The 56297-nt window shown below is 70.7% G+C and carries 51 protein-coding genes and 5 pseudogenes (2 of these 56 only partly in view); 35 read left to right on the forward strand and 21 right to left on the reverse strand.

What is annotated here, in order from left to right; all coding sequences use genetic code 11:
• Positions 1 to 408 carry the 5' end (the start) of a M48 family metalloprotease gene (locus ACFZB3_RS27530; RefSeq protein WP_391379609.1) on the reverse strand. The gene continues 552 nt to the left of window position 1, outside the view, so only the first 408 of its 960 coding nucleotides appear in the window; its start codon is at positions 406 to 408; the stop codon falls past the left edge of the window.
• A 14-nt stretch (positions 409 to 422) separates the two neighbouring features.
• Complete coding sequence (locus ACFZB3_RS27535; protein ID WP_391379611.1) at positions 423 to 812, reverse strand: BlaI/MecI/CopY family transcriptional regulator; 390 nt, start codon at positions 810 to 812, stop codon at positions 423 to 425.
• A gap of 108 nt (positions 813 to 920) precedes the next feature.
• On the opposite strand from ACFZB3_RS27535, the gene ACFZB3_RS27540 reads away from it, so the two are divergent.
• From ACFZB3_RS27540 to ACFZB3_RS27550, 3 genes are read left to right on the forward strand one after another with little or no spacing between them, the layout of a single operon-like run.
• The gene (locus tag ACFZB3_RS27540; RefSeq protein ID WP_391379612.1) at positions 921 to 1757 is read left to right on the forward strand and encodes an undecaprenyl-diphosphate phosphatase; all 837 of its coding nucleotides are present in this window, start codon (positions 921 to 923) and stop codon (positions 1755 to 1757) included.
• Positions 1750 to 2049, forward strand: a complete 300-nt coding sequence (locus ACFZB3_RS27545) for a Chromate resistance protein ChrB (protein WP_391379614.1) — start codon at positions 1750 to 1752, stop codon at positions 2047 to 2049. Before ACFZB3_RS27540 ends, ACFZB3_RS27545 begins: the two co-directional genes overlap by 8 nt.
• Positions 2050 to 2075: 26 nt before the next feature.
• Complete coding sequence (locus tag ACFZB3_RS27550) at positions 2076 to 3230, forward strand: MFS transporter (RefSeq protein ID WP_391379820.1); 1155 nt, start codon at positions 2076 to 2078, stop codon at positions 3228 to 3230.
• A 12-nt stretch (positions 3231 to 3242) separates the two neighbouring features.
• Here the strand turns inward: ACFZB3_RS27550 and ACFZB3_RS27555 are convergent, their stop codons facing one another.
• Positions 3243 to 3869, reverse strand: a complete 627-nt coding sequence (locus ACFZB3_RS27555) for a VTT domain-containing protein (RefSeq protein ID WP_391379615.1) — start codon at positions 3867 to 3869, stop codon at positions 3243 to 3245.
• Positions 3870 to 4062: 193 nt separating this feature from the next.
• Here ACFZB3_RS27555 and ACFZB3_RS27560 point away from each other — a divergent pair, with 193 nt between their 5' ends.
• Positions 4063 to 5409, forward strand: a complete 1347-nt coding sequence (locus tag ACFZB3_RS27560; protein ID WP_391379616.1) for a hypothetical protein — start codon at positions 4063 to 4065, stop codon at positions 5407 to 5409.
• A 182-nt stretch (positions 5410 to 5591) separates the two neighbouring features.
• A complete protein-coding gene (locus ACFZB3_RS27565) occupies positions 5592 to 6503 on the forward strand; it encodes an ADP-ribosylglycohydrolase family protein (protein WP_391379617.1) in 912 nt (303 codons plus the stop codon).
• Between the two features lie 253 nt (positions 6504 to 6756).
• On the opposite strand, the gene ACFZB3_RS27570 is transcribed toward ACFZB3_RS27565, so the two are convergent.
• Positions 6757 to 7002, reverse strand: coding sequence for a hypothetical protein (locus ACFZB3_RS27570; protein ID WP_391379821.1), 246 nt, complete (start codon positions 7000 to 7002; stop codon positions 6757 to 6759).
• Between the two features lie 289 nt (positions 7003 to 7291).
• On the opposite strand from ACFZB3_RS27570, the gene ACFZB3_RS27575 reads away from it, so the two are divergent.
• Positions 7292 to 8431, forward strand: a complete 1140-nt coding sequence (locus ACFZB3_RS27575; protein ID WP_391379618.1) for a hypothetical protein — start codon at positions 7292 to 7294, stop codon at positions 8429 to 8431.
• Between the two features lie 50 nt (positions 8432 to 8481).
• Here ACFZB3_RS27575 and ACFZB3_RS27580 read toward each other — a convergent pair whose 3' ends face one another.
• Entirely contained in the window at positions 8482 to 10746 is a 2265-nt protein-coding gene (locus ACFZB3_RS27580; RefSeq protein ID WP_391379619.1) for a hypothetical protein, read from the reverse strand.
• Between the two features lie 221 nt (positions 10747 to 10967).
• Here ACFZB3_RS27580 and ACFZB3_RS27585 point away from each other — a divergent pair, with 221 nt between their 5' ends.
• Positions 10968 to 11306: a cyclic-phosphate processing receiver domain-containing protein gene (locus ACFZB3_RS27585; protein ID WP_391379620.1), complete on the forward strand. Its 339-nt coding sequence runs from the start codon at positions 10968 to 10970 to the stop codon at positions 11304 to 11306.
• Positions 11307 to 11517: 211 nt separating this feature from the next.
• Here ACFZB3_RS27585 and ACFZB3_RS27590 read toward each other — a convergent pair whose 3' ends face one another.
• Positions 11518 to 12309, reverse strand: coding sequence for an MBL fold metallo-hydrolase (locus ACFZB3_RS27590; RefSeq protein WP_391379623.1), 792 nt, complete (start codon positions 12307 to 12309; stop codon positions 11518 to 11520).
• Between the two features lie 86 nt (positions 12310 to 12395).
• Here ACFZB3_RS27590 and ACFZB3_RS27595 point away from each other — a divergent pair, with 86 nt between their 5' ends.
• The 8 genes from ACFZB3_RS27595 to ACFZB3_RS27630 all read left to right on the forward strand — a co-directional run bounded on the left by ACFZB3_RS27595 (position 12396) and on the right by ACFZB3_RS27630 (position 18430).
• Positions 12396 to 12989, forward strand: coding sequence for an ABATE domain-containing protein (locus ACFZB3_RS27595; protein WP_391379625.1), 594 nt, complete (start codon positions 12396 to 12398; stop codon positions 12987 to 12989).
• Positions 12990 to 13311: 322 nt separating this feature from the next.
• Positions 13312 to 13830: a SigE family RNA polymerase sigma factor gene (locus ACFZB3_RS27600; RefSeq protein ID WP_391379627.1), complete on the forward strand. Its 519-nt coding sequence runs from the start codon at positions 13312 to 13314 to the stop codon at positions 13828 to 13830.
• Positions 13823 to 14503 (forward strand): hypothetical protein, encoded by a 681-nt coding sequence (locus ACFZB3_RS27605; RefSeq protein ID WP_391379630.1) that lies wholly within the window; start codon positions 13823 to 13825, stop codon positions 14501 to 14503. Before ACFZB3_RS27600 ends, ACFZB3_RS27605 begins: the two co-directional genes overlap by 8 nt.
• Positions 14504 to 14624: 121 nt before the next feature.
• The gene (locus ACFZB3_RS27610) at positions 14625 to 15296 is read left to right on the forward strand and encodes a TMEM175 family protein (protein WP_391379634.1); all 672 of its coding nucleotides are present in this window, start codon (positions 14625 to 14627) and stop codon (positions 15294 to 15296) included.
• A 44-nt stretch (positions 15297 to 15340) separates the two neighbouring features.
• Positions 15341 to 15883, forward strand: a complete 543-nt coding sequence (locus ACFZB3_RS27615; protein WP_391379636.1) for an SMI1/KNR4 family protein — start codon at positions 15341 to 15343, stop codon at positions 15881 to 15883.
• A 143-nt stretch (positions 15884 to 16026) separates the two neighbouring features.
• Positions 16027 to 16560 carry a hypothetical protein gene (locus ACFZB3_RS27620; protein WP_391379638.1) on the forward strand — a complete coding sequence of 178 codons (534 nt, stop codon included), beginning with the start codon at positions 16027 to 16029 and terminating at the stop codon, positions 16558 to 16560.
• Positions 16561 to 16661: 101 nt separating this feature from the next.
• Entirely contained in the window at positions 16662 to 17768 is a 1107-nt protein-coding gene (locus ACFZB3_RS27625) for a histidine kinase (RefSeq protein WP_391379823.1), read from the forward strand.
• Positions 17765 to 18430: a response regulator gene (locus tag ACFZB3_RS27630; protein WP_391379640.1), complete on the forward strand. Its 666-nt coding sequence runs from the start codon at positions 17765 to 17767 to the stop codon at positions 18428 to 18430. Before ACFZB3_RS27625 ends, ACFZB3_RS27630 begins: the two co-directional genes overlap by 4 nt.
• A gap of 352 nt (positions 18431 to 18782) precedes the next feature.
• Here ACFZB3_RS27630 and ACFZB3_RS27635 read toward each other — a convergent pair whose 3' ends face one another.
• The 4 genes from ACFZB3_RS27635 to ACFZB3_RS27650 form a co-directional block, all read right to left on the reverse strand.
• Positions 18783 to 19625: an ABC transporter permease subunit gene (locus tag ACFZB3_RS27635; RefSeq protein WP_391379642.1), complete on the reverse strand. Its 843-nt coding sequence runs from the start codon at positions 19623 to 19625 to the stop codon at positions 18783 to 18785.
• An 8-nt stretch (positions 19626 to 19633) separates the two neighbouring features.
• On the reverse strand, positions 19634 to 20632 hold the full coding sequence (locus ACFZB3_RS27640) for an ABC transporter permease subunit (RefSeq protein WP_391379644.1): 999 nt from the start codon (positions 20630 to 20632) through the stop codon (positions 19634 to 19636).
• A gap of 86 nt (positions 20633 to 20718) precedes the next feature.
• Entirely contained in the window at positions 20719 to 22077 is a 1359-nt protein-coding gene (locus tag ACFZB3_RS27645; protein ID WP_391379646.1) for an extracellular solute-binding protein, read from the reverse strand.
• Between the two features lie 105 nt (positions 22078 to 22182).
• The gene (locus ACFZB3_RS27650; RefSeq protein ID WP_391379648.1) at positions 22183 to 23202 is read right to left on the reverse strand and encodes a substrate-binding domain-containing protein; all 1020 of its coding nucleotides are present in this window, start codon (positions 23200 to 23202) and stop codon (positions 22183 to 22185) included.
• A 180-nt stretch (positions 23203 to 23382) separates the two neighbouring features.
• Between ACFZB3_RS27650 and ACFZB3_RS27655 the strand changes: the two genes are divergently transcribed.
• The 4 genes from ACFZB3_RS27655 to ACFZB3_RS27670 all read left to right on the forward strand — a co-directional run bounded on the left by ACFZB3_RS27655 (position 23383) and on the right by ACFZB3_RS27670 (position 26239).
• Entirely contained in the window at positions 23383 to 24756 is a 1374-nt protein-coding gene (locus ACFZB3_RS27655) for a mucin-1 (RefSeq protein ID WP_391379650.1), read from the forward strand.
• Positions 24757 to 24791: 35 nt separating this feature from the next.
• Positions 24792 to 24989: a hypothetical protein gene (locus tag ACFZB3_RS27660; protein WP_391379652.1), complete on the forward strand. Its 198-nt coding sequence runs from the start codon at positions 24792 to 24794 to the stop codon at positions 24987 to 24989.
• The gene (locus ACFZB3_RS27665; protein WP_391379654.1) at positions 24979 to 25410 is read left to right on the forward strand and encodes a hypothetical protein; all 432 of its coding nucleotides are present in this window, start codon (positions 24979 to 24981) and stop codon (positions 25408 to 25410) included. The genes ACFZB3_RS27660 and ACFZB3_RS27665 overlap by 11 nt, the downstream gene beginning before the upstream one ends.
• Before the next feature lie 232 nt (positions 25411 to 25642).
• Positions 25643 to 26239 (forward strand): hypothetical protein, encoded by a 597-nt coding sequence (locus ACFZB3_RS27670; RefSeq protein WP_391379656.1) that lies wholly within the window; start codon positions 25643 to 25645, stop codon positions 26237 to 26239.
• Positions 26240 to 26953: 714 nt separating this feature from the next.
• Here the strand turns inward: ACFZB3_RS27670 and ACFZB3_RS27675 are convergent.
• The gene (locus tag ACFZB3_RS27675) at positions 26954 to 28567 is read right to left on the reverse strand and encodes a hypothetical protein (protein WP_391379658.1); all 1614 of its coding nucleotides are present in this window, start codon (positions 28565 to 28567) and stop codon (positions 26954 to 26956) included.
• 830 nt (positions 28568 to 29397) lie between these two features.
• Here ACFZB3_RS27675 and ACFZB3_RS27680 point away from each other — a divergent pair.
• Entirely contained in the window at positions 29398 to 32463 is a 3066-nt protein-coding gene (locus ACFZB3_RS27680; RefSeq protein ID WP_391379660.1) for an FG-GAP-like repeat-containing protein, read from the forward strand.
• Between the two features lie 270 nt (positions 32464 to 32733).
• Here ACFZB3_RS27680 and ACFZB3_RS27685 read toward each other — a convergent pair whose 3' ends face one another.
• From ACFZB3_RS27685 to ACFZB3_RS27700, 4 genes are all read right to left on the reverse strand, one after another.
• Positions 32734 to 33519 (reverse strand): FkbM family methyltransferase, encoded by a 786-nt coding sequence (locus ACFZB3_RS27685; protein ID WP_391379662.1) that lies wholly within the window; start codon positions 33517 to 33519, stop codon positions 32734 to 32736.
• A gap of 623 nt (positions 33520 to 34142) precedes the next feature.
• A complete protein-coding gene (locus tag ACFZB3_RS27690; protein WP_391379664.1) occupies positions 34143 to 35273 on the reverse strand; it encodes a catalase family protein in 1131 nt (376 codons plus the stop codon).
• 59 nt (positions 35274 to 35332) lie between these two features.
• On the reverse strand, positions 35333 to 36691 hold the full coding sequence (locus ACFZB3_RS27695) for a Dyp-type peroxidase (protein WP_391379666.1): 1359 nt from the start codon (positions 36689 to 36691) through the stop codon (positions 35333 to 35335).
• A 119-nt stretch (positions 36692 to 36810) separates the two neighbouring features.
• Positions 36811 to 37398, reverse strand: coding sequence for a hypothetical protein (locus tag ACFZB3_RS27700; RefSeq protein WP_391379669.1), 588 nt, complete (start codon positions 37396 to 37398; stop codon positions 36811 to 36813).
• A gap of 369 nt (positions 37399 to 37767) precedes the next feature.
• Between ACFZB3_RS27700 and ACFZB3_RS27705 the strand changes: the two are divergent.
• Positions 37768 to 37857 (forward strand): annotated as a pseudogene (locus tag ACFZB3_RS27705) (VCBS repeat-containing protein); the annotation flags it as partial.
• Positions 37858 to 38144: 287 nt separating this feature from the next.
• On the opposite strand, the pseudogene ACFZB3_RS27710 reads toward ACFZB3_RS27705, so the two are convergent.
• Positions 38145 to 38611, reverse strand: a pseudogene (locus ACFZB3_RS27710) (MFS transporter); the annotation flags it as partial.
• Positions 38612 to 38849: 238 nt separating this feature from the next.
• Between ACFZB3_RS27710 and ACFZB3_RS27715 the strand changes: the two are divergent.
• Genes ACFZB3_RS27715 through ACFZB3_RS27730 form a run of 4 tightly spaced genes read left to right on the forward strand, consistent with a single transcriptional unit; the run spans position 38850 to position 42622 of the window.
• Positions 38850 to 39770, forward strand: coding sequence for an ATP-binding cassette domain-containing protein (locus ACFZB3_RS27715; RefSeq protein ID WP_391379671.1), 921 nt, complete (start codon positions 38850 to 38852; stop codon positions 39768 to 39770).
• Entirely contained in the window at positions 39770 to 40594 is an 825-nt protein-coding gene (locus ACFZB3_RS27720; protein ID WP_391379673.1) for an ABC transporter permease, read from the forward strand. Before ACFZB3_RS27715 ends, ACFZB3_RS27720 begins: the two co-directional genes overlap by 1 nt.
• Before the next feature lie 25 nt (positions 40595 to 40619).
• Entirely contained in the window at positions 40620 to 41960 is a 1341-nt protein-coding gene (locus ACFZB3_RS27725) for a histidine kinase (protein WP_391379676.1), read from the forward strand.
• Entirely contained in the window at positions 41957 to 42622 is a 666-nt protein-coding gene (locus tag ACFZB3_RS27730) for a response regulator (RefSeq protein ID WP_391379678.1), read from the forward strand. Before ACFZB3_RS27725 ends, ACFZB3_RS27730 begins: the two co-directional genes overlap by 4 nt.
• Positions 42623 to 42692: 70 nt before the next feature.
• Here ACFZB3_RS27730 and ACFZB3_RS27735 read toward each other — a convergent pair whose 3' ends face one another.
• Positions 42693 to 43964: a sialidase family protein gene (locus ACFZB3_RS27735; RefSeq protein WP_391379680.1), complete on the reverse strand. Its 1272-nt coding sequence runs from the start codon at positions 43962 to 43964 to the stop codon at positions 42693 to 42695.
• A gap of 888 nt (positions 43965 to 44852) precedes the next feature.
• The gene (locus ACFZB3_RS27740; protein ID WP_391379682.1) at positions 44853 to 45503 is read right to left on the reverse strand and encodes a TetR family transcriptional regulator; all 651 of its coding nucleotides are present in this window, start codon (positions 45501 to 45503) and stop codon (positions 44853 to 44855) included.
• Positions 45504 to 46227: 724 nt separating this feature from the next.
• On the opposite strand from ACFZB3_RS27740, the gene ACFZB3_RS27745 reads away from it, so the two are divergent.
• The 4 genes and pseudogenes from ACFZB3_RS27745 to ACFZB3_RS27760 all read left to right on the forward strand — a co-directional run bounded on the left by ACFZB3_RS27745 (position 46228) and on the right by ACFZB3_RS27760 (position 48249).
• Positions 46228 to 46554 carry a hypothetical protein gene (locus tag ACFZB3_RS27745; protein WP_391379684.1) on the forward strand — a complete coding sequence of 109 codons (327 nt, stop codon included), beginning with the start codon at positions 46228 to 46230 and terminating at the stop codon, positions 46552 to 46554.
• A 182-nt stretch (positions 46555 to 46736) separates the two neighbouring features.
• Positions 46737 to 47219 (forward strand): annotated as a pseudogene (locus tag ACFZB3_RS27750) (hypothetical protein); the annotation flags it as partial.
• Positions 47195 to 47395 carry an HAD hydrolase-like protein gene (locus ACFZB3_RS27755; protein ID WP_391379825.1) on the forward strand — a complete coding sequence of 67 codons (201 nt, stop codon included), beginning with the start codon at positions 47195 to 47197 and terminating at the stop codon, positions 47393 to 47395. The pseudogene ACFZB3_RS27750 and the gene ACFZB3_RS27755, both read left to right, overlap by 25 nt.
• A gap of 161 nt (positions 47396 to 47556) precedes the next feature.
• Complete coding sequence (locus ACFZB3_RS27760; protein ID WP_391379686.1) at positions 47557 to 48249, forward strand: hypothetical protein; 693 nt, start codon at positions 47557 to 47559, stop codon at positions 48247 to 48249.
• 212 nt (positions 48250 to 48461) lie between these two features.
• On the opposite strand, the gene ACFZB3_RS27765 is transcribed toward ACFZB3_RS27760, so the two are convergent.
• A complete protein-coding gene (locus ACFZB3_RS27765; protein WP_391379688.1) occupies positions 48462 to 49856 on the reverse strand; it encodes an aminotransferase class V-fold PLP-dependent enzyme in 1395 nt (464 codons plus the stop codon).
• Between the two features lie 219 nt (positions 49857 to 50075).
• Between ACFZB3_RS27765 and ACFZB3_RS27770 the strand changes: the two genes are divergently transcribed.
• From ACFZB3_RS27770 to ACFZB3_RS27780, 3 genes and pseudogenes are all read left to right on the forward strand, one after another.
• The gene (locus ACFZB3_RS27770) at positions 50076 to 50564 is read left to right on the forward strand and encodes an Lrp/AsnC ligand binding domain-containing protein (RefSeq protein WP_391379690.1); all 489 of its coding nucleotides are present in this window, start codon (positions 50076 to 50078) and stop codon (positions 50562 to 50564) included.
• Between the two features lie 740 nt (positions 50565 to 51304).
• The gene (locus tag ACFZB3_RS27775) at positions 51305 to 52462 is read left to right on the forward strand and encodes a hypothetical protein (protein ID WP_391379692.1); all 1158 of its coding nucleotides are present in this window, start codon (positions 51305 to 51307) and stop codon (positions 52460 to 52462) included.
• Between the two features lie 177 nt (positions 52463 to 52639).
• Positions 52640 to 52798: pseudogene (locus ACFZB3_RS27780) on the forward strand (transcriptional regulator); the annotation flags it as partial.
• A gap of 17 nt (positions 52799 to 52815) precedes the next feature.
• Here the strand turns inward: ACFZB3_RS27780 and ACFZB3_RS27785 are convergent.
• Positions 52816 to 53517 carry a TetR family transcriptional regulator gene (locus ACFZB3_RS27785; RefSeq protein WP_391379694.1) on the reverse strand — a complete coding sequence of 234 codons (702 nt, stop codon included), beginning with the start codon at positions 53515 to 53517 and terminating at the stop codon, positions 52816 to 52818.
• Between the two features lie 166 nt (positions 53518 to 53683).
• On the opposite strand from ACFZB3_RS27785, the gene ACFZB3_RS27790 reads away from it, so the two are divergent.
• Together ACFZB3_RS27790 and ACFZB3_RS27795 are read left to right on the forward strand one after the other, a co-directional pair.
• A complete protein-coding gene (locus ACFZB3_RS27790; RefSeq protein ID WP_391379697.1) occupies positions 53684 to 54361 on the forward strand; it encodes an SDR family NAD(P)-dependent oxidoreductase in 678 nt (225 codons plus the stop codon).
• 281 nt (positions 54362 to 54642) lie between these two features.
• A complete protein-coding gene (locus tag ACFZB3_RS27795; protein WP_391379699.1) occupies positions 54643 to 55029 on the forward strand; it encodes a winged helix-turn-helix transcriptional regulator in 387 nt (128 codons plus the stop codon).
• Between the two features lie 258 nt (positions 55030 to 55287).
• On the opposite strand, the pseudogene ACFZB3_RS27800 reads toward ACFZB3_RS27795, so the two are convergent.
• A pseudogene (locus tag ACFZB3_RS27800) lies at positions 55288 to 55530 on the reverse strand (serine hydrolase); the annotation flags it as partial.
• A gap of 365 nt (positions 55531 to 55895) precedes the next feature.
• Between ACFZB3_RS27800 and ACFZB3_RS27805 the strand changes: the two are divergent.
• Positions 55896 to 56297, forward strand: partial view of a SpoIIE family protein phosphatase gene (locus ACFZB3_RS27805; protein WP_391379701.1) — the 5' portion only. The gene runs 2334 nt beyond the window's last position; 402 of the gene's 2736 nt are visible here — the first part of the coding sequence; the start codon lies at positions 55896 to 55898; its stop codon lies beyond the right edge, outside the window.

Raw genomic sequence — 56297 nt, forward strand, 5'->3', positions numbered from 1 at the left:
GTCGGGCGCCTCGTCGTCGACGATGACGGTGCCGTCGCGGGTCGGCATGCAGGCGGCGTCCAGTGCCGCGGCGGCCAGGGTGCGGGCGCGGCGCCAGAGCATGCGGGCCGCGGTCAGCACGGCGGCGCCGAGCAGCAGTCCGGCGACGAGCGCGACGGAGAGCTGGGCGGGGTCGTCGTGCTGCGCGGAGTGGGCGGACCAGTGGCCGAGTGCGGCGAGTTGCGGGATGCGGATCAGGCCGGTGACGGCCAGCAGGCCCAGGGAGACCGTGCTCGCCGTGCCCAGGACCAGGGCCGCGGCGGTGAGCAGCCAGGTGGCCAGGCGGGGTTCGCAGCGCTCGGCCAGCGGGCGGGCGGCGAGCGGGGCGACGAGCGAGAGCAGCAGCGGGATGTAGACGGCGATGCGCATCCGTGCGTCGCCTCCTATCGGCCGGGGTCCTGGTCGGGGCCGAGCAGCTGGCGCAGGAGGTCGGCGTCGGTGTCGGACAGCTCGTCGGCGAAGCGGGCGAGGACGGCCTCGCGGTCGGGGCGTTCCTCCAGGACGGTGCGCATCCGGCGGGCGGCGAAGCCGGCGTCGTCGGTGACGGGGGCGTAGGCGTAGGCCCGGCCGCGCGGGGTGCGGGTGAGCAGACCCTTGGTGTGCATGCGGGTGAGGATCGTCACCACGCTGTTGTACGTCAGCCCGTCACCGAGGCGTTCGGTCACCTCGCCCGGCGTCAGTGCGGTGCCGGCCTGCTGGAGGAGATCCAGGAACTCGGCCTCACGGGCGCCGTTCGCCCGCTTCTGGCCCCGGCCGTGCGCGTCGGCTGCCATGGGTTTGTCGTTCTCCCGTATCGCCCTCTATCTTTTACACCCGTGTAGGAGTTTTACTCACGTGTAAAAGCTTCCGTGCTGCGAGTGTGCCACACAGAGGGGTCCCGTATGAGCGCCATCAGCATCGGCCAGGCCGCCGTCCTCGGAGTCGTCGAGGGGGTGACCGAGTTCCTTCCGGTGTCCTCCACCGGGCATCTGAAGATCACCGAGGGGCTCATGAACATACCCGTCGACGACACCTCGGTGGTCGGGTTCACCGCCGTCATCCAGGTCGGCGCCATCGCCGCCGTACTCCTCTACTTCTTCAAGGACATCGTGCGGATCGTCTCCGCATGGGGCCGCGGCCTGGTCGACAAGAACGAGCGTCACCACCACGACTACAAGTTCGCCTGGTGGGTCGTCTACGCCACGATCCCGATCGTGGTCGTGGGCCTGGCCGCCAAGAAGCTGGTCGAGGGGCCGCTGGGCTCGCTGTGGGTGGTGGCCGCTTCGCTGATCGTCGGATCCGGCGTGATGTGGGCCGCCGACCAGATGGGCCGGCACAAGCGCGGTGAGGAAGACACCACGTTCAAGGACGCGATGCTGGTCGGCAGCGCGCAGATCCTCGCCCTGCTCTTCCCCGGCTTCTCGCGCTCCGGCGCCACCATGTCCACCGCGCTCGTCCTCGACCTGGACCGGGTCGCCGCCACCCGCCTCTCCTTCTTCCTCGGCATCCCGGCCCTGACCGGGGCGGGCCTGTACGAACTCAAGGACGCCGTGGGCGCCGGCGTCGGCGCGGTCCCGCTGGCCGTCGGCACGGCCGTCTCCTTCGTGGTCGCCTACGCCTCCATCGCCTGGCTCCTGAAGTTCGTCGCCAAGCACTCCTTCAACGCCTTCGTGATCTACCGCGTCGTCATCGGAGTGACGCTGCTGGGCCTGCTGGCGACCGGTGTCCTCAATGCCTGACGTCCCGCCGTACGGCACCCGGAGCGAGCCGCGCGGGACCGGCGCGCTCCCGCACGCGCAGCGCGTGCGGGCCGCTCCGGACGTACCGGTCCTCACCGAGGGTGCCGGCGGGGCGATGGCGCCCACCGACCGGCACCGGCACCGGCACCGTGACCTGACCGCGCGCTACGTGTTCGGTCCGCCACTGGCGGCCGAGACCGGCGAGCGGCTCAGGCGGTCCGCGGCCGCCTGCGTGGACTACGCCGAGCGTGCCCTCGCCGTGCTGCACGGGACCGCGGGGGCGGAACGGTGACCGCGCGGCCCGTTGCGGGCCGGCGGATGTGGCCGCTGTACGCGGCGGGGTTCACCACCGCCTTCGGTGCGCACGGCATCGCCGCCAGTCTCGGCGGCAACAGCGCGGACGCGGTCACCTCGCTGCTGGTGCTGGGCGGTCTGCTCGCCCTGTACGACGGCGCCGAGGTGGTGCTGAAGCCGGTGTTCGGCACCCTCGCCGACCGGATCGGCGCCCGTCCCGTCCTGCTCGGCGGCCTGGCCGCCTTCACCCTCGCCTCCGCGCTGTACGTCCTGGCCGACAGCCCCGGCTGGCTCTGGGCCGCCCGCCTCGGCCAGGGAGCCGCGGCCGCCGCCTTCTCCCCGTCCGCCTCGGCGCTGGTCGCCCGCCTCAACCCGGCCGCCAAGCGGGGCCGCGCCTTCGGCAGTTACGGCTTCTACAAGTCGATCGGCTACACCCTCGGCCCCCTGCTCGGCGGGGTCCTGGTCCGGGCCGGCGGCCTGCGCCTGCTGTTCGCCGTCCTCGCGGTGCTCGGCGTGACGGTCGCCTGCTGGGCCGCGCTCACCGTCCCCGTCGTGCCGCCGCTGCCCAGGGCCCGGCAGACGGTCCTCGACCTGGCCCGCCGCCTCACCGAACCGGCGTTCCTCGCCCCGACCGCCGCACTGGCCGCCGCCACCGCGGCGCTGTCGGTCGGGGTCGGCTTCCTGCCCGTCTCCGGCCGTACGGCGGGGCTGGACACGGTCGCGACCGGCGCCGCCGTGTCGGTGCTCGCCGCGACCGCCGCGCTGGTCCAGCCGCGCGCCGGGCGCGCCCTGGACGCGGGGCGCCTGACGACCCGCGCCGGACTCACCGCCGGGCTGCTGCTCACCGCCGCCGGCCTGGCCTGCGCCATGCTGCCCGGTCTGGCCGGCATCCTCTCCGCCGCCGTCCTGACCGGCGCCGGTACGGGGCTGATCACCCCGCTCGGCTTCGCCGCGCTGGCCGCGGGCACGCCCGCGGAGCGCCTGGGCCAGACCATGGGCGCCGCGGAACTCGGCCGCGAACTCGGCGACGCGGGCGGCCCGCTGCTCGTCGCCGCCGTCGCCTCGCTCGCCACCCTCACCTACGGCTACGGCGCGCTCGCGGCCCTGATCGGCCTGGGCGCGGCGGCCGCGCTCGTACGCCGCCGCCGGGCGCCGGCCGTACCCGGGCCGGAAAGCTGAACACTCCCCGGGTCAGTCCTGGTGCCGGCGCCGGCGGCGCAGTACGTGCCGGAGGACGAGCGCGGCGACCAGGACGCCGAGGGCGACGAGCGCGTACAGCTGGTAGCGGCTGATCTCGTCGTAGATCGCGGTGATGTGGGTGCCCGCCGCATAGGCCAGGCTCGCCCACAGGCCGACCCACAGCGCGGCACCGAGGGCGTTGAAGACCAGGAAGCGACGCCAGGGCATGCCGCTGGTGCCCGCGATGATGCCGTTGACCTGGCGCAGTCCCTCGACGAAACGGGCGACGGTGACGATCTTGCCGCCGTGCCGGGTGAAGAACTCCTCGGCCGCCTCGAAGCGCTGCGGCGTCAGGAACACATAGCGACCCCAGCGGTGCACGAAGGCCCGTCCGCCGGTGTGGCCGATCAGATAGCCGACGTTGTCCCCGACGACGGCGGCGGCGAACGCGATGACCGCCACGGCCACGATGTTCAGGTCTCCGGCCCCCGCGTAGATCCCCGCGGCGATCAGGATGGTCTCCCCCGGCGCGGGCACGCCGAAGTCCTCCACGAGGACGACACCGCCGACGGCCCAGTAGCCGTAGTGGGTGAGCAGCGGGGCCAGATGGGCCAGCGGGCCAGGAAGAGGCGGCGCCATGCCCACCACGGTACGCGGCCACCGCGGCCGTCGCCGGTCAGCGGGGCAGGGCGAGGGACGGCTGGTCAAGAAGACGGTAAGAACCACGCGCCGCACGCCCTCCGCTACAACCTTCCGTCTCGGCAGGTCGTCCAACTCGGGCCCGGCGGGGGCCACTTCGCCGGGGTCTCTTCTGTCCCATCTGGGGGATGTCATGAGTTCTGTCTCCGTCGGGCGTGTGCTGCGCAGCGGAGCCTGTGCCGGAGCCGTGGGGGCGCTGGTCGCCGCCGGTCTCGGCAGCGGCGTCGCCTTCGCCGACGACTCACAGACCGATCAGCTGTGGGTCCAGGCGCCGTACGACCAGACGGTCACCGTCGCCCCGAACGGCGGTGCGGCGCAGTACCGGTCGCTGGCGCTCGGCCTCTACCACGACAACGGCAATTTCACCGTGACCGACGGGCGGCTGACCGTCGACGTCTCCGGGCTCGCCGGCGTCGCCGAGGTGGCCTGGCCCGACAACTGCACGCCGGACGACGCCGGTACCGTCGCCGTGTGCGACACCGGGGACGTGCCGACCCGCTACAGCGCACAGGTGCAGCTGAAGGTGCGGGCCGCCGCCGGCGCCACCGTGGGAGCGCAGGGCACGATCGAGTACTCGGCCACCGCCACCGGCGGCCCCGACGGCACGCTCACCGCCCCGCAGGACTCCGCGGAGACCTCCGTCACCGTCGGCTCCGGCCCGGACCTCGGTGTCAGCGCCCCGCAGGACGTCAGCGGCGTCGCGCCCGGCACCGTCCTCACGGTGCCGTTCTCCGTCACCAACACCGGCAACGAGACCGCGCACGGCTTCACCGTGAAGATGTGGGCGACGTACGGCCTCGACGTCACCACCCGCTACCCGCAGTGCACGTACACCGGGCCGGACCCCGACGGCGAGTACACGCCCATGACGGACGTGACCTGCTCCTTCGACACCGACGTCGCTCCGGGCGCCACGGTGGAGCTCCCGGAGCCGCTGCGCCTCACCGTCACCGGCCACGCCCTGTACGAGCGGTTCGACTACGAGGTCCAGCCCGGCGGCGACGCGACCGACCTCAACGGCTCGGACAACGGCCGCTCCTGGCACGTCGACGCCGACAACACCGCCGACTTCGCCGTGTCCGGCACCGAGGTGAGCGGCGCGGCGGGCGACACCGTCACCGCCGGCTTCCGCTTCGACAACCACGGCCCGGCCTGGGTCGGCAACGTCAGCTCGGGCGACCCCGTCGCCGTCATCGACTACTACCTCCCGGAGGGCACCACCGCCACGTCCGTGCCCGCCACCTGCCACAGCGCCTGGACCTCCGGCGACGACCCCGCCATCGGCCACTACGCCTGCACCCTCCCGCTGTGGGCCAAGCCGGACCTGGCGGTCGGCTTCCCGTTCCAGCTGCGCATCGACCGGGTCGTCCCCGACGCGACGGGCCGCGTCATCGCCCACCCGCACTCCGACACGTCCCTCACCTTCGACCCGGACAGCGAGAACAACTCGGCCGAGGTGATCGTCAACCCGTCCGCCTGACAGCGCGGAGGGGGCGAGCCCATGGCTCGCCCTTCTCCGTCTCCACGCCCCAGGGCCCTGGGGCGTGGGGCGTGGAGCGTGGGGCGTGGGGCGCGGGCCCTGGAGGCCCCCGTCCCGCACCGCGCGCACCCCGCGCCGAAACCGGGGTGCCGAGGACGCCGTCGCCTTGTGATACTGCTCCGATGATCAACCTGCCCACCGCCGCGCTGGACTCGTTGTCGGGGCTCGCCTTCGGTGATGCCTTCGGCGACCGCTGGTTCGGCATCCTGCGCCACGAGGGCGAGGCGGCCCTGGATGCCCGGACCCTGCCCCCGGAGCCGCTGTGGCGGTGGAGCGACGACACCGCCCAGGCGCTCGTGCTCGTCCGGGAACTCGCCGCGGGCGATGGCACCGTCGACCAGGACCGCTTCGCCCTGCGCCTCGCCGAGGCCTACGCCGACGACACCCACCGCGGCTACGGAGCCTCGATGCACGACGTGCTCCGCCGCATCGGCGCGGGTGAGCCCTGGCAGCAGGTGGTCGCCGGACAGTTCGGCGGCCAGGGCTCCTGGGGCAACGGCGCGGCCATGCGCGTCGCCCCGCTGGGAGCCTGGCACGCCGCCGACCTCGATGCCGTCGCGGAGCAGGCCGCCCGTCAGAGCACGGTCTCGCACCACCATCCGGAGGCGGTCGCCGGGGCGGTGGCGGTGGCCCTCGCCGCGGCGCTGGCAACCCGCAGCCGGGGCGGGCCCGCACCGGCCCGCCCGGACTTCCTCCAGGCGGTCGCCGCGCGGCTTCCCGACAGCGACGTCCGGTCGGGGGTGCGGATCGCGGCCCGGATGCCGGCACGTACCTCGGTCCGGCACGCGGCGGAAGTCCTGGGCTCCGGCTACCGGATGTCCGGCCCCGACACCGTCCCCTACGCCCTCTGGTGCGCGGCAGGACACCTTGACGACCTGCACGAGGGCCTGTGGCTCACGGTCGCCGGGCGCGGCGACATCGACACCACGTGCGCCATCGCGGGCGGGGTGATCGCCGCTCGTACGGGCGTCGCCGCCCTCCCGCCCGCCTGGCACGCCGCCCGTGAGCCGCTGCCCCCGGTCCCGGTCCGGTAGCCGAACCGGGACCTGGTCCGCCCTGCGCCGTGGAACCCCGGCTCGCCGCGAGCCGAGGCCGGAGCCAGCCCCTGCCGCGAGAGCGGTCAGCTTCCCGACACCCCGGGTCCACGGCCTGGGGTGTCGGGAAGCTGACCTGCGGATATGCGGCCTCTGGTCTCGTTCGGCGGACCGGCTGCGCACCGATCGCCGGCACCGGGAGGCCACTCCGCACCCCCCGTGGGCATGGCACGCGAAGGGCACTCATGCCCCCTCAGTTGGCGAGGCTGAAGTCACCGCCCACCGGTGCGGCGATCTTGTCGACTCCGGTCAGGGCCGTGAGCGTGGTCACCGGGGTGCTGCTGTCGGTGGTGGTGCCGTTGCCGAGCTGGCCGGAGCGGTTGCTGCCCCACGACTTCAGCCGCTTCTCCTGCTTCGCCCGGGCATCCGCCGCTCCGGGAACGGCTGCGTGAGCGGTGAGCGGGACGAGGAGTACGGCGAAACGAGCAGAGCGCGGCAGCGAGCCTGCGGCCGGTACGACGAGCGTGCAAGGACGACTTCATCCGGAGATCACGAAGTGGACATGATCTTCGTAGCGGTCCCCGTGGACGCCGCAGGTCCGACCCGGCTTCCGGGTCACCCGGCCGACGGACTCATCACACTGGTCCTCCGGGCTCCCGGTACTCCCGGTACTCCCGCACAAGGTCTGTTGATCTTCATGAAAAGATGCGCGAACCGTGCAGGGGACACGGCTCGGCTACAGGCCTGACCACAGGCCTGACCACAGGCCTGACTACATGGGGGGTTCCATGACGCCCGAGGCAACGAGATCCCGGAACGCCGTACGAAGAACGGCTCTGCTCCTGGCAGCAGCAGTGACCGGCGGATGGCTGCTCGCGACGCCGGCCGAGGCGGCGTACGGAGACACCGAATTCCGCGGTGTCTCCATCAACAACGGCAAGCCGATCGTCCTCGGTACCGCCGGGACGGTGACGGTGCCGGTCAGCGCCCAGATCTACGACGACTCCGGCGGCATCGAGACCATCGATGCCGACCTGGCGGGCACCTTCCTCGAAGGGCCCGTGGGCCACAACATGACGTGTGTGCAGACGACCTCCACCGTGTCCACCTGCACCGGAACAGCGATCCTGGACCCGGCCTACTACTCCAACGACTCTCCCGGACCCGTCGGGCTCAGGATTTTCGGCTACGCGTACGACGGCGGCCAGTACCTGGAGTCCACGCTGTACCCGCAGTACGAGAACCTGCCCGGCCGCGACGCGCTGCTGCTGAAGGAAACAAAGCTCGCGGCGATGAACGCCACCCCCGAGCCGGTTCGCAAGGGCGGCACGCTCACCTTCACCGGCCGGCTCACCCGCCCCGACTGGAACACGATCGAGGCCGACGGTACGAAGGCCGTCGTCGGATACCCGGGCCAGCCGGTGAAACTGCAGTTCAAGAAGGCTGGCGGCACGTCCTACACCACGGTCAGGACCGTGACCTCGGGCACCGACGGCAAGCTGAGGACGACCGCCACGACGAGCACTTCGGGCACCTGGCGCTGGTCCTTCGCGCAGAACGGCACCTCCGCCGCCGCGACCTCGGCGGGAGACGGCGTCACCCAGCTGAAGACAGCGAAGCTGACGGTGAACGCCGGCCCCGAACCGGTGGCCAAGGGCGCCAGACTGACGGTCTCCGGCCGTCTCACCCGCGCGACGACCGACGCGGCCACCACGTTCACCGGTTATGCGGGACAGTCGGTGAAGCTGCAGTTCAGAAAGTCGGGCAGCACCACCTACACGACGGTCAAGACGGTCAGCACCAACGCGACGGGCTACCTGAGCACGACGGCGACAGCGAACGCCGCGGGTTACTGGCGCTGGTCGTATGCGGGGAGCAGCACGGTGGCCTCGGTGAACGCCGTGGGCGACGGCGTCAGTTTGAGGTAGCGACGACGTGGCCCGGCCGGCTGGAGGGCCACGTTGCACGGCCGCGGTCTCTACGCGTTCGAGGCGTCGCCGGTCAGTGTCCGCAGGACCTTCCGGGCCTCGGTGCGGAAGTGCTCGTCGTCGAGGATGATCCGGTCCTGGAGGCCGGCGCCCACCATGCGCCGGTCGCCGTCCGCGAGGTCGCGGATCAGGTCGAGCTGAGCGTCGGTGAAGGCTGCCGGGCCGAGCGCGGCGCAGGCTTTCAGCACGGCCGAGGCGGAGCGCGCGTACCAGCCCGGCCGGACCGCCGCGAGGACACGGTCGGCCAGGGTGGTCCGAGGGAGCCCGCCGAGGGTGTCGGCCCCGGGACAGATGCTGGTCAGGGCGAGCACGAGGGCCGGGGAGAGTTCCGGGTCGTCCAGCAGCGGGACCAGGTCGGGAACGAGCGGCCCGGCCGTGGGACCGAGCAGGCCGGCGACTTCGGCGGCGCGTTTCACCGTCTCCTGACCCCATGCCCGGGAGGCCCAGGCGAGACCCTCCCGGATCACCGGGAGCACCGCCTGCTCGTCCCCGGTCAGTTCCCAGACCAGCGCCGCGGCCCCGAGCGCTGCCCTGATCGCCGGCATGGTCTCCCGCGACTGCGGCGGTTCCGCCAGCAGCGTGCGCAGCAGCGGCAGCAAGGGACGAGCCGCTTCCCCGAGCGAGGCGGTCACGGTGACGGTGTGGTCCAGGCTGTTGCCTCGCTCGGCCAGCAGCTCGGAGAGTACGGAGACCAGGGGGTCGGCGTCGCCGGTCAGGGAGTGAAGTGCGCCGGCCGCTGCCTGACGCGTGGCCGGCGGTCCCTGTCGGGCCTGGGCTCGCAGCGCCTCGACCACGTCCGCGTCGGCCCGGGGATCGGCCACGGCGGCCAGGGCGCGGCCGACCGGCAGCGGATGGCGCGACAGCGCGGCGAGCAGCTCCGGCAGGGCGGCCCTGGCCTGCCCGCCCCAGGCGGCCAGCAGCCCGCTCAGGTAGACCGGCTCGTTGACCGCGGCCAACGAGCCGCCGATGACCGATCGGCGCTCGCCGGGGGGTTCGACGGCAAGCCGGACGCGTATCGCGTCGAGCAGTTCAGGATCGTAGGGCAGGGGCGTCCGGTCCTCGCCGGGCGCGTGGGTCCGGCCCGGCGACCGGATCTCACCGGCCGCGAGACGGTACGCGGCCTCCAGTGCGCGGGGCCGCTCGGGCAGGTGGCGGGCGAGCAGCCCGGTCGCCTCCGGTGCTCCCAGACACACCAGCGCGGCGAGGGCCCCGTCGGCCGAATCGTCATCGCCCCGCGCGATGGCAAGCAGGGCCGGGACCGCCGCCGGGACGGGCTGACCCCAGGCACGCAGCAGCGAAAACACGCCGGGCGCGGTGGCCGGATCGTCGAGCAGCGGGAGCACTGCGGGCAGCAGCCGTGCCGGGGCGGTCCGTGAGCGGCGGGCGAGGGACTCGGCGGCCCACCGCGCCTCGGTGGTGGCGGTCTGCGCGTGCTCGCTCCCCTGGAGCCGCAGTGCCACGGCCCGCCCGAGCGCGGAGCCGACCAGGTCGATGACGGTGTCGACCTCGCCGCGTCCGTGCAGAGCTTCGGCGATCGCGTGCAGCGGCTCCCGCTCCCACAGGCCGCCGAATCCGTGCCGCTCCAACGGGACCAACGCCGTGACGCACGCGGTCGTCTCCGCGTCCCACGGCAGGCCGCAGTCGGCGGTGACCAGCAGCGCCGCAACCTGAACCGGCGCCGGCTCGTCTCCGGCGAGCGCCGCGGCGCACAACTCCCCGGCCGCAGCGGGATCCAGGAGCGCACAGGCCGTCAGCACGTCGGCGCGCACCGCCGGATCGCGCTCCGCCGCCCAGCGGGCCCGCAGCGCCACCCGCGCGTCGGCGCCGGCCGCCGCCCGACACTGGGCCACCGCCCACGCCGTGATCCGCCGCACCTCACGATCGTCGTCCGCGAGCAGCGGCAGGAGCAGCCCCAGCTGCGCCACGACGGCGTCGCGGGCCGCCCCGGGCACCGGCAGACCGTGCTCGTCCCCGCTCCCGGCGATCACACCGAGCATGCCCAGCAGGGCACTTCGGCGCACGCCTTCGGCAACGAGCCGCGCCAGGAACGGCACCGCGGGCGCGGTCGCCGCGTAGACCGTGCCCTGGTGGACGATGCTGCTCCACAACTCCTCCTCGGCCTCCGCGGCAGTCTTCTCCACCGGGGACGCGAGATCCCGAAGCAGCGCGGGGACGTCCTCCGCGGAGCCGTAGGCGTGCTGAAGCCGTGACCAGTCCACCCGGTCGAGGTCGGCGAAGACGAGACGGAGATCCATGCAGCGGATCATGCCACCCGGCACTGACAGCTGTTCTGACCCGCGAAGCGCCTACGTCGGTGGACGCGGGATCAGCCACCCGTCGGCCACTGCCGTTCCCGGTGGCTCCCCGCTGGATCCGGCACGCTCGTGGCATGAGCCGCGGTCGTAGTCACGCGAGTTGCCGAGGAGAAGCACAGCGGCGACCATGCCATGCCATGCCATGCCGTGATGATGGTCGGATGAAAGAAGAGTCGCCCGTCCCGTCGCCGGTCATCCTCGGCATAGACGATCTCCGGCCACTGCCCTGGACCACGCGAATCGCGCGCAGCAGCGACGAAGGCGTCAGGCTCCTGCAAGAGCACCGCGACAGCTTCATCGACGAACTCTGGCTCGACCACGACCTCGGCGGCGACGACAGCATCCTGCCTGTGGTGACCCTCCTGGAAGAGGCGGCTTTCAACGGACGGCCCTTCCGGATCGGCACGGTCTTCGTGCACAGCGCCAACCCCATCGGCGCCGAGACCGTCGTCCGGTCACTCACACGCTGGAACTACCAGGTCCGGCGGGCGACGGTCTAGGAATCCGCCGCGAGGTCCGGCCTCATGGCCTCATCCTTGTCAGGCTCGTCAGGCCGATCACAACGGGCCGTCGACACCGCTCGACCAGTCCGGCGCTCGGTGGAGGGTCCGCTGAGATCTGGTGCTGACAGCTGACGGGGCCCGGCGGCCGGGCCCCGACCGCGAGCGGCGTGGAGGGCTCGCGTCGTGTCGGTGTTTCGGGCACCGGAGGTCAGCCGCGCCGGCCCCAGTCCAGACGGTCCGCCAGACCGGCGGCGGTGAAGGCGGCTGACAGTTCGTCGTGGCCTTCGGTGAAGTGGGCCCAGCTGTCGTAGTGGACGGGGACCACGCGGCGGGCGCCGAGGATCCGGGCCGCCTCGGCGGCCTGGGCGCTGTCCAGGACGATCAGCTGGTTGTCGAAAAGTGCGCGGAAGCGGGGGGCACCGGCGAAGAGGAGGGCGGTGTCGACGGGGGCGAAGCGCTCGGCGATCTCCCTGACCGCGTCGAGGGAGGCGTTGTCCCCGCTGACGTAGACGGTCGGCAGACCCGCTCCGGTCAGGACGAAACCGACCACCTGGCCGGTGATCGGCTCGACCTCCTCACGCCGGCCGGGGCCGTGCACGGCGGGGACGCCGGTCACGGTGACCGTGCCGCCGTCGGGGCGGTCCAGCTCGACGGACTCCCAGTCGGCCAGCCCCCTGGCCTTCGCGCCGAGGCGCTGTCCGCCGCCGCGGGTGGTGAGGGTGAGCGGGACGTCGGCGAGCAGGGCCCGGCCGGAGGTGTCGAGGTTGTCGGGGTGCTCGTCGTGCGAGAGCAGGACCACGTCGACGGGCCCGAGGCCGACGGGGGCGCCGCTGGAGGGGGCGGTCTTGGTCAGGAACCGGCCGTCGGGACGGACGTAGTCACCCGGGGCGTCGAAGGTCGGGTCGGTCAGGAAGCGCAGGCCGCCGTACTCGAAGAGGGCGGTCGGGCCGCCGAATACGCGGACGGGGAACGGGGTGGTCGCTGCGGGGAGGGAAGACACCAGGCACCTCACGGATATATCTCGCTGAACCGTGAGACGACCGTAGCCGCTTCTCACGGATACACGCAAGCCGTACCATGAGAGATATGGAGGAGTCCGTGATCGAACAGCCCGGCCTGCCGCCCGTACAGGGCGAGGAGGAGCACCTGTCCCTCGCCCTTGCCAACAGCGCGATCGCCCTGGCCGGCGGGCACACGGTCGATCTCCTGGGCACTCCCGCGCAGGCGAACCACTGGCTGACGGAACGCGGTCTCGCTCCGGTCGACGCCGGCATGCGGGAGGTGTGCGCGACGCAGTTGCGCTCGCTGCGCGAACAGATCAGGTCGCTGTTCGCCTCCCGCGCCGAAGGGCTGCCCGCCCTCCCCGCCGCGATCCGGGCCGTCAACGACGCGATGACCCGCGTCCCCACCGCCCCGTTGCTGCAGTGGGACGACAGGACCGGCCCCTACCGCGCCACCCCCCACCCCACCACCGCGATCGTGGACCACGCCCTGGCCGTCCTCGCCGCTGACGCCTCCGACCTGCTCACCGGCCCCGACGCCGACCGCCTCACCGCCTGCGGCTCCGCCCCCTGCAACCGCTACCTGCTCCGGCACGGCCGCCGTCACTGGTGCTCCACCCGCTGCGGCGACCGCGCCCGCGCCGCCCGCGCCTACGCCCGCCGCACCACCTCCTCATGACGCCCCATGACGCCCCATGACGCCGCATGACGCCGCATGACGCCGCATGACGCCGCAGCCACCGGGCCACCACCAGCGCCGGCGGCCGTACCACTTCGGGGCGGAGGCGGCGCGGGAGAAGTTGACGCTCATCAGGGTGCGCGAAGGGCACAGTGATGCTGCCGACGCCATGTCCGGGCAGGAGAACCGCCGGGACGGCGTGCCCCGTTCGTTCCCCGGACACGTGCGGATTCCGCGTAACATCCCACCCGCCCCGAGCGTGTCCAAGACATGAGCAGGTACGCGGCACGGGGACGTGCCCGGCAGACGGGGGACGACGGGGATGGCGACGCAGCCGGAGGAATTCGACGCGTTCTACTCCGCCACCGCCAAACGCATGGTCGCCGTGGTCTATGCGATGACCGGTGACCTGGGGGAGGCGGAGGACGCGGTGCAGGAGGCGTACGTACGGGCCTGGCAGCGCTGGGCGAAGCTCACGCGTGAGGGTGACCCGCTGCCGTGGGTGCGCACGGTGGCGATGCGGCTGGCGATCAGTACATGGCGGCGGGCCAGGGGGCGGCTGCGCGCGCACTTCCGGCACGGCCCGCAGCCGGATGTGCCCGAACTCTCCGGCGACCGTGTGGCGTTGGTGGCCGCGCTGCGCGAACTGCCCCCCGACCAGCGGCAGGCGGTTGTCCTGCACCATCTCCTGGACCTGCCGGTGGAGCAGGTCGCACGGGAGACCGGCGCCTCCAACGGCGCCGTACGCACCCGGCTCAGCCGGGCCCGCAAGATCCTCGGCGAGCGGCTCGCCGAGAGCGATTCCACTTCCGTTGCCGAGGGGACGGCCAGCCATGGCTGAAGTCGAGGAACTGCTGGACGAGGTCACGGTGCGCATGCCCTCCTCGGCTCAACTGCGCGCTCGGGGGGACCGGCGGCTCGCCCGCCGGCGGACCGGTGCCGCGGCCGCGGCCGTCGTCGCGGTGGCGGGGGTGGTGACCTGGGCCGTCCTGCCGGGCAGCGGTACGCATGAGACGCGTCCGGCGAAGGCGCCGACCGCCTCCCGGTCGGCCGCGGTGGGGATCACCCCGTACGAGAAGAACGGGGTGATAGACCTCAAGGCACCCGAGGCGCTGCCGTTGTACGAGCAGTGGCACTGGCGAGCGAGCCGGGACGGGAGCGACGACCCGGTCCTCGGGTCGGCGGGCGGGTGCCTGGCGGTGGACCAGCTTCTGCAGCGGCCGAGCAGCACGTGGAGCTACGACCGGGACTTCCGCGGAGACCGGGGGGCCAGGGCGCGGCACACCTACGTCGAGTACGACGGCCGGAGCGACCTCACCACAGACCTCTCCCGGCTGCGCGCTGCGCTCTCCGGCTGCGGCCTGACGTCGAAGGGTGCGTCCGCGGGTTCCCAGGGCCAGACCGTCGAGACGTACACGGGGACCGTCGATCGGCGCGTGGCGCGCACTGTCGTCGAGTACGGCACCCGATGGCTCTCGGTGGTGCAGGAATCCGGCGGGACGCCGGGCAGCTGACCCGGCGTCCCGGCCCTGACCGCTCCTGCACGGGCGGTGCCGCCGCCCGGCCGGCCCGCACCGCCGGGGAAATGCCACGCGGTTGCTCGCGAAGCGGCGTCCGGTGCCAGAGGCTGGGGCGATGACAGAGCCTGTTCAGGAACCAGGAGAGCCGTTCGGTCTGGAGCGCGACCCTGCCCGGGTGGTCGCGTTCAGCGATGCCGTCATCGCCATCGCCATCACACTGCTCGTCCTGGAGATCCACCCGCCACCCGACACCAGCCACCTGCTGCACGGCCTCGCCGCGCTCTGGCCCTCCTACCTGGCCTACGCGGTCACCTTCATGCTGATCGGCCAGGTGTGGGCCAACCACCACATCATGTTCGACCACATCCGCAGCGCCGACCGGGTGGTGCTCTTCCTGAACACCGTGCTGCTCATGGACGTCGCGTTCCTGCCCTTCGCGGCCTCCGTACTGGCCGAAGCACTCCGCGAGGGACACGGGCAGCGCACCGCCGTCGTCCTGCACGGCACCACGTTCGAACTCGCGGCCGTCCTCTTCAACGTCATCTGGTGGTACGCCTGTCACGACCGTCGGCTGCTCGCCACCAGCATCGATGCGGCCGGGGCGACAGCCGTCGGCCGACGTTTCCGGCTCGCCCTCGTCTGGCTAGGCACCGGAACCCTGCTCGGTGCCCTGCTGCCCGCGGCCGGCATGGCCGTGATCGCGGCCTTCATCCTCTACTACTGGCTGCCCATCGCCGGCGAGATCGCCAAGGTGAAGCGCCGGCACGGCGGCGCGGACCAGGGGTGAGGCGGCCGCGATGGGCTGTCAGCCCCTTCTGCCAGCATGCTGCCGTGACAGACACACGTGATCAGCGTCCCGCCGAGGCCACCCTCGACTTCCTGCGTTCTGCGTTCCCACCCGAGTGGCGCGAGCCGGCGCTCGGGCAGGAAGCCGTCGCGGACTGGGAGCGGGAGAACGGGGTGTCCCTGCCGGAGCCGTACCGGACCTTCGTCGCGGAGGTCAGCAACGGGTCGAGCCTGGGCCCCGCCGGCGACGGCGGTCTCCAGCCGCTCGGCTGGCTGCCCGACACGTGGCCCGGCCTCGGCCCGCGGCAGCCGGGGCACCCGTTCCCCCTGGAGGCGGCCTGGCTCTGGGAGGACGACGGGAGTGCCGGCCCCGAGGACCCGCGGATCGGCGCCGCGTTCAACAAGGGGTCCGTTGTCCTCGGAGCCGAGGACGGGCAGTCGTTCTGGCTTCTGCTGACCACCGGCCCCCGCCGCGGCGAGGTGTGGACGGTCACCGACGTCGGCGCCGCCCCGGCCCCCGGCGACCGGGCATGGGGCTTCGAGGAGTGGGTCCGGCGCTGGCACACCGGCGACGACTGGTGGGACTGACCGCTCCGACGTGCACGGCCGTAGGTCACAGACCGTTCGAGTCCCTGGTGCCTCCCAGACCGCGACCGCCCACGTGCTTCTCCACCCCGGGTTCCACCCGTGGGTCCAGGCGTCGCGGGCCCTGTGACAGCAGGCTTGGGGGCATGACAACGACCGAGTGGATCACCGACATCGCTCTCATCCTCGTCGTCTTCCGGCAGTTGCGGGAAGGCCGGCTCGACCTCAGGACCTTCCTGATCCCGCTGGGGATCGTCGCCTACGTGGCCCACACGTACCTGGACTCCGTTCCCACCGGGGGCAACGACCTGATACTGGTCGGAGCGCTCATGGCCGCGGGCGCCGTCCTCGGCGTCGCCGGCGGCGTCTACACCCGGGTCAGGACCGCGGGCGAGCACATCCTGATCAAGGCGGGCGCGGTCTCCGCGATCCTGTGGGTGCTCGGCATGGGTGCCCGGATGGGCTTCCAGCTGTGGACCGAGCACGGCGGCGGCGCCGACGACGTCGCCCGGTTCAGCGTCGCCCACCACATCACCAGCGACCAGGCATGGGTGGCGGCCTTCGTCCTGATGGCGCTCACCGAGGTCGTGACCCGGCTGGGCACGATCTTCGTCCGCAGCCGGATGCTGACCGCCGGGCAGCCCGCCCCCGCCTCGAACCGCGTCGCGGTCCGACCGTGAGCTATGGTCTGGCCGTGCCCACCGCCGAGACCGCCTCCTCCCTCGGACAGGTCCCGCCCCCGTCGGCCGCGCCCCGGCCGGTCCCGGGCCGGGACCCCCGGGTGCAGTGGGCCCTGACCTTGGCGGTCATCGTCAGCGGGGCCCTGACGATCCGGCCGATGGGCGTCAGCGGGCGGGGGCTGGTGGTCGCGGTCCTGTTCGTACTGAACTGTGCGGCGCTGCTGGCCAGAGGCCTGCCCCCGGGCAGGGTCACGACGCGTGCCGCCGTCGTCTGGCTGTCGCTGGGCGTCCTCGCCGCGGCCGCGCTGATCGGCGCCGGGCGCAGCGGCACGGGTTACCTCTTCGCCTTCTTCCTCGCCGGCCACATCGGATACCGGCTCCCGGCCAGACCGGCCGTCGTCCTGGCGCTGGCCTGCAGCCTGCTCTGCGGCGGCGTCCTGTACTTCGGTCTCGGGCCCGGTGACGGCCTGCTGCCCTGGGCCGTCGGTCTCACCACCGGCGCACCGGTCCTGATCGGGATACTCAACCGCGTCCAGCACCAGGCCGTGGAGGCCGCGCTGTCGGCGGCCGAGAACGCGGAGCGCGCCGCCCGGGCCGAAGCGCAAGCCGCCGTGCTCACCGAACGCGGCCGGATCGCCCGGGACGTGCACGACGTCCTGGCGCACACGCTGGCAGGGATCAACATGCAGCTGGAACTGGCCGACGCGTTGCTCGACACCGGCGACCTGGAGAAGGTCAGGGCGGTCAACGACAAGGCTCACAGCCTCGTCAAGGAGAGCCTGAAGCAGGCACAGTGGACCGTCCACGCGCTCCGCGAGGACGCGCTGCCGCTGGTGGAGACCCTCACCGCGATGCTTGAATCGTCCGGCCACCGCGACGCCCTGACCGTCCGCGGCACCCCCGTGGAGGTACCGGCCCGGGTGACCCAGAACCTGCTGAGGATCGCCCAGGAATCCCTGACCAACGCCGCGCGGCACGCCCCGGGCGGCGAGGTGCAGGTGGAGCTGGCCTTCGCGGCTTCCGCGACGACGCTGACGATCCGCAACCGGCCCGCCACCCGTGCGGTGAACGCGGCGGGCGGCAGCGGAATGGGGCTGATCGGCATGCGCGAACGCGTCGCCCTGCTGGGCGGCACCCTCACCGCGGGACCGGTCACCGAGGGACCGGACCAGGGCGGCTGGCAAGTGGAGGCAGTGATCCCGCGATGAGTGAACCCACCGAGAGCTCCCGGCCGTTGCGCGTGGTCGTCGCCGACGACCAGGCCGCCGTCCGCGAACCGCTCGCCGCGGTGCTGGACCTGGCCGCGGACATCGACGTCGTCGCGGCGGCCGCGGACGGCAACGGCGTACTGGACGCGGTCGCCGCAGGTCCGGTGGACGTCGTGCTGATGGACCTGCGCATGCCCGTGCTCGACGGAATCGAGACCACCCGCAGGCTGAGCGACGAACACCCCGAGGTGGCCGTCGTCGTGCTCACCACGTTCGCCGACGACGACTCGATCCTGGCAGCCCTCGGCGCGGGCGCCCGCGGCTATCTGACGAAGAACGCCGGACGCCAGGACATCGTCCGCGCGATCCGCGCCGCCGCCGCGGGCCAGTCCGTGCTGGACCGCGAGGTCCAGGACCGGCTGCTGGCCACCGTCCGCGCCAGGCCGACGTCGTCCGGACCGCAGCTGCCCGCGGATCTCACGCCCCGCGAACGCGAAGTGCTCACCCTGATCGGCCGGGGTCTGCCCAACCGCGCGATCGCGGAGAAGCTCTTCGTGAGCGAGGCGACCGTCAAGACGCACATCAACAACCTGTTCGCCAAGGCCGGCATCCGGGACCGGGCCGACGCCGTGCGCCGCGCCATCGCGGCCGGCCTGGCCTGACCTCCCGGCCCCGCGGGGCGGCCTCACCGCAGGTAGCGGCGGCCACCGTCCGCATCGAGCGTCTGGCCGAAGCGACGGCGCTCGGCGGGCTGTACCGCTCCGGCCTGCGCCGACTCGGCGTCCTGCGCCGGCGGTGGGTGCCTGGTGCCACCGCTGTCGACCGTGGTTGTCCGCTCCGAAGGGCGGCCTCGGCACTCTCCGACACCGGAGCCGGCTGAGCGGCACCGTCGCGACTGCACAGGGAAACCGGGCCTCCACCTCGGCGTGCGAGATCACAAAATGCCTGGTCCCGGCGTGCGGACGTCGATCACGATGCCGGCTCCGAAGGCCCGGACCGCATGGCTGCCGGGGCTCACCCCTTGACTGCCGAGCTGGCGACGCCCTGGACGAACCAGCGCTGGAAGAAGGCGAAGACGATCAGGACGGGCAGCACGAGGAGGACACCGAAGGCGAGAATCTCGCCCCAGTCCGGGGGCTGTTGGCCCTGGAAGACGCTCATCTCCAGAGGCAGGGGCCGGACGGAGGGGTCGGAGACCATCAACACCGGCCAGAGGAAGGAACCCCACTGGGTGAGGAAGGTGAGGATCGCGACCGAGGCGAACGCGGGCTTCGACATCGGGACGACGATCGCGAAGAAGGTGCGCCAGGGGCCCGCGCCGTCCAGCCGGGCGGCCTCCTCGATGCTCGGCGGGATCGAGCGGAAGAACGTGTGGAACTGGTAGACCGAGAAAGCGTTGGCGATGAAGGGGATCGCCTGGATGTAGATCGTGTTGCGCTGGTCGTTGAACATGTAGAAGAGCGGGACCGCGACCGATTCGAACGGGACCAGCATCAGGAGCAGGACCAGCGTGAAGACGGCTTCCCGGCCGCGCCACCTCAGCCGTGACATGCCGTACGCGGCCATCGAGTTCACGAACAGGCCGCCGGTCACGACGACGAACGCGACGAGCAGCGAGACACCCATGAAGCGCCAGAAGTAGCCGGTGCTGTCGGAGTTCAGGGCGTCGAGGACGTGGGCGTAGTTGGCGAAGGTCAGATGGGTGGGGAGGAAGCCGGACAGGCCGTTCAGCACCTGGTCGGAGGGCTTGAGGCTGCCGAGGAGGAGGTAGAGGACGGGGAGGACGAAGACGAACGCCAGGACGCCGAGGACGGCATAGTCGGTGAAGCGGCGCAGGGGGGCGCGGGTCGTGGCCATGGTCGGGGTCAGTCCTCGTTGTCGGGCCGGACGACGCGGCGCTGGACGATGGTCAGGGCGACGACGATCAGGAAGAAGACGACGGTGATCGCCGACGCCTGGCCGATGTTGTTCTGGTCGAAGGCGGTGGTGACGGCCTCGTACATGACCGTGCGGGTGGCGTCCTCGTTGAGGCCGCCGCCGTGGACGAGGACGTAGACCTGGTCGAAGACCCGGAAGGACAGCACCGAGGTCAGCATGGCGACGAAGACGAGGGTGCCGCGGATGCCGGGCAGGGTGACGTGCCGGAACTGCTGCCAGCGGGTGGCGCGGTCGAGTTCGGCGGCCTCGTAGAGCTCGCCGGGGATCTGCTGGAGACCGGCCAGCAGGATGACCATCTGGAAGCCCACCCCCTGCCACACGGACAGCACGATGACCGAGGCCATCGCGGTAGCCGCGTCGCCGAGCCAGTCGAAGGCGCCCCAGTTGCCGAAACTCACCAGGTGCAGCGTGGAGTTGAGCAGACCCTGGTCGCTGCGGGCGAGGATCAGGCGCCAGATAACGGCGACCAGGGTCATCGGGAAGACCACCGGCAGGAAGAACAGGGACCGGAACACGCCGATCGCCTTCAGCTTGCGGTTGAGCAGGATCGCCAGGGCCAGCGCCAGACCCGTCTGGAGCGGTACGACGACCACGGCGAACGTCAGGTTGTTGAGCAGGGCCCGCAGGAACGGACCGGACAGGTCCGGGTCGGTGAACAGCCGCCGGTACTGCTCCAGGCCGAAGAACCTGGGCGCCAGCGGGGAGCCCAGGCGCACGTTGTAGAAGGAGAGGACGACGGCGTAGCCGAACGGGATGCCGACGAAGGCGACGAGGCCGGCGACGGCGGGCGTGGACATGAGCAGTCCGTGCAGCCAGTCGCGGTTCCTGGTCCTGGGCCGCCCGGTGCGCGCGGTCTTCACGGAGGTCACGGGCGGGCCTTCCTGCCTGCGCGAGGGCGCTGGGTGCGCGGGTTCCACGGTCTTCACGGGGGTGTCCTGTTCCGGTCCTGTTCCCGGCCGGGGCGGGTGCGCCGCCCTGAGCGTCGTGCGCGCACCCGCCCGGCCGACGTGTCCTACTGGATCTGGTAGCCGTCGTTGTCGGAGAAGTCCTGGTCGATGGCGCGGGCGGCCTTCTGCAGGGCGCTCTTCGGGTCGGCGCCGCCGTAGATCGAGTTCAGGGCCTCGCTGAACTCGGCCGTGACGGTCGGGTAGCCGGCGGTGACCGGGCGGGTCACGGCGACGCAGGACGTGGTGATGTCGCTGTCGCCACACGGCTTGTCGAGCTGGTCGGCGAAGCGCTCCAGCGGGCCGCCCTTCCTGTAGAGGGAGCTCGCGGCCAGCGCGGACTTGGTGGCGGGCGGGGCGCCGTTGGCCGTCGTCATCGCGGTGACGTTGGTGTCGTTCAGGAGGTAGTCGAGGAAGGCGCCGGCGGCCTTGCCGTTCTTGGAGTCGGCGCCGATGCCCCAGGCCCAGGAGCCCTGGCCGGTCTTGGTGCCGTTGCCGAAGTCGGGCAGCGGCAGCACGACCAGGTCGCTGCCGAGGGCCTTGCTGTACGTCGGGTACATCCAGTGGCCGACCCAGCTGAGCGCGACCCGGCCCTTGGCGAAGGCGTTGCCGTCGGTGTTGGGGTCGACGTCGCTCTTCCAGGACTGGAAGGTCTTCAGCGCCGAGACCACGGACGCGCTGTCCAGGGCGCCCTCGGCCTTGCCGTTCTTCAGCAGGGAGCCGCCGGCCGACCAGACGATCGGGGAGAAGCCGTAGGTGCCCCACTCGTTGGACAGGCCGTTGTTCTCCTGGATGTCGAGGACCTTGCCGTCGGTGTCCTTGGCCTTGAGTGCCGTCAGCGCCTTGTTGAACTCGGCGACGGTCCAGGACTCGGAGGCGGTCTTCGGGTACTTCACGCCGGCCGCGTCCAGCAGCTTCTTGTTGGCGTAGATGCCGAGCCCGGAGTCGTACATGCCGAGCCCGTAGTGCTTGCCGCCGATCTCGCCCTGCGCCTTGCTGGCGTCGGTCGCGTTGGACATCGTCTTCGCGGAGACGTAGTCGTCGATGGCCGCGAGCTTCTTGTTGTAGACGAAGTTCGCCATGGTCGGGCCGTCGAACTCCATCACGTCCGGCAGCTGGGAGGCGTCGGTGGCGGTGATGGTCTTGGTGTAGTCGTCGCCGGGGATGAGCTTCAGCTCGACCTTGATCTTGCTCTGGGAGGAGTTGAAGGACTTCACCGCGTTCTGCAGGGCGGTGTCCTCGCTCTTCTGCCCCTGGTGGGCCCAGACGCTGATGGTGCCCTTGCCGCTGCCGGCCGAGGCGGCGGAGTCCCCGCCGCTGCCGCCGCAGGCGGCCAGGGCGGCGAGGGGCAGGGCGAGGGCCAGGCCGGTGGCGGCCGTGCGGCGGTACCTTCTGCCGGCCGGGCTGTTGGGGCTGGTCGGGCTCATGGTGTGGTGCCTCCGTGCGGGTGCGAGGGTTCGTGGTGCGTGCGCTGGTGCTTTCCGGCGTGGGGGGCCGGGGCGCGACGGCCCCGGGGCTCAGGGACTCGGGGCTTACTGGGGGCCGCGCGGGCGCGGCGGTGCGGTGGTCTCGCGCAGGACGAGCCGGATGGGCATCTGCACGTGCCCGGCCCGCTCGCCGTCCGGCTCGTCGAGCTGCCGCAGCAGCAGCCGGGCGGCCTCGGCGCCCTGGCCGGCCACCGGCTGGGCAACGGTGGTCAGCCCGAGGACGTCGGAAAGTTCGTGGTCGTCGAAGCCGACCACGGACACGTCGTCCGGCACCCGCAGCCGGTGCCGCCGGAGCGCGCGCAGCGCGCCCATCGCCATCTCGTCGGACTGCGCGAACACGGCCGTCGGCGGCCGGGACGCGGCCAGCAGCTCGGTCATCGCCCGCTCGCCGCCCTCGACGGTGTAGTCGCCGTCCGCCTCCAGGGCCGGGTCGTGCGCGATCCCGGCCTCGGACAGGACGTCCAGGTACGCCTGGCGGCGGGCGACGGGCGTGGTCCAGTGCTGGGGCCCGCTCGATCCGCTGATCATGCCGATCCGGCGGTGGCCGAGGTTCACCAGATGCCGTACGGCGCTCTCGGCGCCGGCCCGGTCGTCGATACCGACCACGCTGAAGCCGGGCCGGGCGCCGCCGACCGTGCTGGCCAGCGGGACGCCGAGGGAGCGCAGCGCGGCCGACTCCTCCTCGTCGGGGATGAGCAGCGACAGCACGGCGTCGACCCGCTTGCGGACCGGCAGCTTGGTGAAGAAACGCTTGCGGGTCTCCGGCGAGCCGAGGTTGTAGAGCAGGACGTCGTAGCCGGCGGCGCTGAACACGTGCTCGGCGGCGTCCAGGACGGTGCCGAAGAACCAGCGGCCCACGTACGGGACGACGACCCCGATGGTGAAGGTGCGTCCGCTGGCCAGGCTGGACGCCGAGCGGGACGCCGTGTAGCCGAGCTGGGTGGCGACGGCCGTGATCTGCGCCCGCACCTCGTCGGAGACACCCGGCTGGCCGCGCAGGGCGCGGGACACGGTGGACGCCGAGACTCCGGCGGCGCGGGCGACATCGTTGATGCTGACGGTCACAGCGCTTTTCTCCCGTCTGTTTCACATCGGTGTGATCTGGGGGTGACGTGACCGTAAGCCGGAGCTCGCTGTTGCGCAAGCGTTTGCGTTCAGTTTTACTGGGGCCAATCCTTCCGCGAGATCTTTTGTGTCACTGCTCAGCGCATGCGTTTGAGCACTGCGAGCCGACAGGAAATGCGCATGCGATACGCCCCGCCCGGCCTCTGCGTGAACGACTTCGCCCTGCTCCGCGACGACGACGGCACCTACGCGGTGCTGCATCTGCAGGGCCCGTGGACGAGCGAGTTCGACCACCTGAGGATGGAGACCTCGTACGGCAGGGCCACCTCCACCGACCTGGTCGGATGGCAGCCCGCGGGCACCGCCTTCGGCAACGGCCTGCCGGGTCGCTTCGACCAGCAGGCGGTGTGGACCATGCACCCCGTGCGGCACGACACCGGCGTCGGCTCCGGCTCCGGCTCCGGGATGGCGATGTTCTACACGGGCGTGAGCGGTCTGACGGACGGCGGCTGGCCGCTCCAGTCCGTCGGCCTGGCCTACTCCGACCGCACCGACGGCACCGGCTGGCGCCGCCACGGCACCGGTCCCGTGGTCGAGGCGGACGCCCGCTGGTACCGCACCGGTGAACGCATGGGCTGGCGCGACCCGTTCGTGGTGCGCGACGACGAATCGGACGGCTGGGTCATGGTCGTCTGCGCCGCCGACGCCTCGCTCCCCGTCGAGGTCAGCGGCTGCGTCGCCTGGGCCACCTCGGACGACCTGGAGCACTGGACGGTCCACCCGCCGCTCATCTCCCCCGGTGACGTGGACGAGTTGGAGTGCCCGATCCTCGAACGCCTCGACGACGGCAGCTGGTTGCTGATCGGCTCGATCGGCGCGACCCGCGGCTTCGAGTCCTGGACGGCACCGCGGCTGCGCGGCCCCTGGACCCGTCGCGGCCCGCTGGGCCCGACCGGCTCGTACGCCCCGCGCGTCATCGCCGCCCCCGACGGCTCCCGCGTACTCCTGCACACCACCCCCCGCCGGGTCGGCCTGACGGACTCGGGCGACCGGTGCCGCGGCATGCTGGCCCAGCCCAAATCCCTTGTCGTGGACGAGGGTTCGGCACCGCGCCTGGAGTGGTGGCCGGGCCTGGACGCCTGGCTCCTGGAGGAAACCGGGGAACCGGCGCTGCACGCGGTCGGTGATGTCGATGTCTCCGGGCGGATCGAGATCACCCTCCGCACGGACGACGACGGCGGTCCCGCCCTGGTCGTCGGGTGCGACGGCAAGAACCTCCGGGTCACCGGCCCCGCCGGCGCGTCACTGGGCGAGACCGTCCTGGCCGGGCCCGCGGGCACCCTGCGGATTCTCACCGTCGGTGAATACGTCGAGGTCTACGCCGACGGCGTCTTCGTCCTGACCACCCTGTGCTACTCGGGCCGCCCGACCCGCTGGACGGCGGTGACGGAAGAAGGGCACACCCGCACCATCCCGGTCCGCCCGGTCCGCCTCCCCGCCCCCGGCCGCGACGACGCCTCCGCCGTCTGGGCCGGACCGACGCCGTCCCGGTGAGGGGAATCCAACCCGCCAACAAGGCAAGGACCACCATGCCGACGACTCCCGACGGACTCCCCTACCCCGCCGACTTCCTCCGGGGCGCCTCCACCGCCGCCCACCAGATCGAGGCCACCGACGCCGACGGCGACTCCGCGTGGAAGGACTCCGGATCGGCGTTCGCCTCGCTCCTCGTGGGCTACAGGGCAGCTCTTAGGATGGGGCATGAAACCGAACTCAATGCATTCTGAAACGAGTTGGTCGCGGCGGCGCACAGCGGCCCTGGCTTTCCTGCTGAGTGCGGCGGTCGTCGGATGGACCGCGGTCGCACTGAGCGTGCACGCGAGCGGCTCGGCCGAACCCGGCAGTGTGACCGATGCCGACGTGGCCCGGCTGGGCGCTGCCGTGATGGCCGGCATCGCGGCAGTGGCCGCAGGACTGTGGTGGCGCCACTGGGCGACCGTACGTCGGGCGATGACCGGCGGAGGCTGGGCTCGGGCGGCGTTCGCCGTCTCCGCCGTCCACTCGGTGTTCCTCGTGCCGGTGATCGGTGTCGCCTCCTGGGAGTGGAGTGCCGCTGCCATCCTGTTCACGTGCGCGGTGATCGCCGCCGGTGTGCGGGAAGCCGCCTGGACGAGTACACCGGCCACCGGGGTCGTCGCTTCTGGATGACGACGCCATGGCGGGGCCGGCACCGGCTCGTCTCGGCCTCGTCGGGCTCGGACGCCGGCTGCCCCTCACCGACCTGCTCAGCATCGGCGACGAGATCTCCGCGTACCTGCACCGGTCCCCGCCAGGTCATTCCCGTGCGGCACCCGCCCGCCGACCTGGAGATCGCTGACAGCCGGGGTCACGGAAGCCGCGAAATCACTGCCCGACCGTCAACGGCCGCACCCGGGTGTGGGTGGAGCGTGGTGCGCTGCACTGGAAGCGGGGGCGTACGACCATCACCGTGCCGGGCTCGCAGATCCGTCAGGTCGAGATCGCAGGGCAGTCGCCGGCCGTGGGCACGTTCGAGGACGCGCAGGTCCGCACGGCTTTGACGGTCCGGCACCGCAATACGCCGATGGTTGCCGCGCTGGGCACCGAGATCGAGGCGATTACGAGCGACGCGGAGGCCACGGGGAACCGGCCGTCGACCCGGCGGCAGTCGGTGCGCGTACGGCCCCTGCGGGTACTGGCGGGTCTGCGTGGCCGGGCGCGGAACGGCAGCCCGTGGTGGCGGCGTGCCCTGTGGTACGTCGTCCTGGGGCTCCCCCTCGCCGTGTGGCTGCCGGTGGAGCCCCGTTTTCTCGGACCCATCGCCTGGCTACTGCTGCCGCCAGGCATCGCCCTGCTGCGCCAGTGGGTGGGCGCGACCGAGTTGGACACGCGGTGGATGATGTGGCGGCGGGGTATCACGGTGCGGGCGAGCTTCGATACGACCCGAAGGACCCCTCGCGCGTGCTCGCGCCGACCCGTGTCGCTTGGCTGGGGATCGCAGTGGACGCATTCCTGGTGACCGGTGTGTGGGGTGTCCTCTTCGGCATCCCGGCGGTTCTCTGGCTGACCAGGCCGCCGGCTCTGCCCTTCCAGGAATCCTGGTTCAGCTGCGGCCGGAGGTTCGGCCCGGTCTTGGCGGCGAGGGGGTCGACGAGGCCGGAGCGGTACCGCACCCGCTTGAGCCGTGCCTTCACCATGGCGGTGAGCTGGTCGGTGGACAAACCCCGGGCAACTGACCTGGGGTTTCGATCTGGAGCGGGTGACGAGAACCGAACTCGCGCTCTCGGCTCGGGAAGCGACGGCGCCTGCGGAGCGGGAACGCTTCTGACCTGCTCATACGTGCTCCGGTACAGCGCCCGCGCGCGCAGGATCGCACCGTTGTCGACCGTGGTGTGCCGGTCGTATGGGCACGCTGTGGGCACGTCGTCGGCCCGGGGGTGCGGGCCCCCTGAGCGGCTGTCGGGCGGGCAGCGTCCGGAAGCGAGAACCGGCGGAATGAACTCGCACGCAGGGCACGCGGCTACGACCTGATCAAGGCCCGGCGGTCGGGCGAGCACGCCGGCAGGAGCTGCCCGGTCTCCGACGCGCACGCCGGCGCGGAGAACGGCGATCCGGGCGTACGCGCGATCCTCGGCCAAGCCGGCTCCCGCGGACCGCTCCCGCCTTGGAGCGGTCCGGGATGTGGTGGTGTCAAGACGTGACTTGTTCCTCGGGCTTCGGCCCGAGGAACAGGTCAGTGCACGTGGACGTACGTCTCCGGGCCGTTGGAGTCGATGTGGTGACTGTCGGAGGTGAACCACACGACGGTCCAGGTGCCACCGTGAGTTGCCTTGCCGCTCAGGTGGTAGGTGCCCTTGGTGTCGGTCTTCACGCGCGTGACGTAGTGCCACGTCTTGCTTCCCGTCGCCCGGAACTCCAGGTAGGCGTAGGTGTGGGAGATGCCGGACCAGGTGCCGGACGAACTGCGCTGCTGCACATGGCCGCCGAATGCCACGTACGTGTTCTTGCGCACCGTGGTGTGGCTGGGTTTGCCTCCGGTGACGCGGGTGGGAGTGCGGTAGATCTTGACCGCCGCGCTGTAGGAGGGCGAGTAGTCCGGGGTGCCCGGGAAGTACGCCCGCCAGTAGCCGTTCGCCTGCCCGCCGTAGGTCGCGTAGGTCATGAACTCGTCGCCGGCGAGACCCGACCGGCCGATCCGGGTGCTGCCGACGGTGTGCCACGTCCTGCCGTCGGACGAGTACTGGATCGTCATGGAGTGCGTGTTGCTCGCGAACTCCGCCCCGTGCAGGTCCAGACGGCCGTCGATCACCGCCTCGCCGTACTCGTCCTCGCTGACGTGGAACGGGGTGACGCGGCTGGGCGACGGAACGTGCACATATACCGGTGTCGCGTCACTGTCGGTGCTCAGGAGGAAGGGATCGTAGTCCCAGTAGTTGTTGAAGTAGTACGCACCCGCGGTGCCGGTGCTGACGGTGAAGGTGCCGGTGGCGGTCGTCCTGACCGTGGCGGAGAAGGAGGCCGGCCCCATGGTGTAGATCTTCTGGTCCGGCGTGCCCGTCCAGGTGGACCCGACCTTCCGTTCGAGCACACCGGTGATCGTGGTGCGGCCGCCCTTGGGAACGTCGACGTCGGTCTTGCTCAGGATGCGGATCCGGGTGGTCTCCGCCGTCGCCGGCACGGTGAGCAAGGTCTGATCGCCGGTGTCGAGGAAGTACGGGTATCCCGCGGTGGCGGTGCCGTCGGCGGCGGCCGTCCGGTAGGTGACGCGATCCTTCACCGTGACCGTCGCGGCCACCCGCCCGTCCGCCCGCGCGGTGGCGACCGCGACCGTTTCCGACGGGACGTCGGCCTCCGGGTCGGCAAGGGCAACCGACACACCGGCCGGGTCGAGTACCGCACCGGTGCCGGGGTCGGTGACGGTGACCGGGGCGGAGACGGTGTACGAGCGGTGCTCGTAGTCCACGGAACTCCGGTCGGACGCCAGCTTCCCGACGGTCACCTGCGCCGCGTAGGTGAACTCGCCGACGTCGGGGAAGTCTTCGACGTTGCCCGAGCTGTCCGTCACGTCCACGGAGACGTCGTAGACGCCCATGGCGGGAAGGACGGGCCGGTCCGCCGAGACTCGACCGCCGTAGTGGGGATCGGGCACGAAGTCCGACGTCGTGGCGACGTAGGGCGCGTCAGCGGGCGCCCCGTGCGGCCGGTAGCGGGCGGTGATGCCCGTGACCGTCGCGGTGTCGCTGTAGACGGACAGCGAGAGCTTCCAGTGGTCTGACCAGGAGTTGCCGACTCCGTACACCTCGAACTGGTGCGGATCCGGGCTGCTGTCGGCCGGGGCGGACGTCACGGTCCCGGACGGGACCGGGCCGGCGGTGTCGGTCGGTGTGGCGACCGCGGAGTTCGTCGGTGTGTCCGATGGGCCTGGGCTCGCAGCGACGGACGGGCTCGCAACGGCATCCGGCACCGACTCATGCGGCGCGGATGTGTCGGAGTCGGCGGCGGCTGCCGGAAGGGCCAGTACGGCTGTCAGCAGCGCACCGGCTGTCAGCGCAGGCAGAACAGCGCGAAGTCTCACTCGACGGATCCCCCCAAATATGCGAATGCCCGTACCACCCACGCCATTTCAGCACCGCTCGCAGAGCGCCACGGGTCGGCCAATCGTAGAGCCGGCCTCCGGCGCGACCGCGCTCAGGGCCCGGGGGAAGAGCCCAGGACTCCTCCGGCCGGGGCCCCTGTGCAGCAGCCGAGAGGCATCGCGGAGGCGGTGCGGGCGGGTGCGCGTGTCGGTCGCCATCGCCGTTCGGCATCGACCTCCCCCTCCCATCACGATGGACAGCAACGAGGCCAGCGACTCTGACCTGGGCTTTCTCCGTGCAGCAGGTGACGAAGGGGAGCGGTCGGCGCTGCTGACGGTGCCACCGCGCATGGGCCACCGTGTGCGGAGACCAACTGTCGAAGTGACGTTGCTGATGCGTACGAGTGGTCCCGGCCGGGGCATCACGGAGGTGTCGTCGGGGAACGAAGCGGCGCCGTCCGCCGCACGAAGGGCTACGTGGCGAACTCCAGGGCGCCGTGGCGCTGACGTCCTCCCGGCCTCCCCCGACCGCAACCTTGTCGCCCGTTGGCGAGTCTTGATCTTGCAATTGACCTCGCTTTCCACCCCCGTGGAGGAACCAAGTGGGCAGACGTGCCCTCATCCGTGGCGGTCTGGCCGTCGCCACCTCGCTGACCCTGGCCATGAGCCTCGGCCCGCTGACGGGCGAGGTCCACGCGGCCGACGCCTCCGAGGTGGTCATCCCGGCGCAGACATCCCTGCTGCCGCGGACCGCGCTGCTCAGCGCCGGACCCTCGGGGTTCCTGCGTTATGAACCCGGCCGCGGCCATGTGTGGACCACCTACACGGGCGAGGACACGGTGGTGGACGCCTCGGCCGGCGAGGTCTGGGGCATGCCGGAGTTCGGCGCCGGCTCGGACGTGGTCGCCCGCTACGACGACAGCGCGCGGACCGTGACGCTGCGGGACATGGCGGCCGGGGGGACGGCGACGACGATCCCGCTCCCGGACCGCCACACCTACCGGGGGACGCTCGGGCGGACCGTCCTCACGACCGCCTGGACGGCCGACCGGCTCACCTGGCACCTGCTCGACCTCCAGGACGACGGCACCGTGGGCGACCGCGCGGTGTCGGGCGTCCCGGCCGACGTCTCCTCGGTGAGCACCGGCAACTCGCCCGTGGCCGACGCCCACGGCACGGTGGTGCAGTACTGGACGGGCAGCACGACCCACAGCGGCTGGATAGACGCCGACCAGGGCACGTTCGTCGCGCTGCCGTACAACCCGACCATCACCACGACCGGGCGTGTGGTCCTCACCCCCACCCACCTGGTGTCGTGGGACGGCGTCGGCACCGTCTCCGTGTACTCCCGCGCCGACCCGACCACGGCCGTCCGTACCGTGCCGCTGGAGAACGACTACGCGACCCACCTGCTGGGCATGGTCGGCGACCGGCTCCTGGTCTCCCGCTACGACTCCTCGCTGGGCGCCAAGGACGGCGGCCTGCCCGTCTGGCGGGTCGACGCGCTCGCCCCCGACGGGTCGACGACCAAGTCCGTGCTGGCCCGCTCGGAGAGCCTCGCCCTCGCCGTCCCCACCCCCGACGGCGGGCTCCTCGTGCCCGGCGGCGGCGCCGACACCGCCGACTTCGGGGTGAACCTGGTCCGCGCGGGCACCGACGGCACCCCCGTCGCCGAGAAGGTCGCGGCCTCCGTGCTGGACCCCGTGGCCGACCCGGTACCCGCACTCACCCTGGACAACGGCCGGTTGACCGTGACGGAACGGGACCACGAGACCGGCCGTACCTCCATGTACAGCCGGACGATCGGCAGCACCGGTGACGCCCTCACGGTCGGCCCCCGCACCTCCCAGGGCCTCGTCACCGCCTCCGCGCCCTACCTCGTGGGCACCGGGGACGGCCGTACGGTCGTCTGGAACTCGTATCTCTCGGGCGACGACCGCGTCCCCCGGGTCGTCCAGCCGACGGGCACGCTGCCCGGCACGGCGATCGACCCCCAGCACAGCTATGTACGGGTGTGGGACGCCAAGGGCCGGCACGTCGCGATGGCCACCGAGTACACGGCGGCGGCCGGTTCGCAGACCCGGGTGGTCGACCTCGACACCGGCTCCACGGTGCTCACCTCGGCCACGCACGGCAAGGCGCTGTGGGGCACCACCCTGTGGGTGGCGGACGGCAACGACAGCGCCGCGCCGGTCGACGTCCGCACCGGCAAGCGCGGCGACTCGGTGTGGTTCGGCCGGAACTGCCTGCTGGAGGACCTCCAGGCGGTGGGACGCCGGCTGCTGTGGTCGTGCGTCGGCTCGGCCGAGAGCCAGGGCGTCTACGACACCGTCACCGGGACCAGGACCACCCTCACGCAGGGCGCCTGGGAGACCGCCAAGCTCGGCGACGGCTTCGTCGTCACCAACACCGGTGGTGAGCTGAAGGTGACCGACATCCGGGGTGCCACGCCGGTGACGCACTCGGTGGCGACCGTCCCGGGCGGGCAGCCGTGGGACGTCGACCCGTACACCAGCCTGATCGCTTACGTCGACGCCAGGCAGAACACCCACCTGGTATCGAGCGGCGTCCCCGTCTCGGCACTCACCCAGCTCGACGCCTCCGTCGCGGGCTCGGCCGACGTCAAGAGCGCGCCCTGGAGCCCGCGTTGGTGGCTGTCGAAGCAGGCCGCGTCCTGGACGCTCACCCTCAAGAACAAGGCGACCGGCACGACCGTCCGCACCCTCTCCGGCGGTACGACCCAGGGCGCGCTCCAGACCTCCTGGAACGGCAAGGACACGGCCGGCCGGCTCGTCGCCAACGGCGCCTACGCCTGGACGCTCACCGCCACCCCGGCCGACGGCCAGGGCGCGGCCCTCACCAGGACCGGCACGCTCAAGGTCACCGGCGCGACCCCGGTCCGACGGGACTTCGCTACCGCGGACGGCTTCGGCGAGGTGCTGACCCTCAACGGCTCGGGCGGACTGACGTACCAGTACGGCACCGGCACCGGCACCCTGACCGCCAGGAAGACGGGCGCCGGCTGGCCGACGAGCGCGAAGTTCGTGCCGTACGGCGACCTCGACGGCGACCGGTGCAACGACGTCCTCGTGCGCTACGCCGGCGGTGCGCTGCGTGCCTACCGGCCCGCGTGCGGGGCGGCGGTGACCCCGTCGACGGCCTACACCTCGCTGGGCACCAGCGGCTGGACGCAGTACGACGTGCTGACCTCGCCCGGGGACATGAGCGGTGACGGCCGAGCGGACCTGATCGCCCGACAAGCCTCCACCGGGGACGTCTACCTGTACAAGGCGACGAGCGCGGGCAAGCTGTCGGCTCGGACGAAGATCGCCTCTAAGTGGACGGGCTACAAGAAGATCGTGGGTGCCGGCGACCTCGACGGCGACGGCCACGGCGACCTGCTGGCGCAGGACAGGTCGAACGAGCTGTGGCGCTACGGCGGCACCGCGACGGGCACGTTCAAGAGCCGGGTGAAGGTCTTCGACGACTGGGGGGCCTCGTACAACGTCATCGTCGGCGTGGGCGACATCACCGGCGACGGCAGGGCCGACCTCGTCTCCCGCGACACCTCCGGTGCCCTCTACCGCAACAACGGCAACGGCAAGGGCTCCTTCGGCGGCCGCACCAGACTCGCCACCGGCTGGCAGAGCTACAAGGGCGTGTTCTGACCCACGCCCCACGCCCTCTTTCTCCATCGAGGCGTCTCGGGGCGCGGAGTCGACAAGGAGTCGACAAGGAGTCTGGACAGCGGTCGAGACCGTCCGATCGCGGAACGGGTCCGCCGGTCGTCGGGGCGGCTCGGCTCGGGGGTGCCGTGGGCTGAGCTCCTGCCGTGGGCCTCCCGGAGCAGCGTGGATCCTCCCCCGTGAGTGCCCGCCCGGCGGGGGAGACCGACAAACGCGTCGACCACCGTGCCGGGTGCCGGGTGCCGCACGCGGTCAGGGCCTGATCGCGAACACCATGCCTATGTCGCCGGCCTGCTGGACCGGGTTCTGCTCGGTGCTGACCGTGAAGCCGTGTGTGAGGAGGGTCGCGCAGACCGCGTCGCGGTTCTGCCGCCAGCGCTCCACCTCCACCACGGCCTGGCGGACCAGCGGCCAGTGCCGTTCCTCGATGCCCCTGAGTACATCGAGTTCGGCGCCTTCCACGTCGATCTTGAGCAGGTCGATGCGGTCGATGCCCTGCTCGTCGAGCGCCGAGGACAGGGTCCGGACCTTCACCCGGTGCGTCTCAAGGCGTCGCATCACCCGCAGCTTGCGGCCGACGAGAACAGTGAGAACGGGGAGGGGTACGCGGCGCAGGACCGGTCCCAGGCCGCCCTGGCTGATCATTTCGACGATGCTGGCGGTGACCCGGCGCCGCTCGGCCTCGATGTTCCCCTGATCTCGCGAGGAAGAAGAGAAGATCGTGGCGGCCGGGACGTAGCTGAAATCGAGCTCGTCCTCGCGAGACGCCAAGCCGTAAGGGAGCGGGGTCAGGCGCCCGTTGAAGAAATCGCGAGCGTTGCGCTCAAGTGTCGCGTGGAGTGGGGGCAGCGGCTCGAAGGCATAGATCCGCACGTCCCCGTCCAGCCGTTCGTACACGGTCGCCGAGAACACGCCGATGTTGGCGCCCACGTCGAGTACCGTCGCGCCCGGCCTGCACACGATGCCGTGGGTGAAGTAGCCGCCCACCTCCTCGCGCAGGAAGGACACCTCCCAAGGATTGATGCTGTGCAGCTCCATCACATTCATGGCCATGACAAAGTCATTACCAGCACGGGGACGGCAATCCAACCCGCGCGGTTCACTTCGGCCGATTCCCTCGCCTGGCAGTGCGGCTTCCGTGCCGGCCGCGGGCGCCGGCTACCGAGCACCCGCCACGAGGCTCGTCCGGTGCCCCCTCGACGGAGCGACTGCGGCCGGGGCGTCACCACAGACCCCCGGGCCGTCATCGGCCCGGGGGGGTCTCGGTGGAGCGGGTGACGAGAACCGAACTCGCGCTCTCAGCTTGGGAAGCGACGGCGCTTGACAGCGGGATGGTCGCTGACCTGCGCGTATGCGGCTCTGAACAACACCCGACAGCGCGAGATCGCACCGCTGCTGACCGTGATTGTCCGCTCTTGAGGGCACGCCATGGGCACGCTGCCGGCTCGGAAGCGACGAAAGGTATTCTCGGCGCTGATGGACCGTCGACCTCGCGAGGCGAGCCGAGGTCGAGGATGTGTCGTTCCATGAGCACACGGATCGACTGAAGTCCTGCCGCTCGTGCGGCGAATGGGACGGGCGGGGTTCTCACGGGTCGACGCCGCCTCCCGGGCTCGTGTGCCCCGGATGTGCCCTCGGGCCGTTTCACCAGAGGGCAGCTTCTATCGGGCCGGGCCAAGTACTTCGTCGGCGCTGCGCGGCTCGGTGCGTGGCTGTTGGTTGAGCTTGTGGCGCGCGATGGAGGACTGCCGGTAGACCTCCTTGCGGGCCCGCATGATGTTGCCCAGGGGTGCGTGCTCGGCGGTGACCCGCCAGGGGGTGAAGGACAGCGCGTCCATCTTCTCCAGGTTCTCCGGGCCGGAGATGTCCTGCTTCGGCAGCCGCAGCTTGGCCACGGTGACGGACGGCGAGAGCTGTTCGGGCCACTCCACGGTGGTGTCCTCCACCGGCATGCGTCGCAGGTCGGTGCAGAGCTGGACCTGGATGTCGAAGGCGTAGGGCCGTTCCCGCAACTCACCTTGCAGGGCCGGCCGGAAGACCTCCGCTGCCGAGGCCGGGTCGATGGTGCGCCGGACCACCGCGGCGGCGGAGGACGGGTCGGGAGTGAAGCGCACCTTGGCGATGTAGTCACCGTGGCGGACCGCGCCCATGGTCCAGTAGCTCGACAGCAGCACGTTTGCCGGCGGAGTCTTCGCCAGGCGCAGGAAGGCCAGGAACTCGTCCCACGCCCAGTTGTCCTGGTCCAGAGTTCCCTTTCCGGTCACGAAATCGGTGTAGAAGCGATGTGCGCCAGGGCGGCCCTGGGAGAAGTAGGCCGGTGCGTTCAGGAACAGTTCCTGGATGAACAGGTAGTGCTCGACCGTGTTGCAGAAGAAGATCGGTCCGTTGATGTTGGCGTAGTCGAAGGTGCCCGTGTCCGGTTCGTCGTCCAACAGGGTCGGGCCGGGGATGTCGAACATCTTCAGGGCCAGTCCGGTAGCGGCGCCCAGGCGCGCGTCGGCTCCGGCGTGGGGCGAGCCGTTGGAGAAGCGGATGAGCGCGTCGTGGGTTCCCGGGGTGGCGTAGATTCCCTGGGCGTACTCGGGGGGCAGACCGGCCAGGATCTCCACTTCGCCGCGGACCAGCCCGTAGCCCTTGGCGTGGGCGTCGCGGAGGGCCTGTCCGGTGCCGCCGGCCTCGACCGACTCGGCGATGTAGCTCCTGGTCTTCTCGATCACCGTCTGCACGTTGCGTTCGAAGTCCGGGTCGGCGTCCTCGACGTCGGGCGTGTAGCGGACGAACTCTGCTGCCATGGCTGCGACCTCTCCTCTCAGAGACCGTGATCGCGCTCCGAGGGCTTGCGGCTGTGCCCTCAGTCCTCCAGTTCGGCGAGCCAGCGCAATGCGCGCAGCCCCGGAACGAAGCAGTACTCGCCACCGCGGGTGACCACGAAGCCGGGCAGGTTCTGGAGCCGGCGCCGGACCGGTTTCTCCGGGATGGTGAGGCTGCCGGTGCCGCCGTGGTGCCCGGCGACCGGGTCCTGTTCGCCGGGGTAGCCGATGAAGTTGCCGTCGTTGACCCATTCGGCCTTGATGAACTCGAACTGCCGTTCCAGATGGGCGCCGAGGAAGACTCCGACCAGTCCGCGGTCGGCGCCGTCGTCCTCCAGCACGCCCTCGGGCAGCGGCGGGCCGTAGGTGGTGCCGCGGCGGATGAGGCGGTGCATCCGCGCGTCGCCGATGATGGTGGAATCACGGGGGTTGGTGCGCCGGATGTGCGCACCGGCGGGGCACCGGTAGCCGCGGTCGTCGTTCTCCCGGTAGAGGAAGTTGTTGACGCGGTGCGGATCGGCCGCCAGCTCCGGATCGTCGTGCTCCGGCGCCAGCGCCAGCGGCGCGCCGCTGGGCCAGCGCCCGACCATCTTCGCCGCCAGGAGCGCCTCCTCCTCGGCGCCGGCGGTGTTCGCGCGCAGATACCGGCGCCAGGCCGCCACGTTCGTGTGGATCTTGCGAACGGCGGCGTAGGTGCCGTTGCGCCCCAGCACGTCGGGTTGGGGCATGGGGGGAAGGTTGCCGGTTTCGTCGGGGTAGCCGAGGATGAACTCGCCTGCCTTGATCGGGGCTTCCTGCGGGTTGGAGCCGGGCAGCCCCACACCCTCGATGTTCGGATGGCTGATGCCGTCCCGGAACCCGAAGGTGGTGCGTCCGGTCGGCAGCTGGTGGACGTCCTGCTGCCAGATCACCCGGACACCGGGGGTGTCCTCGTAGGCGACGCGGGCCCGCTCCAGCTCCTTGTCGAGCTGTCCCGTGTCGGAGGAGAGGGCGCTCAAGGCGATGTGGACGTCACCGGTTCCGAACGGTGCCTCCCAGTGGACCGGCGAACTCTCGCCCACGTCGCCGATCCGCTCCGCCCGGGCGGCCATACCCTCACGAAACGCCTGCGGAAAGCTGTCCAGCGACTCCTGCGGCACCCCCAGGGCGCTCAGCCCCTGATAGGTGAAGGCCACGGCGACCCAGGCATCCTCGCTCCGGTCTGCTCCTGGCAGACCACCCGAGGTCACCGGTAGCAGCCGCCGCAGCAGGGCGCGCCCGGCGTGGCGGTCCTCGACGTGCAGGAAGACGAACTTTCCCTCGTACGGAACGGGCCTCGGCCGCAGGGCCCCGCTCTGGACGTCGTCGATCTCGACGCTCATGCCGGCCGCGCTGTCGCTGTCGCCGTCCGCTGTGTTCATGGTCGCTTGTGCCTCCGCGTCGGTCTCTGCCCGGACAGCCCGGCAGCGGCTGGTGCGCGCCTGTCGACGCGGTCCACCGATGGTGGGTGGGGGTCCGGGGGGGTGGCTGTGTCCGGGTTCTAGGCCGAGGCTTCCTCCAGCAGCTTCTGGAAGGCCGGTGTGGCCAGCAGCTCGGCATTCGCGGGGTTGTCCAGTGCCGCCCGGAACTGGGGGGTGTCCAGCACCTCCTGGAACGCGTCGTCCACGCGGTGGTCCTTGTAGATCTGTTGAACGGTCAGGTCGGGGTAGGCGCTGACGAAGACCCCCGCGGGCTCCTGGTGGGCGAGGAACCAGTCCTTGACCCCCGGATCCTTGATGCCGGGGAACCCTTCGCTGTGCGAGAAGACCTTGTCGAAGCGTTCCCCGACCACCGTCTTGGCGAAGTCGTCGATATAGGTGTCCCAGGAGCCGTCGAAGACGCTGGCGAACATGAACCTGGTGTCGTTGTCGAAAATGACGTGCCGTGCGTCATGCAGCGTGCCGATCTGGCGCAGCGCCGCATGGACGTTCTCGTCATTCGCCGCGTCGGCGAGCCAGGTGAGATCCGTGCGCAGTGCATCGGCCTCGCCCGGCTTGATCTTGGTGAAAACGGTGAACTCGTTGGAGACCCCATCCGTCCTGCCCGGGTGCTCGGGGTGAGCCGACGGGGTTGCGCCTGTCGCGGTCATCGCGAAGCTCTCCTGTCGCGGATCGGTGCGAGAGTCGCCAAGCGCTTGGACATGAGGCGCCATCGCCCTCACGTCTTCAATCCTCACTGCGGCTGAGCACCCCCGCATCTCGGCTCCTGGGCGTTGTGGTCACCTGGGGCGGCACCTCGAGAAGCTCCGGCAATTGCGGGATCGCCTGCCGGTGCGGCAGGCCGACGCCGGGGTCCCCGCGTCCCGGGAAGCTCCCGAGGACAGATCCGGCCAGGCGCAGGAGGATGGAGTCGCAGGAGGATGGAGTCGGGTGAGACGTGCCGAGTACGTCGTCCTCGCCGTCGTCCGGCAGCCACTTCCGCGCGGCCGTGAAGAACGTGTCGCTGCCCACTGCACACCACCGGCGACAGCCGCGTCGACATCATCGGCTTCGGCCGCACGGGGGTCTGCGTAGCCCGAAACCTCTACCGCCGCTTCAGGACCCGATAATCCACACAGGCTCGTTACCGCAGTGAACTCATCCTTGGGAAGCGACGGCGCTTGGCGAGCTGGATAGCTTCTGACCTGGGCGTATGTACTCTGGTGTGGCGTACAGAGGCATGGGATCGCACCGCTATTGACCGTGGTCTACCGGTCTTGAGGGCACGCTATGGGCACGCCGTCGAGTCGGAGGCGTGGAGAGCCTCTCCGGGGGATCGGCGAGCCGTCGAGCACGGGAAGCGAGCGCTGGCCGGAAGGGTGCCGTTGCGGTAGCTCGTCGAATGGGTCGGTCCTGGTCAGGAGGGGACGCCCGCCCGTTGCCGTGCCGCCTCCGCGAGGCGCGCTGAGCGTGTCCGGGTGCCGAAGGCGGCCAGGGCGATCGCGCCGAGCAGCCAGGTGTCGGCGATGAAGGAGAAGACGCTCTGGCAGCCGTGGCCGTTGTGGAGCGCGGCGACGATCAGTGGACCGGCGGCGTTCGACAGTCGGCCGAGGCCGTAGGAGACGCTCGTGCCCAGCGAGCGGCTGCGGGTGTCGAAGAGCTCGGGAGAGTAGACGCAGGCCGATAGCAGCCGAGTGGTGCGCCGACGGTGGTCAGGGCCACGTAGAAGACGGACTTCTCGACGCTGAAGCCCTCCTTGGCCGGCAGGGTGGGTGCCCAGCTGGAGTAGCCGAAGAAGCCGATGGTCTGCGTCATCCGCAGAACGGTGAGCAGCAGCGTCGGGAAGAGGTGCGGTGCCGTCCGCAGCCTCATCGGCACAGGCGCCATCCCTCTGCTCCCAGGGGCGATCGCGGCATGCCGTGCACTGCACGGCTGAGCCCTGGACGACGTTCCGGGCGTCCGGCCGGGTCGTCCATGACGACCACTTCGCCGGTGTACCGCGGTACCAGTGGCCGACGGTGATTATGACCTCCAGGTCCACGGGTCGCGCCGTAGCCGCTCCTAGCCTCGAAAGCAGTGACCCGGCCGGATGCCGGGCCGGACAGAAGCGGGGAGTGGCACTGTGATCGAAGTTCGTGAGCTGACCAAGCGCTACGGGGACAAGACGGCGGTGGACCGCTTGAGTTTCACCGCCCCGCCCGGACAGGTCACCGGGTTCCTGGGACCCAACGGGGCGGGCAAGTCCACCACCATGCGGATGATCGTGGGTCTGGACGCGCCCACCAGCGGTACGGCCCTGGTCAACGGCAAGCCCTACGCCCAGCATCGCGCCCCCCTGCAGGAGTTGGGGGTACTGCTGGAGGCGAAGGCCGTACATCCGGGCCGCTCCGCGTTCAACCACCTCATGGCACTGGCGTACACCCATGGCGTGCCACGTCGACGGGTGGAGGAGGTCATCGACCTCGCCGGTCTGCACGAGGTGGCGCACAAGCGGGTCGGGGCGTTCTCGCTGGGGATGGGCCAGCGGCTGGGCATCGCGGCCGCGCTCCTCGGTGATCCCGCAGTCGTCATGCTCGACGAGCCGGTCAACGGGCTCGACCCCGAAGGCGTGAGGTGGGTACGGGAGTTGCTGCGCGGGCTGGCCGCCGAGGGCCGCACGGTGATGCTGTCCTCGCATCTGATGAGCGAGATGGCGCAGACCGCCGACCGCCTGGTGGTCGTCGGTCGGGGGAAGCTGCTGGCCGAGACGACCGTCGACGCGCTGGTCGAGCAGGGCGAGGACAAGGGGGTGCGGGTGGCCACCGGCGAGCCTGCGCGGCTGCGGTCGCTGCTGGCCGCACCCGGCGTCACCGTCACCTCGACGGGCGCCGAGCGGCTGGTCGTCTCCGGCCTGGACACGCGGCGGATCGGGCAGGTCGCCGCCGAGCATCAGGTGCCGTTGTACGAACTGGTCACCGAGTCGGTGTCCCTGGAGGAGGCGTTCATGCATCTGACCCACGACGCCGTCGAGTACCACAGCAGCGACGCCGGGAAGGCCGCCTGATGAGCGCGGACACCATCACCGCCACCACGCCGGTGCGCCCGAAGTACCGTGTGAAGGGCCGCCGAGTGATCCGTTCCGAATGGTCCAAGTTCTGGTCGCTGCGCTCCAGTTGGATCACGCTGGGTGTGGCCGTGCTGTTCCTGGTGGCGATCGGTGCGATCGCCGCCGCCCTCTACAGCCCGAGCGGTCCTTTGGGCGGGAAGGACGCGGCATCCGGTGCGGCGCTGACCCTGGCCCTGGCCGGCACCAACCTCGCGGCCCTGGCCGTCGGTGCGTTGGGTGTCTTGCTGTCGGCCGGTGAATACAGCACGGGGATGGTCCGCTCGACGTTCGCCGCGGTGCCGGGCCGGCTGCCTGTGCTGTGGGCGAAGTGCGCGGTGTACGGCCCGATCGCCTTCGTCACATCCACCGCGGGCGCCCTGGTCTCGTTCCTGCTGGGGAGCGCCGCCCTGCACGGTGAGAAGATCGCCCTGTCCCTCGGGGATGCCGGGGTCTTCCGGTGCCTGATGGGCGCGGGCCTGTATCTGGGTCTGGTCGGTGTGTACGGCGTGACGGTCGGCCTGCTCGTGCGCAACAACGCCGGGGGCATCGCGATCCTGGCCGGTGTCGTGCTCGTCCTGCCCGGCCTGACCGGGCTGCTGCCCAGCTCTCTGGGAGACACCGTCAGCCGCTACCTGCCCAGTAACGCCGGCCAGTCGGTGATGACCCTGCACGAGTCCAGCGACTCCCTGGTCAGCCCGGGAGCGGGGGTGACGGCGCTGCTGGTGTGGGCCGTACTGCTGCTGGCCGGTGCCGCCTACCGGCTGCGCCGCAGTGACGTCTGAGGTCCCGTCCGCGAGGATGGAGCCGATGGACGACAGAACGAGGGTGCGGGAGGCCCGGGCAGGGTCGGCTGCAGCCTCGCCCGGGGCGGACGCCGTCTGGGCACACCCCGTCATGCGGACCCTGTTGCAGGTACTGGGCCGTCTGCGGGCGGCGGACCGACGGCGTCCCTGGTTCCTCGACACCACCGTGGTGGTCCTGGTCGCCGCCGCCGCGCCGCCGGATCTGCTGGTGCACAGCCCGGGGCATACGGTGTCGCGCCCGGTGGGGGCCGACCTGCCCGTCGGTGTGGTGCTGGGCATCGCGGCCGTGCTGGTGACGCCGCTGTGGTGGCGGCGCCGCAATCCCGCCGCGGTCTTCGGGGTCTGCCTCGTGGTGTGCCCGGTCATGTGGTCGCTGGGCCTGGGGCCCGCGGCCGCCGCCGTGCTGCTGATCGCCCTGTTCGACCTCGCCCTGCACGCTTCACCCAGGGCGATCTGCTGGGCACTGCCGGTGACCGTGGCCGGGTGGGTGCTGATCGTGGTCACCGTGATCCCGGCGGCCAATCCGGTGGCCTTTCTGATCCTGTCCGTCGGCACCGGCATCGGGGCCGTCGCCCTGGGCCTGACCTTCCGGATCAGCCGGTTGTACCTGTCCGCGCTGCGGGACCGCGCGGCACGGCTGGAGGTCGAGCGCGACCAGCGCGTCCGGCTGACGGCGGCGGCAGAACGTTCCCGGATCGCCCGCGAGATGCACGACATCGTCGGCCACAACCTGTCGGTCATGGTGAACCTCGCCGACGGCGCCGCCGTGCTCACCACCCGCGACCCCGCACGGACCGAGCAGGCACTCCATCTGATCGGCGACACCGGCCGGCAGGCGATGGACGAACTGCGTCGCGTGCTGGGGGTGCTGCGCGAGCCCCAGGAACCGGAGGACGACGGCACGTCCCGGTCCCCGCAGCCGGGTGTCCGGGACCTGGAAACCCTGCTCGACCGGGTGCGCGCGGCCGGCCTGCCGGTTGCCTACCGCACCGTCGGCCCGGTCGACGAACTGGGCCGCGGCGTGCAGCTCACGGTGTTCCGTGTGGTGCAGGAAGCCCTGACCAACACCCTCAAACACGTCGGCCTTGGTGCCACGGCCGAGGTCACGGTCACGGTCGAGCACGGTCGGCTGCGCGTCCGGGTCACCGACACCGGTTCGCCGGCGCGGAAACGGGCCACGGCTCCCCGCGGGGACACCGGACACGGCCTGGTCGGCATCCGCCAACGGGCCACGCTCTATGACGGCACCGCAACCATCGGACCACGCGCCGACGGCCAGGGCTGGATCGTGGAAGTCCTGCTGGATCCGTCCGCCTCGGCCACCTCAGGAGAGTCCGCGCCATGACCACCGTGTTGCTCGCCGACGACCAGCCGCTGCCCCGCATGGGCTTCAGGATGCTGCTCGACGGCACCCCCGGCATGAGCGTCGTCGGTGAGGCCGACAACGGCGCGCAGGCCGTCCGTATGGCGGCCGACCTGCGCCCCGACGTGGTCCTGATGGATGTGCGGATGCCCGGTATCGACGGCATCGAGGCGACCCGCCGGATCGTGGCGGCCGGCGCTCGCACCCGCGTGATCATCCTGACCACCTTCGATCTCGACGAGTATGCCTACGCCGGCCTGCGTGCCGGGGCCAGTGGCTTCCTGCTCAAGGACGTCCGGCCGGCGGAACTCCTCGCCGGGATCCAGGCGGTCGCGACCGGCGACGCCGTCGTGTCCCCCCGGTTGACCCGCCGCCTGCTCGACGCCCACGCCCACCACTTCCTGGCACCCGGCGCCCAGCGCCACACGGACGCGCGGCTGGCCGCGCTCACCGAACGCGAGCACGAGGTGCTCGTGGCGATCGGCATGGGGTGGACGAACGCGGAGATCGCCGACCGTCTCGTGCTGACCGAGTCCACCGTGAAGAAGCACGTCGGGCGGGTCATGGCCAAGGTGGGCGCCCGCGACCGGATCCAGGCGGTGATCGTCGCCTACGACGCGGGACTGGTCACTCCCCGCCCTTGACTTGTGTTGGTTGCATGACAGTGGTTCGCCGAGGCGCCTCGGCGAACCAGTGTCATGCGGAGGACTGCTGTCAGTCGGTCGCCTTCGAGGCCGGGCGCTTGTACAGCTTCAGCGGCACCCGGCTGATGATCGAGTCGAGGGAGGAGTTGTTCCGCCCGTTGGCCCAGGTCACGTAGGCGTACTTGTCGGTCAGGGTGATGCCCGACCAACGGTCACCGGGAGGGCCCATCTCCCCGACCGGCTCGGTCACGTGGTTGACCTGCACCGGGGCGCTGAACGAGCGTCCGTGGTCGAAGGAGACGGCCGAGAACGCGTCCCCCGTGGTGGTCCGCCACATGACACCCAGGTCGCCGTTGGCGCCGAAGTCGATCGCCGGACGCTGGGCGTTCGGGGTGGTGATCGTCGCCGGGCCGTTCCAGGTCCTGCCGGCGTCCGGGGTGACGTAGACGTCCAGGGTGTTGGAGTCCCGGGGGACCATGACCGCGAACCGGCCGCGGTGGGAGGTGTCGGCGGCGACCCACGGGACGGGGTCGGCGGCCGCGCCCAGGCCCGGAGTCGGCACCAGAGAACCGGCGCCCGCCGCGACAGGGGCTCCCTGGCCGTCCTTGACGGTGGTGTTCGTCCACGTCTTGCCGTCGTCACGGCTGATGTGGAAGTTCACCGACTGCCCCGCCTCTTGGGAGGCGGACACAAGGATCCCGCCGTACACGGCGATCTCACGCCCGGGATAGCCGCACACGAGCGGGATGCCCGGTGCCACCTCGATGCAGGGCATCGGGCCCGGGATCACCCGCGAGTCGGTGCTGAAGGTCTTCCCTCCGTCGGCGCTGACGGAGACCGCGCTCGGGTACTCCCACGCGGCCCCGGCGACCGCGTAGACCTTGCCGGTCGCGGCGTCCACGCGCATCTTCGGGGCACCGCCCAGGAGAAGCGGGGTGGATACCGGGTCCGTCCAGGTCCTGCCGCCGTCGGTCGACTTCGCGACCTGGTTGTGGTTCACCAGGTTCGCGGCCAGGCCGGAGCTGACCTGGTTGTTGTCCACGTACACGGTGCCCTTCGCGTCGAACTGCACGCTCGGCTCACCGCACTTGGGCGCCGCGGTACCGAGCGGCCAGGCGACCTGGGTCCAGGTGTCGCCCCTGTCGTTCGAGTAGGCAAGGAAGCACCCGCCGTCGACCGGTTCCAGGCCCGGCGACGGCGGGAAGATCGTCGAGACGAAGACCAGGTTCTTCGGGTTTCCCGGGTTGACGGCGACCGTCGGCTGGCCTTCCTTGGTGGCCGGCATGTTGGTGACGTCGACCTCGTGAATGCCTGTGTTGCCCGCGTCAATCGGCGAGGCCACGGCAGCAGGTGTTCCATACAGCAGGAACAGTGCGGAGAATGCTGCCGCACTTAACTTCGTGGAGGAACTTCTGAATGGCACCATGCGATCCTCGATTTCCACGTCCGGTAGAACAGAATTCTTGCGTTCCCTGCGGCACGGGACCGAAATCGGTCGGACGGATATCGACTCCGCGGCCACAGGCTCGGCCAACTCTCACCAACATCGCTCATGAACGCCTGTCTCCTGCCTGGCCCGCTGACGTCGGGTTCCCGCCCGCGGTCGCAGAGTCAACGACTCACTCCATCACCAAAAGGAAGAATCGACTGCGGCAGACGGTAAACGGGCTTCTTCGCGTCGTTGTGATCCGGCCCGCTTAGGCTAGAGAGCCCCGCTGTCGCATCCGTGGGACTACGGGAGGCAATTGACCCGACGGAGTGGTACCGCAGTACCGTTCCAACTGGCGAATCCCTCATTTACGGGTGATTTCCCCGAGACCGGCGGCAGAGTTCAAAGCCGCGCCAGGTGGTGGAAGTGAGCGGATGGCGAGCGGGGCCGCGGGTTCGCGACGCTGGACGGATGTGCACGCTTCGGTGCGACGGACGCGCTACCTGCGATCGCCTGAACCCGCTCTTGAACGAGGGCCGCGAACCCGCGAGTTCCGCCGAGTGGTGACTCGACGCAAGAACTGCTGGACCACCCCGCGCGGGCCGGGGAAGAGACAGTCCGTCGGCCGGCCGACCTCGGTGCGGACCGCGCCGCCCGGCACGAAGCAGACCTCGTCGCCGTCGAGGGCGAGTCGGCCGTAGTGCGGTGCGGGGAAGTGGGCGGGAAAGAGGAACGCGTCCTCGCCGAGCGCCCGTCTCCGTACGGCAACGCCCTCCGTCAGTCGACGGAGGGGCCGGAAGGTCAGCTGTTCGGGTCGGGCTTCCGTGCGACGGTGTCGCCCGCCGGCAGAGCGCGGAGCATGGCCCTGTAGAGGTCGTCGTGCGCGGGTGAAGCGGGAAGCGGGGCCCGGGCCGGGGCCTCGAAGGACTGGATCATCAGGGCTACGACGCGTCGCCAGGCGTCGGGAGCAGCGTCGCCGCAGGCGTTGACGACCCCGAGGTTGGCCATGTGCAGCAGGACCAGGTCCGAGGGGTCGAAGTCCGCGCGCAGCCGGCCCGCGGTGGCCTGGGCGGTGGGGAAGGCCATGGTCAGGACGTCGGCGAAGCCGTTGTCGGCGGCCTGCATCGCGCAGGCGGCCTCGATGCAGCCGGTGAGACCGTGCCAGGGGTCGGGGTGGTCGAGGGCGGTGGCGACCGCGTCGGCGTAGGCGTAGGCGTCCCTGCGGTCGGAGAAGACGGCTGCGACCAACGCCTCCTTCGTGGGGAAGTGCCGGAAGACGGTGGCGATGCCGACGCCTGCCTCGCGGGCCACCGAGGGGAGAGACGCTGCCCGGTGAGGCCGGAGAGGGAACCGGCCAACCCTCCCACCGCTCCGCGAAACCCCAAGGACCACCCGCTGGACCGTCGGGTCCCGAAGACGAGAGCGACCGCTGCGGGGTTCGCCCGCGCACACCGACGCACGCTTCTGGTGTCGCCGACGAGGCCGCAACGCCGTTGGGGATCAGCGCAGTTGACAGCCCGACGGAGATGAGTGGAGGCGCGGGGCAGACGGAGCACCCGATGGCATGGGACGAGGCGGGCCTGTCCGGTCCACGGCCACAGCCGGCACCCTGTCCAGGCGGCCGCCGACCTCGCGGGCCGGATCGACTCGCCCCGCGGCTCCGGCTCACTTCTTGCGGCGCACGCAACGCGATGTTCCCTTCATCGTCCTGTTGCGGACAGCCGCGTCGGCCTGTCGGCCAACCACACCTCCCCTGCTTCCACTCACTTACGGCCCCTCCCTCTCCGCCAGGAGCGCAGCGGCCGGCGGCATCAGCAGAACCGGCGGTCGCCGCCGGCTGGCACACCGCCGAACCGGCCGGGCGACCGGCAGCTTCCCCTGCGGACAACGAAGCAGTTCGGCGAGTGACTGCACCGCCCGGCAGGACGTAGTTGCACAAAAGATGGCGATAGCCATAGAAATGGACATAGTTTCGCCTGTTCGATAGCGTGGACGGGTGCCACAGCATCGGCTGTATCCAGCCGTCTGAAGGCGGGGGCTGAACGCCACATTGCTTCGGCTCTGATCCACCCGATGCCCCGAGCCCCCGACAACGCCGCACGGTCCGTAACCGACTCAGCGTGTCGGCAGTGGCGATGCATCAATGCAAGCACAGTCTCTGAGAAAGAGGACAGCCATGCGCGCCAGGCGAACCACCGCACTGCTTGCGGGCACCATCGCTGCGTTTGCAGGTCTGACGCTTGCGCCGACGGTCGTATCGCAGGCAGCAACCACCCCGGTGGTGCACGAAGCGTCGGCCCACCCCGCACCCACCCCCAAGCCGACGAAGACCCGCACCCCCTACCAGCAGGGCCAGGTGGATGGACGGTCGGCAGGGAAGACCGACGGCGCAGACTGCAACTACCGCCAGTCCTATGCCCCGAAGTCGAGCACCTCGAAATACGTGCAGGCCTACAAGGACTCTTACGAGAGGAACTACGACGCCAACTGCGACGAAGACTAGACAGCTCGTCCGCACCGGAGACGCCGGATCAAGAAGGACTCAAAGAAGGACTCCGGCCTGATCCAGCACAGCGACCGCGGTTCGCAACGCGTGTCCATACTCGGGGCAGCTCACGGGTGCGGCCGAAGAAGCGCCCCATAGGATCCCGGCCGTGGCCAATGGCGTTGTGCTGTGGGACTTCGATGGGACGTTACGTTGGCGTTCCGGGACGGCATGTGGCGTGGCTGTCTGGTGGACGCATTGACGACGGTCGCTCCGGGGCACGGAGTGACCGCCGCAGAGGTGGGGCCCCCGGGCTGCGGGACGGCTTCCCGTGGCATCGGCCGGACACCGGGCATCCTGACCTGAGCAGCCCTGACGCCTGGTGGCACGCGCTGCAACCGATCTTCGTCAACGCATACGTACGGTCGGGCGTGGCCGAGGACCTGGCATTCCTGGCCGCACCGCTGGTCCGCGAGCACTGCACGACCCCCGGCTACTGGACGGTCTTCGCGGACAGTACCGCTGCGCTGGAGGAGTTGGCCGAGGCCGGTTGGCGGCACATCATCGTCAGCAACCACGTCCCGGAACTCGGCGCGCTCCTTCGTGACCTCGGTCTGCACGAGCACTTCGCGGGCGTCGTCAACTCCGCGCTGGTCGGCTGGGAAAAGCCGCATCGCCGGATCTTCGCGACCGCGTCGGCTCTGGCCGGCCACCCCGAACATGGATGGTCGGCGACAACCCGGTGGCCGACATCGCCGGGGCCCGGGCCGCCGGCATCCCCGGCATCCTCGTCAACCCTGGCCAGGACGGACTGCAGCCCGCCGTACGACGCATCCTCGACAAGGCGCCCTGGACTTGAGGTCCGATGTGACGGTGGCCGTCGCGGCCCGCCGGAGCCTCGTGACTGCGCGATGGGAGAACCGGCCGGGCCGTTCCGTCCGGACGCCTCGTCGTCATGGTGTGGTGGTCTGCCGAGGCCATGAACAGGAGGGGCTCCTGACCGTCGAGCATCCATGGCTGTTGGACGAGACTCCCTGGCCCGAGCAGGCCACGCTGGTCTACGGCGAGATGGTGGAACTGGCGACGTTTCTGGTGGCGGTGTTCGTCGCTCTACTACCGGTGGTCGTTCCGGCACTTGGCGGGCTCAGCCCTGTGCTCTTCACCTTCTACGGTGCCGCGTTCCACGTCCGCGCGGAGGAGACGGACGTTGCGGAGGTGTGGCAGTTCCTGGCCTCGGTGTACGTGTCGGGGATCTCGGTAGCGCTGACGCTCTTCTTCCTCGCCTGCTGGGGCTACTTGCGGCTGTCCCTGTTCCGCCACCGTACGCTGCGCCTGTTCCTCCCGATCGCCACCCTGACCAGGGCCATGGCGCTCACGTTGGCGTGGGCGGTGACCGTATGGGACGGCGCCGACGCGGCCGGTGATGACGCGGTAGGGCAGTGGCGATCGGTCCGAGTACCGGATCACTACTACGGTGCCGATCCCCGACCCGTCTGCGTCACTCCGATCGGCTCCCTGGACGAACTTCCGTTGTACGGGCACCGATTGGACCCCAAGCAGGTGTACGGCACGTTCGGCGTGGTTGGTGGTGAGGTGACATTGCGGGACCCCGAATCGGGCGACGCCTTCCCGGTGCCCTCCGATGCTGTGCAGGTGCTCTCCGCAGGGGAGGGTGAACCCGGCGCCGCGATTCCCCGTAGTTGTCGTTCCTGAGCGGATGACGATCTCGGTGCAGCCGAACTCCATGTTCTTGCCAGTAGCGTGGTGCCGCGTGCGCACCGCGGACCTGCGCATCCGCCGGCCGACGGACGCAGCGGGGTGTGCACGGCCTCCACCTTGCGTGCTCGCCAACGGCAATCAGGGCGTGATTGCAAGCGTTCGTAGGGCTGCCGCCGAAGCGACCAGGCATGGGTGGCCGGAGATCGCTACGCGGTGGTGTGGCGCTCGGCCTCGGCGGTGATGATCTCCAGCGCCTCGGCGATGCGGTCGTGGTGGGTGCGGTGGGAGACCACGCAGACGCGCAGGGTGTAGCGGCTGTCGACAATCGTGCTGGAGAGCACGATGCGCCGGCGACTGTTGATTCGCTCCAGCAGGCGGCGACTGGCCTCGTCGGCCCGCTCGGCGGCGGCCGGGCCGACGCCGGCGGGCCGGATACGGAAGATCACGGTGGACAGGTCCGGGCGCTGCGGGACCTCCAGCTCCGTGACACCGGACAGTGTGTCGTGGACGTGGTCGGCCAGGTCGAGCTTCTCGTCCAGCGCCTCGCGGAAGGCGTCCACCCCGTGCAGGTGCAGGGGAAGCCAGGCCCGCAGACCGCGGATCTCGTGGGTCAGCTCGGGTCCGAGGTGACCGGAGTCCGGCACGCTCCCCGCCGCTCCCATGTCCTGGAGGTAGCTGCCGGTGCCGTCATGCGCGGCGTGCAGGGCGGCGAGGTCGCGGACGACCAGGGCGCCGGTGCCGAACGGCATGAACAGGGTCTTGTGCGGGTCCAGGGTGATCGAGTCGGCCCGCTCCATACCGGCGAGGCGTTCCTCGCCGCGCGCGGTGAGCCGGAAGAAGCCGCCGTAGGCCGCGTCGATGTGGAACCACACGCCCTCGCGGCGGGCCAGGTCGGCCAGCTGAGGCAGCGGGTCGACGGTGCCGGTGTCGGTGGTGCCGGCGGTGGCCACCAGCAGGAAAGGCCGCAGCCCGGCGTCCCGGTCGGTGCGGATCATCGCGGCGGCAGCTTCGGGGTCCATCCGGAGGTCCGGGGTGTGCGGCACGGTCCGTATGTGGGTGGCGCGGATGCCGGCGAGGCGGGCGGCCTTGGCGACGGAGTGGTGGGCGAAGGCGGTGGTGTAGACGGTGCCGCCGGCGAGATCCTCCCCGAGCCTGTCGTGCCGGGCGGCGACCGTCGCGGAGAAGGTGGCCATCGAGCCACCGCTGGTCAGCAGGCCGCCGCTGCCTTCCGGGAGACCGCACACCTCTTGGGCCATCCAGCGGATCACACTCTCCTCCAGCGCGGCGAGGGCCGGGGCGACCGAGGCCAGGCCGCCGTAGCGGTTGACGGCACGGTTGTAGAACTCGGCGAGCGCGGCCGAGTACAGACCGCTGCCCGGGATGTACGCCAGGTGGCCGGGCCCGGCGGTCTCCAGAGCGCAGTCGGCGGCCTCGTCCAGGCGCGCGAGCAGGGCCTTCAGGCCGCTGCCCCGGTCGGGCGGGGGTGCCAGGAAGGACTCCACGAGCTCGGCCTTGGCCTGCGGGGACAGGGGGCTGGTCGCGGGGCGTGCCGCGAGGTTGTCGGTGCGGTCGACGACACGGTTCAGGACGAGACGGCCCATTTCGGTCATCGTGGCGCGGTCGGGTTCCAGGGGGAAGGGGTGCATGAGGCAGTCCGAAGGGAGGTGAGAGGGGGTACGGAGGTGGCGGCGGGGCCGGCTTCGCGGCCGCGGCGCGTGACCAGAATGCGCCGCCAAGCCCGGCACTCGATGGCGTAGTGAGTGCCTGTATGGCGTCACGGTGCAGGATTGTTCGGCGATACAGCCGATACGCTGCATTTCATGCCACGCCCCCTGTACGACCGTATCGACCGGGCGATCCTGGACCATCTCCAGCGCCACGGACGCACCCCCAACGTCGACCTCGCCGAGGCCGTACGCCTGTCGCCCTCCTCCTGCCTGCGCCGCACCAAGGCGCTGGAGGAGGACGGCGTCCTGGCCGGCTACCGGGCCGATCTGGACCGCGAACGCCTCGGCCTCGGGCTGACGGTGTTCCTCTCCCTCAAGGTCGAGCACTCCCGCACCACCTCCCAAGTGGTCGAAGAGGCACTCAAGGCGATCGACCACGTGGTCGCCTGCCACGTGGTCTCCGGCGACGCCGACTTCCTCGTCGAGCTCGCCGTGCCGGACCTGCGCACCTTCGAAAAGGTGCTCACCGACCAGATCCTGGCCATCGGTCCCGTTCGCGACGCCCGCAGCACCTTCTGCATCCGCACCGTCATCGACCGCGGCCCACTACCCCTCACCTCCTGGCCCGCCCCGCGTGCATGACCGGACGACACGGCTTCATCGCAGTCTTGCCCTCTCTGCTCGGGCTTCTGCCTCCGCCTTTGCCGCTTCGCGCTCGGCCCCTGTCGCGTGATGGCGGCAGCCCCGGCCGATCGCTTGGGGGAGTTTGCGCGGCGTCCCCTTCTGCACGGGGCACCCGCCGCGGCGCTGGTCGGCGTCTTCGAGGGCGGCTGTACCTGGTGGACATGCCGCGCTTTGTGAACCACCGGCTCGCATGGCCGGGTTGGAATCGTCGAGCAGGGCTTGCGTAACCAAGGCTCGGCGCCGTCCTGCAACAAACAAACCCCAGGCCGCTGGCCGGGGGTTTCATCATGGAGCGGGTGACGAGAATCGAACTCGCTCTCTCAGCTTGGGAAGCGATGGCGCTTGGACAGCTGGATGGCCTCTGAACTGGCCTTATGCGGACTGGCGTACCGCCTGACAAGACAAGAGCGCACCGATGTTGACCGTGGTTTACCGGTCTTATGGGCACGCCATGGGCACGCCCGTCGACTCGGAGGTGTGGAGAGCTCCCGTTGGCGGCCCAAGTCCAGCGGATGCCCGACAGCGACTGCCGCTGTTTCCGGCCGCATCCCTGCGCTCCGTAGCCTGTCCGGCTCAGCGGACCAGGCGGCCGCTTCTTACCTCACACCGAGAACCTGCCCTGTCTTCCGGCCATCTCCAGGAGGGGCGCATGACGTGCGGGGACCGAGCGAGGCGACAAGAACCGGAAGCGAGAAAGCGTGTCGGCCATCAGCCAGCGGGTACACCTGGTGCTGCTCACCTCCTGGACAATCCTCTGGTTCGCCGTGGTCCAGCCGCACGGCGGGTTCTCCTGGCACTACCTGCGTACTGGTGGGAAGTTGCTCTACGCGGGCTCGGGCATGGCAGATGGCGGTCTGAATCTGTACGCCCACCACCCCGAACTCCAGATGGGTCCCGTCAGCTTCCTGGCGGCGGGCCTGTTCAACCCTTTTCCCGAGTCCGTCGGGCAGTTCCTGGCCGCCGCTGTGATGTCCCTGCTGGGTCTGCTGATCCTGGTGGTGGTCGGACGCAGCGCCGCCTGGCATCTCCTGGGCACGGGCACCAATCACCAGCGACTGCGGCAGCGGGTGCTGATCGCGGGCCTGGCCTTCATCCCGATGTGGATCGAGGTCGCCGTCCGTTTCGGTCACCTCGACGACGTACTGGCGCTCTTCTTCACAGCCCTTGCCGTACGCGCTCTCACCCTCGGCAACCCCGCTGCGACGGGCGTCTTCCTGGCCCTGGCCATGGACTCCAAACCGACCGCGCTGGCCTTCCTGCCGCTGCTGCTCGCACTACCGAGGGGGCAGTGGCTGCGCGCGGGTCTGTGGTGCGCCGCTCTGGTCGCGCTGGCCTGGATGCCGTTCCTCCTCAGTGCCCCGCAGTCGTTGACCGCAGCCGAGTTCACCATCCCCAACCAGCCTGCGTCCGCGCTGCACTGGCTCGGCGTCGACGATCCGCGAACCCCTCCCTGGGACCGGCCCGCACAGGCCACGGTGGGGCTGGCGCTGGGTTGCGTCGCGGTCCGGCGAGGCCGTTGGCCCGCCGTCGTCCTGCTCGGCGCCAACGCCCGGATCGCCCTGGACCCCGGCGTCTACACGTACTACACCGCCTCCGTCCTGCTGGGCACACTGCTGTGGGATGTGATCGGACAGCGGCGCCTGGTGCCCTGGTGGAGCTGGATCGGCCTGATCACCCTGTACGGCACGGTCTTCGTCGTTCCCGATGACGCGGCCCGCGGCCTGATCCGCCTGGGCTTCGCCATCGCCTCCACCGCATATGTCCTGCTCTGGCCGGTACGAGACCGGCGTCGGCGACACTCCCGGTCCCGCAGCAGGCAGGCGGGAACCGATCAGGACCTGGGCACGGCGAAGTGAACCACCTTAGTGCGCCGGAAAGATCGCGTCCCCGACGTGTCAGGGCAGGCCGCGCACCGTCAGGCGGACGAGGTGCCGGGCCGGTGGACCACGGCTCTCGCCTCTCGCCCCGAACCGCGATGCCGTGTCCGACAGCCCTTGGACCGTCAAACAACGCCGACCGCACAGCGACGCCGGCTGGTCCTGGACTGGGACACTCTCACCGCCGACACCGACCCCGACCAGCACCTGACGGTCTGGATCGCCGTGCCCGGCTCCGCCACCCACGACCGGCTGCGCATCCTCGCCTCCTGGGCCGCCGACCAGAACCTGCCGGCATCACCCTCCGCAAGCTGACGGAGGGGCTCGGAAGATCAGCTGTTCTGGTCGGACTTCCGCGGACCGGTGTCGCCCGCCGGGGCGGTGCGGAGCATGGCCCTGTAGAGATCGTCGTGCGCGGGTGAAGCGGGAAGGGGGGCCCGGGCCGGGGCCTCGAAGGACTGGATCATCAGGGCTACGACGCGTCGCCAGGCGTCGGGAGCGGCGTCGCCGCAGGCGTTGACGACCCCGAGGTTGGCCATGTGCAGCAGGACCAGGTCCGAGGGGTCGAAGTCCGCGCGCAGCCGACCCGTGGCCTTGGCACGGCCGATGAGCTCCACCATGCCCTCGTACGCCTCGTTCCGGCGCTTCTCCATGGCCTTGGCGGTGGGAAAGGTCATGGTCAGGACGTCGGCGAAGCCGTTGTCGGCGGCCTGCATCGCGCAGGCGGTCTCGATGTAGCCGGTGAAACCGTGCCAGGGGTCGGGGTCGTCGAGGGCGGTGGCGACCGCGTCGGCGTAGGCATCCATGCGGTCGGAGAAGACGGCTGCGACCAACGCCTCCTTCGCGGGGAAGTGCCGGAAGACGGTGGCGATCCCGACGCCTGTCTCGCGGGCCACCGAGGCCATGGAGGCACCCAGGCCGTCGCGCCCGAACACGGTGCGTGCGGCGGCGAGGATCCTGCCGCGGTTGCGCTCGACGTCACTGCGCACAGGCTGGGCGGTGGGGGCGTCGGAGTGCTGGTCGCCGGGGCTCATACCGGACAGTCTAGCAATCGGAAAGCCCTATCCGTTTCTTGTGCTACGGTGGTCGCAGTGAACCGGAAAGGGCTATCCGGATCTTGAAACGGATAAGCCTCTCCATATCTCCCGTCTCTTCAGCGCCGCTCGTCTCTCGTCGACGGTGCAATACGAAAGGATCGCTGTGACCAGCATCGCCATTGTCGGAGCCGGCCCCCAGCTGGGTCTGGCCATCGCCCGTACCTTCGGCACCCAGGGCTACGACGTCGCCCTGATCTCCCGCAACCCCGCCAAGCTCGACGATCTCGTCGCCACCCTCACCGCCGAGGGCATCACCGCCGCCGCCTTCCCCGCCGACGTACTCGACCCCGACGCCCTCACCCAGGCCCTCAAGGACGCCGCCGCACAGTTCGGCAGGATCGACGTCCTCGAATACTCCCCGTCCGCTGGGCCCGACACCATCGAGGCGACCACCCCGGCCGGGATCGAACTCGCGCACGTGCAGCACGAGATCGAGTATCACCTCTATGGCGCCATCGCCGCCGCCAAGGCGGTGCTGCCCGCGATGCGCGAAGCCGGAACCGGCACCCTGCTGTTCACCACCAGTGCCGGCTCCATGAACCCCCAGCCGCCGACCGCCCCCATCAGCACTGCCATGGCCGCACTGCGCAACTGGGCGATCAACCTGCACAAGGAACTGGCCGACACCGGCATCCAAGCCGCCCACATCGGCATCGACGCGACGATAGGCACCCCCACCTTCTACGGACAGCCACGAGCCACGGCCGACCAGCTCTCCCCCCTCTACTGGGACCCGCACATCACCAACCGCGACCAGTCCGAGCAAATCTTCAGAGGCTGACCTGTTACTGATCGTCCTGCCAGGACCACCACACCCCAAGCCGTCCCAGCATCCACCCACCGAGGAGACGCCATGACCTGCGCGCGCGACCGCGAAATCACACTGTGGCTTCCGCCACTCCCGAGCGGGCCACGTTCCGCCGTCCGAGCACTGTGCACGCCGGGTGCGGGGGCATTCCGCATGTGGAACCTCCTTGCCACGCGGACCAGTTGGGACCGACGTCCTGGCGAGGGCCGCCGTCGGTACACCGCCCATGGACCCCTCTGCACCGCACCCGCCGTATGAAACGGCCGACGCACCGGGCCCGCGAGAGCGCGGCCCGTCACGACGCGGAGATCCGCGCACAGGTCAACGAGGGCATCACACGCGTTTTCCAGCTCCTCGGAAAGCGCTGGACCGGCCCCGTCATGTCCGTGCTGATCACGGGACCGACATACTTCGCCGACCTGCGCCGGGCGATCCCGGGAATCAGCGAGCGCATGCTCTCCAACCGCCTGACCGAGCTTGCCGCCACGGAACTCGTCGTGCGCGAAGTGGACAAGGGGCCGCCACTGCGGGTGTCCTACCAACTGACGGAAGCGGGCGCCGCGTTGGAGCCCGCGCTCAAAGAACTTGCGGAATGGGCGAGGACCCGTCTTCCGGAGCCGAGTCGGCCGGCCGACCACTGAAGCCGTACGTCCGGGGAAGCAATGGCCAGGAGCCACTCGGCGGCCGGCGTACGGCTGTCAGGCGCCTCGCCCCGCGATTCGAGCAAGGAAGGAATGGCGGTTCACCTCGGAGAATCCCCTACAGGGGAAAATTCCTTTCTGACTCGTCACGAGCCGCGTCTCGATGTCGCGCATGCGCTTGGCCCGGCCTGCGGTGGCCCTGAAGCCTTGCCGGTAGGCGCTCGCCGCGTATGAGCCGAAGACAGGGTGTTCCACCGCTCAAGAGAAAGCCAGTGAACGAAACCTGTCGCGGATCAAGGTAAGAGGACCGCGCTCGCGGGTGCAGTAGAGCTTGTTGGTCAGCAGCACCGCCCAGCGGTTTTTCGCCGGGGAGATCCACATTCCGGTGCCCGTGAAGCCGCAGTGCACCCAGATGTCGTCGGTCTCGGATGCCGTACCGGGGGCTGGATGCCAGAAGAGTCCACGGGGTGGGGTCATCGCCTTCGTGTGGATCTGCAGGGATTGAGGGACGACGGGTTCGGCTACCGGCACGGGGTACCGGACCGAGGAATGGCCGCACGCCCCGGTACGCCTCCCTAGCAGTACGTCCAGCTCCGCGGGATTTTCATGTGGTAGTGCACATTTCGCGTGATAATGGACCTTATAGCGGGAGAGTCTCCCCCGGAGCGGCCTGACAGGCGGTGACCCGGTTACGGGGGCTCCAGGCAAGGGAAGTGAGCAGGGTGTCGGTCGCCTGGGACCACATCGGCGGACTCGTTGATGCTCATGAGCGCTTTCTGTCCGGTGCACAGGTCGAAAGAGATGTACGCGGTCCGATCCTCGAATCCTGGAAGCGATGCAGGTCAGAAGGGGTCGAGCCGCACGACGTGCTGCTGCCGTACACCCCTGGCCTGGAGCTGGACGACCGTCTCATGCGTGCGATCGAGCCGGTGCTCAAGGATCTGACCGCGTCGTTCTCCAACATGAGCATGATGGTCGCGCTCTGCGACGCGCAGGCCCGCATGGTCCAGCGGCACGGCGGTGGGCGTCGGCTGCTCCAGCGCCTCGACGAAATCAACTTCGCCCCTGGTTTCGATGCCTCGGAACGGGTCGCAGGCACCAACGGTGTCGGCACAGCACTGGCCGGGCGGGGCCCGATCTATCTCGCCGGCCGTGAGCACTTCTCCGACTGCCTGCAGCCGTTCAGCTGCGCGGGTGCGCCCATCCGCGACCCGCTCAGCGGGCGCATCGAGGCGGTCCTCGACCTCACCTGTCTGCGTGGCGACAGC

This window comes from Streptomyces sp. NPDC008092, assembly GCF_042957285.1.
Lineage (GTDB): Bacteria > Actinomycetota > Actinomycetes > Streptomycetales > Streptomycetaceae > Streptomyces.

Bases quoted from the DNA above. Each gene is read 5' to 3' on its own strand.
- ACFZB3_RS27585 (WP_391379620.1), top strand. From the start codon at position 10,968: ATGAAAGAAGAGTCGCCCGTCCCGTCGCCGGTCATCCTCGGCATAGAC.
- ACFZB3_RS27580 (WP_391379619.1), bottom strand. From the start codon at position 10,746: ATGGATCTCCGTCTCGTCTTCGCCGACCTCGACCGGGTGGACTGGTCA.
- ACFZB3_RS27595 (WP_391379625.1), top strand. From the start codon at position 12,396: ATGGAGGAGTCCGTGATCGAACAGCCCGGCCTGCCGCCCGTACAGGGC.
- ACFZB3_RS27765 (WP_391379688.1), bottom strand. From the start codon at position 49,856: ATGGGCCGTCTCGTCCTGAACCGTGTCGTCGACCGCACCGACAACCTC.
- ACFZB3_RS27730 (WP_391379678.1), top strand. From the start codon at position 41,957: ATGACCACCGTGTTGCTCGCCGACGACCAGCCGCTGCCCCGCATGGGC.
- ACFZB3_RS27555 (WP_391379615.1), bottom strand. From the start codon at position 3,869: ATGGCGCCGCCTCTTCCTGGCCCGCTGGCCCATCTGGCCCCGCTGCTC.
- ACFZB3_RS27690 (WP_391379664.1), bottom strand. From the start codon at position 35,273: ATGGCAGCAGAGTTCGTCCGCTACACGCCCGACGTCGAGGACGCCGAC.
- ACFZB3_RS27560 (WP_391379616.1), top strand. From the start codon at position 4,063: ATGAGTTCTGTCTCCGTCGGGCGTGTGCTGCGCAGCGGAGCCTGTGCC.
- ACFZB3_RS27535 (WP_391379611.1), bottom strand. From the start codon at position 812: ATGGCAGCCGACGCGCACGGCCGGGGCCAGAAGCGGGCGAACGGCGCC.
- ACFZB3_RS27770 (WP_391379690.1), top strand. From the start codon at position 50,076: ATGCCACGCCCCCTGTACGACCGTATCGACCGGGCGATCCTGGACCAT.
- ACFZB3_RS27605 (WP_391379630.1), top strand. From the start codon at position 13,823: ATGGCTGAAGTCGAGGAACTGCTGGACGAGGTCACGGTGCGCATGCCC.
- ACFZB3_RS27620 (WP_391379638.1), top strand. From the start codon at position 16,027: ATGACAACGACCGAGTGGATCACCGACATCGCTCTCATCCTCGTCGTC.
- ACFZB3_RS27725 (WP_391379676.1), top strand. From the start codon at position 40,620: ATGGACGACAGAACGAGGGTGCGGGAGGCCCGGGCAGGGTCGGCTGCA.
- ACFZB3_RS27550 (WP_391379820.1), top strand. From the start codon at position 2,076: ATGTGGCCGCTGTACGCGGCGGGGTTCACCACCGCCTTCGGTGCGCAC.
- ACFZB3_RS27540 (WP_391379612.1), top strand. From the start codon at position 921: ATGAGCGCCATCAGCATCGGCCAGGCCGCCGTCCTCGGAGTCGTCGAG.
- ACFZB3_RS27745 (WP_391379684.1), top strand. From the start codon at position 46,228: ATGCGCGCCAGGCGAACCACCGCACTGCTTGCGGGCACCATCGCTGCG.
- ACFZB3_RS27665 (WP_391379654.1), top strand. From the start codon at position 24,979: ATGCATTCTGAAACGAGTTGGTCGCGGCGGCGCACAGCGGCCCTGGCT.
- ACFZB3_RS27795 (WP_391379699.1), top strand. From the start codon at position 54,643: ATGAAACGGCCGACGCACCGGGCCCGCGAGAGCGCGGCCCGTCACGAC.
- ACFZB3_RS27655 (WP_391379650.1), top strand. From the start codon at position 23,383: ATGCGATACGCCCCGCCCGGCCTCTGCGTGAACGACTTCGCCCTGCTC.
- ACFZB3_RS27600 (WP_391379627.1), top strand. From the start codon at position 13,312: ATGGCGACGCAGCCGGAGGAATTCGACGCGTTCTACTCCGCCACCGCC.
- ACFZB3_RS27700 (WP_391379669.1), bottom strand. From the start codon at position 37,398: ATGACCGCGACAGGCGCAACCCCGTCGGCTCACCCCGAGCACCCGGGC.
- ACFZB3_RS27630 (WP_391379640.1), top strand. From the start codon at position 17,765: ATGAGTGAACCCACCGAGAGCTCCCGGCCGTTGCGCGTGGTCGTCGCC.
- ACFZB3_RS27635 (WP_391379642.1), bottom strand. From the start codon at position 19,625: ATGGCCACGACCCGCGCCCCCCTGCGCCGCTTCACCGACTATGCCGTC.
- ACFZB3_RS27660 (WP_391379652.1), top strand. From the start codon at position 24,792: ATGCCGACGACTCCCGACGGACTCCCCTACCCCGCCGACTTCCTCCGG.
- ACFZB3_RS27565 (WP_391379617.1), top strand. From the start codon at position 5,592: ATGATCAACCTGCCCACCGCCGCGCTGGACTCGTTGTCGGGGCTCGCC.
- ACFZB3_RS27695 (WP_391379666.1), bottom strand. From the start codon at position 36,691: ATGAACACAGCGGACGGCGACAGCGACAGCGCGGCCGGCATGAGCGTC.
- ACFZB3_RS27645 (WP_391379646.1), bottom strand. From the start codon at position 22,077: ATGAGCCCGACCAGCCCCAACAGCCCGGCCGGCAGAAGGTACCGCCGC.
- ACFZB3_RS27720 (WP_391379673.1), top strand. From the start codon at position 39,770: ATGAGCGCGGACACCATCACCGCCACCACGCCGGTGCGCCCGAAGTAC.
- ACFZB3_RS27685 (WP_391379662.1), bottom strand. From the start codon at position 33,519: ATGGAGCTGCACAGCATCAATCCTTGGGAGGTGTCCTTCCTGCGCGAG.
- ACFZB3_RS27610 (WP_391379634.1), top strand. From the start codon at position 14,625: ATGACAGAGCCTGTTCAGGAACCAGGAGAGCCGTTCGGTCTGGAGCGC.
- ACFZB3_RS27785 (WP_391379694.1), bottom strand. From the start codon at position 53,517: ATGAGCCCCGGCGACCAGCACTCCGACGCCCCCACCGCCCAGCCTGTG.
- ACFZB3_RS27575 (WP_391379618.1), top strand. From the start codon at position 7,292: ATGACGCCCGAGGCAACGAGATCCCGGAACGCCGTACGAAGAACGGCT.
- ACFZB3_RS27545 (WP_391379614.1), top strand. From the start codon at position 1,750: ATGCCTGACGTCCCGCCGTACGGCACCCGGAGCGAGCCGCGCGGGACC.